We start from the raw sequence: 48,519 nt of genomic DNA, 5'->3' as shown, positions 1-48,519 counted from the left end.
GTTCTTCCCCTCCAAACGACGAACCTCACGCCCCTCCTTCTTCGCAGCCTTCAACTCAGCCGCCAGCTCAAGCAGACCACCCCACTCCTGAGCAGAGAAATCCAACTCCTTAAGAAAACTACGGCCATGAAGCGAATGAGACACAGAAACTCCTTCGGTAGGTGTCGGGATTGATGGACTGACGTAGGTCGATGAGATCGATGCCGCAGGCGTTGCGGTCATGCCTCGACGGGGTCGCGCAGCACCGGGCAGCTCATGCAGTGGGGGCCGCCGCGGCCGCGCCCCAGCTCAGAGCCCGGCACGGGCAGGACCTCGATGCCGTTGTCGGACAGGAAGTCGTTGGAGCGCACATTGCGCTCGTAGGTCATGATAATTCCCGGGGCGACCGCCAGGGTGTTGCAGCCGTCGTCCCACTGCTCGCGCGCCGCCGCCCGGGAGTCCTGCGGGGTGATGAGCACCTCGATGTCGTCCAGGCCCAGCGCCTGGGCGATGACCCTGTGCATGCTCTGGGCCTCGTTGCGCGAGACGGTCACGGCGCTGCCGTCCTCCCCGGGGCGCAGGGTGATCGTGGGGAGCATCCCCAGGCCGCCGTAGGCGATGAACCGCCCGGTGTCGACCATGGTGAGCACGGTGTCCAGGTGCATCTGGGCGCGGGTCTTCTGCATCTCCACGGCGATGATCCGGTTGATGGAGCCATCGGCGAACAGGCGCGTGGCCAGGCGCTCGATGCCCTGGGCGGTGGTGCGCTCCGAGACGCCGACGAGTAGGGCGCCATTGCCGATGACCTCGACGTCACCGCCCTCGACCGTCGCCGGCCCCGCGGCCGTGCCCTCGGACCACACCGGGAAGCCGCCCTGGGCGAACATCGGGTGCCAGCGGTAGATCGCCTCGTAGTTGACGGTCTCGCGCTGGCGGGCCGGCATCCTCATGGAGTTGATCGACACCCCGCCCTGGATCCAGCAGGAGGTGTCCCGGGTGAACAGGTGGTTGGGCAGCGGGGTGATGACCAGGTCGTCGTGGTCCATGGCCGCCAGGGGCAGGGAGTCCCCGCACGGCCCGTGCTCGAGCATCTCAGTCCTGGTGATGCCGGCGATGAGCATCTCGGCCAGCTCGGCGGCCGCCATGGACTCGGCCAGGGCCCTGAGGTGCCGGCCCGCCACGGGGCCGCAGGTGTTCTCGTTGATGACACGGTCCAGGATGTAGGCCCTGGCCTCATCGACCTCCAGGGTCTGGACCAGCAGCTCCTGGAGGTAGAGCACCTCGGCGCCGCGCTCGCGCAGGAGGGCGGTGAAGCGGTCGTGCTCCTCCTGGGCCCGCTCCAACCACAGGATGTCGTCGAAGAGCAGCTCGTCCTTGTTCTGGGGAGTGAGCCGGAGCATCTCCCGGCCGGGCCGGTGAACGATGACCCGCTTGAGCCTTCCGATCTCGGAATCCACGGAGAAACCCATGTCTCCCTTTCCGACACATCGTCGTGTCCTAGGTCAGTGATCCGGTGTGCGCATCGCTCGGCACGAGCGTTCTGGTACGCCCGTACCGGGGAACTGGTACGAGCGTACCAGGTCGGTGCGCACTTGAGAAGCCCCAGGTGATCGTGAGTTTGGGGGAACTCATCGTGGTCGGCGGCCAGTCCGGACCTTGGTCCTAGATGGGCCGCTCCCGTCCGCTGCCGGCCCGGCGGCGCCGGCTGCCCCGCCGAGTGCGGCGCAGTCCGGGGGCGGTCGCCGAGTTGTAGGTATCCGACAAGGCGCGCGGCGCCCGGGCCGCCCCTCGGCCGCATCCGCGCCGCCCGTAGACTGGAGCCCATGCGCGTCCTGTTCGCCGGAACCCCCGAAGCCGCCCTGCCCACCCTCTCAGCCCTCCTGGAGTCCGACCACGAGGTGGTCGGCGTCCTGACCCGGGCCGATGCCCGCAAGGGCAGGGGGCGCGCCCTGACCCCCTCGCCGGTGGCCCGCCTGGCCCGCGAGGCGGGCCTGGAGGTGCGCACACCGGCCACCCTCAAGGACCCCTCCGCCCAGGAGTGGATCCGCTCCCTGGAGGCCGATGCCGCCGTCGTCGTGGCCTACGGCAGGATCGTGCCCCCCGGGCTGCTGGCGGTGCCCGAGCACGGCTGGCTCAACCTCCACTTCTCCCTCCTGCCCGCCTGGCGCGGCGCCGCCCCGGTCCAGCGGGCCATCATCGGCGGGGATGAGATCACCGGGGCCTGCGTCTTCCAGCTCGAGGAGGGCCTGGACACCGGGCCGGTCCTGGGACGGCTGACCGAGACCATCGGGCCGCGCGACACCAGCGGGGACCTGCTGGAGCGCCTGGCGCACCGCGGTGCGCCCCTGGTGCTCAGGGCCCTGGAGGACATCGCCGGGCACGCCGCCGCCCCCGAGCCCCAGGACGAGGCGCTGGCCACCCTGGCCCCCGTGCTGTCCTCAGCCGACGGCGAGATCCGCTGGGCCGATCCCGCCCAGAGCATCGAGCGGCGCATCCGCGGGGTCACCCCCGCCCCCGGCGCCCACACCTCTTTGGGGGCCAAGCGCCTGCGCCTGGGCCCGGTGGACCTCGTCCCCGAGGTCACCGACCTGCTCCCGGGGCAGGTCAGGGCCGCCAAGCACGAGGTGCTCGTGGGCACCGGGGGCTGCGCGGTGCGCCTGGGGCGGGTGGCGCCCGCGGGCAGGAGCTGGATGGATGCCGCGGCCTGGGCCCGTGGGGCGAGACTCGGCGCGGGAGCGCTGCTGGGCGCCGATGCGGCGGGGGCCCGCTGATGGCCCCGGGACCCGCGGGAGGCCCCCGGCGCCCAGCAGGCCGCTCCCACGGCAAGGGCCAGCAGCGCGGCCATGCCGGAATCCAGCGCCGCGGCCAGGGCCGCGAGCGCGGCTCGGCGGGCCGGGGCACGGGGAGGGAGGGGCGCAGGGGCTCCTCCGACTCCGCCGGCCACCGCGCCCAGGGCGGTCAGGAGCCGCGCGACCGCCATCAGGACGGGCACCGGCGGCGCGGGCCGCGCCGCACCGGTGCGGATGCCCGCCAGGTGGCCCTGGAGGTGCTCACCAGGGTCGGGCGCGACGGCGCCTTCGCCAACCTCGCCCTGCCCCCTGCCCTGGACGCCGCCGGCCTGGACAGCAGGGACGCGGCCCTGGCCACGGCCCTGACCTACGGGACCCTCAGGCTCCGGGGGCGCTACGACGCCATCATCTCCCTGTGCCTGGACCGCCCGCTGGACCGGCTCGACGACGTCGTGCTCGATCTGCTGCGGCTGGGGGCCCACCAGCTGCTGGGGATGCGGGTGCCCGGCCACGCGGCGGTGAGCGCCACGGTGGACCTGGCCCGCAGGTCGGCGGGCCACGGGGCGGCGGGCCTGGTCAATGCGGTGCTGCGCCGCATCAGCGCCAAGGACCCGGGGCAGTGGCTCGCCGTCCTGCGCGAGCAGGCCCCCGATGGGATCACCGCGCTGGCGCAGGTCGAGTCACACCCGCTGTGGGTGGCCAGGGATCTGCGCCAGGCGCTGGTGGCCCATGGCCGGCCCGCCGAGGAGCTGGCCGCGCTGCTGGCGGCCGACAACGCCGACCCCGAGGTGGTCCTGTGCGCCCGCCCCGGGCTCATCGCGCCGGAGCGGCTGGCCAAGGAGGCGCGCCTGGTCACCGGGCAGGAGCCCGCCATCGGGGCGGTCAGCCCCTGCGCCGTCGTCCTGGGCGGGGGGGACCCCGGCCGGATCCGGGCGGTTCGGGACTCGCGCGCGGCGGTGGAGGACGAGGGCAGCCAGCTGGTGGCCCTCATGGCGGCGCAGTGCCCCCTTCAGGGCCGCGATGAGCGCTGGCTGGACCTGTGCGCGGGACCGGGGGGCAAGGCGGCGCTCCTGGGCGCCCTAGCGGTCCAGCGCGGCGCCCGCCTGGTGGCCAACGAGATCTCCTCCCACCGCGCCGACCTGGTGCGCTCGGCCGTGCGCGCCCTGCCGCCCGGGGCGGTGGAGGTCCGCCAGGGCGATGGGCGCCTCTACGGCGAGCAGGAGCCGGGCCGCTACGACCGGGTGCTGGTCGACGCCCCCTGCTCGGGGCTGGGCTCCCTGCGCCGCCGGCCCGAGTCGCGCTGGCGGCGCACCCGCGGCGACGTCACCGAGCTGGCGCAGCTGCAGCGAGAGCTGCTCACCAGTGCGCTCAGGGCGGTGCGCCGCGGGGGAGTGGTCGCCTATGTCACCTGCTCGCCGCACGCCCTGGAGACCGAGCTCGTCGTGCGCGACGTCCTGCGCCGCCAGGAGCGCGAGGGGATGGCGGTGGAGGTGCTGCACGCCGGCGACGCCGCCACCCGCATCGCCCCGCGCCCCCCGGCCGGCGCCGGGCGGGAGATGCTGCAGCTGTGGCCCCATCTCGACGGCACCGACGCCATGTTCTGCGCCCTGCTGCGGGTCGCCTCCAGCCCGGGCTGAGCCGCTGCGGCCGGGAGGGCCGTGGACGGCCGCGTGGCGGGGGGCGGCGGGGCGATGCGGGACACCGGGGGGCGGGCACGGGACAATGGGCCCATGCGCCGAGCCTGAGCGCCGGACCGCCCGCTACCGGACAGGAGCCCCCATGACCACCGCCCCGACAGCCGCCTGCGCGAGGACCGCGCCGGCCATCCACCCCTCCATCCTCAACTGCGACATCGCCCACCTGGCCGATGAGCTGGCGCGCATCGAGGGAGCCGATGGCGTGCACGTCGATGTCATGGACAACCACTTCGTCCCCAACCTCTCCTGGGGCCTGCCGGTGGTCGAGGCGGTGGTGGCCCACACGCCGCTGCCCGTGGACGCCCACCTCATGATCGAGGACCCCGACCGCTGGGGGCCGGCCTACGCCGAGGCCGGCTGCCGGATCGTCACCGCCCACAGCGAGGCCCTGGTCGCCCCGGTGCGCCTGGCGCGCGAGCTGCACCGCCTGGGCGCGGGGGCGGGCCTGGCCCTGCGCCCCTCCACGCCCCTGGAGGCCGTGGAGGACGTGCTGGGGGAGTTCGACCTGCTGCTCATCATGACCGTCGAGCCGGGCTTCGGCGGCCAGGCCTTCATCGAGTCCATGCTGCCCAAGATCGAGCGCGCCCGGCGACTGGTGGGTCGGCGCGGGCTGGAGCTGCGCATCCAGGTCGACGGAGGCGTCTCGGCCGGCACCATCGAGCGCGCCGCCCAGGCCGGCGCCGAGGTCTTCGTCGCGGGCTCGGCGGTCTACGGCGCCCAGGACGCCCTGGCCGCCATCGAGGAGCTGCGGGCCCTGGCCCGGGCCCACGCGCACTGAGCCCGGCCCGAGCGCCGCCCGGTCGGGCGAGCGCGCCGGGCCGCACTCGCTGGTGCCCCTGTGGTCGATGATGCCTCCGGGGCGATTGGGGCCCGCGGTGCGATGCCACCCCTGTGCTTGTGGGAAACCTCAAGGCCGATGAAGGGGTGCTGACCGCCTTTCCCAAGCCTGGTCTATGCACCGGCGTTGCTGGGCTCTGGCATGTTACGCCAATGTCACCCCCGGTCTTTGTGAGGTTTCCACAAATCTGTTGCGGACCGCGAACCCGTAGCCTCATTCCTGGCGGCGCCCGCCCTCCCGGCACCCAGTCGGGACTGACGGCCGGGCCGCACGCTCAAGGACAGCACCACGGCCGCTACGGCCCCAGCAGGCGGCCCACGGGATTTCGGAGGAATCCTCCACGCAGCCCCCGCGGACCGCGCCGCCCGATCCAGGCACCACAGCAAGGAGACACTCGGTGACCCTCTCCCGCATCCTCATCGCCAACCGCGGTGAGATCGCACTGCGCGTCGTGCGCACAGTCCGCGACCTCGGGGCGACCTCGATCCTCCCCTACACTCCGGAGGACCTCATGAGCCCCGCCGCGGAGCTGGCCGACGAGGCCCACGCCCTGCCCGAGGGCTCCTCCTACACCGATGCCCAGGCGATCCTGGCGCTGGCGCGGGCCACCGGTGCCGATGCCATCCACCCCGGCTACGGCTTCCTGGCCGAGGACCCGGCCTTCGCCCAGTCCGTCATCGATGCCGGCATCACCTGGGTGGGGCCCTCACCCGCGGCCATGGAGGCCCTGGGGGACAAGATGAGCGCACGGCGCACGGCCCAGGCCGCCGGCGTCGACCCGGTTCCCGGCATCACCGACTCGGTCACCCGGACCTCCACCATCACCGCCTTCGCGGCGCGCCACGGCTACCCCGTGGCCCTCAAGCGCACCGACGGCGGGGGCGGGCGCGGCATCACCGTGCTGTATTCCGATGAGGAGGCGGCGGCCACCCCGGCCCTGGCCTCGGCGGCCGCGGGCAGCTCCACGCTCATCCTCGAGCGCTTCGTCACCGCCGCCCGCCACGTCGAGACCCAGTGCGCCCGCGACGCCCATGGCGGCTTCGCCGTGGTCTCCACCCGCGACTGCACCCTCCAGCGCCGCAACCAGAAGCTGCTGGAGGAGGCCCCCGCCCCCTTCCTGCCCGAGGGCCTCCACGAGCGCCTCGTCGAGGCCTCGCGGCGCCTGCTGGAGACCGTGGACTACGTCGGCGTGGCCACCTGCGAGTTCCTCCTGACCCCCGAGGGCGATCTGTGGTTCCTCGAGGTCAACCCGCGCCTGCAGGTCGAGCACTGCGTCTCCGAGGAGGTCACCGGCACCGACCTGGTCGAGATCCAGCTGCGCCTGGCCGACGGCGGCCGCCTGGGCGGCATCGGCCAGGTCCGGGGGCACTCGGTCGAGCTGCGCATCACCTGCGAGGACCCCGCCCGCCACCTGGCGCCCTCCACCGGGGTCATCTCGCGCCTGCGCTGGCCCGCGGGCCCGGGCATCCGCATCGAGTCCGGTGTGACCGAGGGCGACGTCGTCACCCCCATGTTCGACCCCATGCTGGCCAAGATCGTGGTCACCGGCGCCACCCGGGACCAGGCCCTGGCCAGGGCCCGCCGGGCCCTGGCCGAGACCGTGGTCGAGGGCGTGACCGTGTGCACCGGCCTGCACGCCCACGTCCTGACCCAGGAGGCCTTCACCCGCAGCGATGAGGCCGGAGCGCTGGCGGTGACCACCCGGTGGATCGAGAACGAGGTCCTCCCCGAGCTCGCCTCCGCCGCGGGGCAGGACGCCCAGGGCGACCAGAGCGGCGAGGACGCCGCGATCCCCGACCCCTCCCCGCGCACCCGCTCCAGCTACGTCATCGAGCTCAACGGGCGGCGCATGCAGCTGACCCTGCCCGACGGCATCCTCGCCCCCGCCCACTACGGGCACGACTTCGCGGCCCGCTCCCGGCGCACCCAGCCCCTGCGGGGCCGCAGCGGCGGGGGGCCGGCCCGCAGCGCGCGGACGGGCGCCGCCGGCGCCGGGGCCTCCGGAGGGGAGGCCGGCGGCGAGCCCGGCGTCATCGCCGCCCCCATGCAGGCCATCGTCACCCGCATCTGCACCGAGCCCGGGGCCCGGGTGGCCCAGGGAGACCTGCTGGTGGTGCTGGAGTCCATGAAGATGGAGAACTACGTCCACGCCCCCCATGACGGGACGATCGCCGAGATCCCCGTGGGCGCCGGACGCACGGTGACCGCAGGCGATGTCCTCGTGCGCATGAGCGCCCCCGAGACCACCCAGGAGGCCTGAGCCTTGACCGCACAGACCAGCACCACCGCCACGCCCCCGCCCGGCGCCGACCAGGGCGCCGGGACCATGGCCGACTCCGCGGCCACCACCGCCTTCCGCGAGCGCATGGCCCGGGTGGACCGCGAGGCCGAGGAGCGGGCCGCCGAGCGCCAGCACGCCAAGGGCAAGCGCACCGCCCGCGAGCGCATCGCCGCCCTGCTCGATGAGTCCACCTTCCTGGAGATCGGGCGCTACAACGGGTCGGGCGCGGGCAGCGGGGCCCGGCCCTCGGGCGTGGTCACCGGCTTCGGCCAGATCGACGGCCGCCAGGTCGCCGTCTACTCCCAGGACTTCTCGGTCTCCGGCGGCGCCCTGGGCAGCGTCGAGGGGGACAAGATCGTCCGCCTGCTCGACGACGCCCTGCGCCTGCGCATCCCGGTCATCGGCCTCATCGACTCCGGGGGCGCCAAGATCCAGGAGGGGGTGGGGGCGCTGCGCCAGTACGGGCGCATCTTCAACCGCACCTGCGCCGCCTCCGGGCTGGTGCCGCAGATCAGCGTCATCCTGGGCCCCTGCGCGGGCGGCGCCGTCTACAGCCCGGCCCTGACCGACTTCGTCATCGCCACCCGCGAGGCCTCCCACATGTTCGTCACCGGCCCCGACGTCGTGCGGGCGGTCACGGGGGAGAGCATCACCGCCGAGGACCTGGGCGGCGCCCAGATCCACGGCTCGGTCTCCGGCGTCGTGCACTACGTGGCCGAGGACGAGGCCGATGCGCTGGGCCAGGTGCGCACCCTGCTGGCCTACCTGCCCTCCTCCTCCGAGCGGGGCGCCCCCCGGTACGACTACGACGAGCTCCAGGCCCAGGCCGACGCCGAGGCCGCGCGCGAGGTGGGCTCGCTGGTGCCCGCCTCGACCCGGCAGGCCTACGACGTGGTCGATGTCGTCTCGGCGCTGGTCGACCACGGCGAGCTGGTCCAGGTCCAGGAGGACTTCGCCGCCAACGTGGTGGTCGGCTTCGCCTGCTTCGAGGGCCGCCCGGTGGGCATCGTGGCCAACCAGCCCCTGGTGGACGCCGGGACCCTGGATGTCGACGCCTCGGAGAAGCTGGCGCGCTTCGTGCGCTTCTGCGACGCCTTCGGGCTGCCGGTGGTCACCTTCGTCGACGTGCCCGGCTACCGCCCCGGGGCCGAGCAGGAGCACGCGGGCATCATCCGGCGCGGGGCCAAGGTCATCAACGCCTACGCCACCGCCACCGTGCCCCTGGTGACCGTGGTCCTGCGCAAGGCCTACGGCGGGGCCTACATCGTCATGGGCTCCAAGGCCATCGGGGCCGACCTCAACTTCTGCTGGCCCGGGGCGGAGATCGCCGTGCTGGGCGCGGCCGGCGCCGTGGGCATCATCCACCGCCGCGACCTGGCCCGGGTCCGCACCGAGCAGGGGGAGCAGGCCGCGATCGCCGAGCAGGAGCGCCTGACCGCGCAGTACACCGACTCGGTCATCAACCCCGACAAGGCCGTGGCCATCGGCGAGATCGACGCGGTCATCGCCCCCGAGGACACCCGCACCGTCATTGTCGACTCCCTGGCCGCCCTGCGCGCCAAGAACGACGCCCGTCCGGCATCGCCCAAGAAGCACGACAACGTGCCCCTGTGAGGACCCAGCCCATGACCCAGACCCCCGCTCCGGGCACGTCCCCGGACCCGCACCACCACTTCTCCGCACCCACGACGAAGGACTCCACCACCGTGCACCCCACCACGCAGAGCACCCGCCCCTCCGAGACGATCGCCGAGCGCATCAGCAGGGGCCAGGCCTATGCCGCGACCTTCGGGGGCCAGGCCACCCCGTGGCGCTCCACCCTCGATGAGCTGGTGTCCCTGGACCGCGACCTGGCCGCCACCCTGGTGGGGGTCGACGAGGCGGTCTCCCGGTGCCTGGCGCCGGTGGCCACCGACCTGCTGACCATCACCCCGCGCGGCCCGCGGCTCCTGGACGACCAGGCCGCCCCGCTCGCCCCGGCCCACCGCACCGCCGCCGACGGCGCCGATGTCTCGGTTCCCGGGATCCTCATGGCCCAGCACGCGGTCCTGGCCTCCCTGACGGGGGCGGGCCTCGACATCACCCTCCACTGCCCGGCCGCCGCCGTCGGCCACTCCCAGGGGGTGCTGGGGGTGGCCCTGCTCGAGGCGCTCAGCGCGGGCCGGGGCGCCGGGGCCACCGGCAGCGCCGATGAGGCCGTCGTCCAGGTGCACGCCATCGCCCGGCTCATCGGCGCGGCCGCCACCCGCGCCACCCGACGCCTGGACCTGGGCACGGTGGGCCAGTCCACGCCGATGCTCTCGGTGCGCGGCGTGACCCGCCCCGTGCTCGACGGCGTCCTGGAGCGGGTCCCCGGCTCGGAGAGGATCTCGGTGGGCGTGACCAACGGCCGCCAGGCCCACATCCTCTCGGGGCGCCCGGCCGACCTGGAGCGGGTCGTCACCGCCCTGGAGGCCGCCGCCGCCCGCAGCGCCAAGGCCCGCAAGGAGCGGCGCCGCGGTGGGGCCGTCCTGGCCCCGGTCACCGAGTTCCTGGCCACCTCGGTGCCCTTCCACACCCCCCTGCTGGCCCCCGCCGTCGAGGACGTGGCCGCCTGGGCGCGGGCCTGCGGCCTGGACGGCGATCTGGCCCGCGGCCTGGCCCAGTCGGTGCTCATCGACCCCGTCGACTGGCCCGCACTGGTCACCTCCGCCCTGGGCCTGGACGCCCAGGACGGCCAGGACGGCCAGGCCCGGGTGCGCACCGTGCTGGACCTGGGCCCCGGCGGCGTGCTCGCGCGCCTGACCGAGGCCGTGGTGGCCGGCACCGGCACCACCGTCGTGCCCGCCGGCACCGCCAAGGACATCGACAGCCTCGACCGGCCGGGGGCCGCCCCGGCGGCCGCGGTGGACCGCTCCCGCTTCGCCCCCCGCCTGACCCGCCTTCCCGATGGGCGCCTGACCCTGGACACCGCCTTCACCCGGCTGACCGGCCGCAGCGCCGTCCTGCTGGCGGGCATGACCCCCACCACCGTGGACCCGGCCATCGTGGCCGCGGCCGCCAACGCCGGCTACTGGGCCGAGCTGGCCGGTGGCGGCCAGACCACCCCCGCGGTCCTGGCCGAGAACCTCCAGGGCCTGGAGCAGGCCCTGGAGCCGGGGCGCACCGCCGCCTTCAACGCCATGTTCATGGACCGCTACCTGTGGAACCTCCACCTGGGCACCCAGCGCCTGCTGTCCAAGGCCCGCGCCGGGGGCGCCCCGGTGGACGGCATCGTCATCTCCGCGGGCATCCCCGAGCTGGAGGAGGCCACCGCCCTGCTGGCCCGCCTCCACGCCGAGGGCTTCCCCTACATCGCCTTCAAGCCCGGCACCGTCGACCAGATCCGCCAGGTCCTGGCCATCGCCCGCGCCGTGCCCGAGTCCCCGGTCATCATCCAGATCGAGGACGGTCACGCGGGAGGCCACCACTCCTGGGAGGACCTCAACACGATGCTCCTGGCCACCTACGACGCCATCCGCGCCGTGGACAACGCGGTCCTGGTGGTCGGGGGCGGCATCGGCACCCCCGCCAAGGCCGCCGACTACCTCACCGGCCGCTGGGCCCTGGCCTACGGCACCGCCGCCGCCCCCGTGGACGGCGTCATGGTGGGCACCGCCGCCATGACCTGCCTGGAGGCCAGGACCAACGACGACGTCAAGCAACTGCTCGTCGACACCCCCGGCATCCCCGAGGACTCCGGGGTCGAGGGCGGCTGGGTGCCCTCGGGGGAGTCCATCGGCGGCATGACCTCGGGCCTGTCCCACCTGCGCGCCGACCTCTACGAGATCGACAACTCCTCGGCGGCGGCCTCCCGGCTCATCCAGGAGCTGGCCGGGGACGACACCGCCATGGCCGAGCGCCGCGAGGAGATGATCGAGGCGCTGGCCAAGACCGCCAAGCCCTACTTCGGCGACGTGGAGGAGATGACCTACCTGGAGTGGGCCACCCGCTACGCCGAGCTGTGCGTGGCGCCCCACGCCGGGCGCGGCGCCGTCGAGGCCGACTGGGCCGACGAGGGCTGGTACGACCGCTTCCTGGACCTCATGCGCCGCATCGAGGCGCGGCTGGCCCAGGCCGACCACGGCGAGGTCCCCACCCTCTACGCCGACCACGGCGCCGTCATCGACTCCGATGACGCCCTGGCCCGCCTGGCGCGGCACTACCCCTCGGCGGCCACCACCCGCGTGGAGCCCGCCGACGCCGCCTGGTTCGTCGACCTGTGCCGCAAGCACCCCAAGCCGGTGCCCTTCGTGCCGGTGCTCGACGCCGACATCCTGCGCTGGTGGGGCACCGACTCCCTGTGGCAGTCCCAGGACCCGCGCTACACCGCCGACCAGGTGCGCATCATCCCCGGCCCCGTGGCCGTGGCCGGCATCACCACCGTCAACGAGCCGGTGGGAGACCTGCTGAGCCGCTTCGAGACCGCCGCCGTCGAGGCCCTCCAGGCCAGCGGCACCCCGGAGCACCGGGCCGCCGGGCGCCTGGGCGCAGCCCCGGCCGTGGCCGACGGCTCCCTGGTCGCACCGGTGGCCGACGCCACCGAGCTGGTGCGCGTGGCCCCTCACGTGCTGTGGAACGGGCACCTGACCGTCAACCCCGCCACCGTCCTGTCCGAGGACGCCTACACGGTGGTGGCGCGGCCCGACGTCGCCGAGGACGCCTACGATCTGGACATCACCCTGGACACGCACTGGGACGGCACGCCCGGTGGGGACTCGATCCATGCCGTGCGCCGGCTCGTGGTCCCCCTGCGCCTGGCGCGCGCCTGGGACGGGGCCGCGCCGCTGGTCGACCCCGAGCGCATCAGCGAGACCATGAACGACCTGCTGCGGGCCACCGCGGGCGTGGGGGCGGTGTCCATCACCGGCGACCATGTCGAGCACCTGCCCGAGGTGCGCCCGGCCGTGGCCGGGGCCACCGACGCCCTGGGACGGGAGGCCACCCAGCCCTTCGGCACCATCCACGGATCCTTCACCCTGGCCCCCACCCTGGGCCACGACCACGCCTCGGTCACCGCCGATGCGCTGCCCTCCGACCTGTCGGCCGCGCCGCTGGTGCCCGACGCCCTCCTGGGCCCCTGCTGGCCGGTGGTCTACGCGGCCCTGGGCTCGGTGGTCGAGGACGGCATGCCGCTCATCGAGGGGCTGCTGGGGGCCGTCCACCTGGACCACACCGTGGACCTGCACCTGACCCTCCACCAGCTCCAGGCCGCCGCGCAGGCCAGCCCCACCATCACCGTCACCGGCTGGGTGGCCGCCCTGGAGGAGTCCAGCGCCGGGCGCGTGGTCGACGTGCGCCTGGAGCTGGCCGACGCCGCCGACGGCACCCTGGTGGCGCTCATGCGCGAGCGCTTCGCCATCCGCGGGCGCGCCTCGGGCAGCGCCGTGCCCTCGGCCCCCGAGCTGGCCGGGGGCACCGGCCGGCCCACCGCCCCGGCGGCCCGCCGCATCCTGCGCCGCACCACCGTCACCGCCCCGGCGGACATGACCGCCTTCGCCCGCGTCACCGGCGACTTCAACCCGATCCACACCTCCTACCACGCCGCCCGCGTGGCGGGGATGGAGGCCCCCCTGGTCCACGGCATGTGGCTGTCGGCCACCGCCCAGCAGGTGGCGGCCTCCGCCGCCGCCGACGGCTCGCGCCACGTCCTGGCCGGCTGGACCTACGTCATGACCGGCCCGGTGGAGCTGGGCGACGAGGTCGAGGTGACCGTGGAGCGCACGGGCCTGGTCGTGGGGGGCGGCTACGTCCTGGAGGTCGTGTGCCGCATCGGCGGGGAGGTCGTCTCTCGCGGCACCGCCGTGACCACCCCCGAGCCCACCGCCTACATCTACCCCGGCCAGGGCATCCAGGCCGCCGGCATGGGCCTGGACGAGCGCGCCTCCTCCAGGGCCGCCCGTGAGGTCTGGGACCGCGCCGACGCCCACACCCGCTCCGAGCTGGGCTTCTCAGTGATCAACCTCGTGCGGGACAACCCCACCGAGATGACCGCCCGCGGCGTGACCTACCGCCACCCCGAGGGCCTGCTCAACCTCACCCAGTTCACCCAGGTGGCCCTGGCCACCGTGGCGATGGCCACCACCGCCCGCCTGGCCGAGGCCGGCGCCCTGGTCGAGGGCGCGGCCTTCGCCGGCCACTCCCTGGGGGAGTACACGGCCCTGAGCGCCTACGGCCGCGTCATGCCGGTGGAGACCACCATCTCCATCGTCTTCCAGCGCGGGTCGACCATGCACTCCCTGGTGCCCCGCGACGCCGAGGGCGCCTCGAACTACCGCATGGGGGCCCTGCGCCCCAACCAGGCGGGCATCGGGGCCGAGGAGGTCGAGGACTACGTGGCCTCCATCGCCGCCAGCAGCGGGGAGTTCCTCCAGATCGTCAACCACAACCTGGCCGGCGTGCAGTACGCGGTGGCCGGCACCATCAAGGGCCTGGACGCCCTGGCCGCCGACGCCCGCGCCAAGGCCAGGGCCCGCGGCGGGAAGAACCCCTTCATGCTCGTCCCGGGCATCGATGTGCCCTTCCACTCCGAGGTGCTGCGCCCCGGCGTCCCGGAGTTCCGCAGCCGCCTGCTGGAGCTGGTGCCCGCCGACCTGGACTACGAGCGCCTCGTGGGCCGCTACGTGCCCAACCTGGTGGCCCGGCCCTTCGCCCTGACCCAGGACTTCGCCCGCTCCATCCTCCAGGTGGTGCCCTCCACGGAGGTCGAGCAGATCCTGGCCGACTGGGACAACCGCGCCAAGGACCCCGTCGAGCTGGCCCGCCAGCTCCTGGTCGAGCTCCTGGCCTGGCAGTTCGCCTCCCCGGTGCGCTGGATCGAGACCCAGGACATCCTGCTGGCCTCCCCGGCCGAGGGCGGCATGGGCATCGAGCACGTCGTGGAGGTGGGCCTGGCCAACTCCCCGACCCTGGCCAACCTGGCCAAGAACACGCTGCTGCTGCCGCGCCACCACGGGCGCCACGTCACCGTGCACAACGCCCGCCGCGACGAGGCCCGGGTCCTGGCCACCGACACCGACCCGGCCGTGGAGTTGGGCGAGCCGGAGTTCGAGGCCCCCGCGGAGGCCGAGGCCCCGGCCGCGCCGGCGCCCGCCGCCGCTGAGGCCCCGGCACCGGCCCCGCAGGAGGCGGCCGCCCCGGCCGCGCCGGCGGCCCCCGCCGCCGGGCCGGTGGAGGACATCGCCTTCACCGCCACCGACGCCCTGACGGTGCTGCTGGCCCACGCCTCGCGCATCCGCCCCGAGCAGATCGGCGCCACCGACACCACCGAGACCCTCACCAACGGCGTGTCCTCGCGGCGCAACCAGCTGCTCATGGACCTGGGCACCGAGCTGGAGCTGGCCTCCATCGACGGCGCCGCCGACGCCGACATGACCGCCCTGTCGGCCACCGTGGCCAAGGGCGCCCCAGGCTACAAGGCCTTCGGCCCAGTGCTCACCGAGGCCATCCGGGTGGGCCTGGCCCGCATCCTGGGCCCCTCGGGGGTGCGCGCCTCGCGCATCGCCGACCGCGTCACCGGCACCTGGGCCCTGGGCCCGGGCTGGGTCTCCCACGTCACCGCCGCCATGTTCCTGGGCACCCGCGAGGGCGCCTCCATGCGCGGGGAGGACCTGGCCTCCCTGGGCTCCTCCGCGCCGCTGACCTCCGGGGGAGCCGTCGACGCCCTCATCGACTCCGCCGTCCAGGCCGTGGCCTCGGCCCAGGGCGTGAGCGTGGCCAAGCCCTCGGCCGGTGGCGGCGCCGGTGGCGCCGTGGTGGACTCCGCCGCCCTGGACGCCTTCGCCGCCGCCGTCACCGGGCAGGAGGGCGTGCTGGCCACCACCGCCCGCACCCTCCTGGACGCCCTGGGCCTGAGCGAGAGGGTCACCGTCCCGGCCGATGCCGGGGATGAGGACGCCCGCACCCGGGCCGCCCTGGCGGCCCTGGACGCCGAGCTGGGCAGCGGCTGGGTGTCCTCGGTCACCCCGGCCTTCACCCCCGAGCGCGCCGTCCTCATCGACGACCGCTGGGCCACCGCCCGCGAGGACATCGCCCGCCTCGGCTCGGGGCAGACCGATCTGGAGGAGGGCCGGCGCCTGCTGGCGCCCGAGCGCTTCGTGGGCCTGGGCCGGGCCGTGGCCGACCAGGCCGCCTGGTGGCGCGACCAGCTGGCCGCCTCCGAGCTCCAGGACGCGCCCCAGCGCGCCGAGCTGCTGGGGGCCATCGCCGAGCGCGCCACCGCCACCGCCCGCAGCGGCGAGGCCACCGTGCGCTGGGCCGACGACGTCGCCGTGGTCACCGGCGTGGCCCCCGGCTCCATCGCGGCCGCCGTGGTCGGGCAGCTGCTGGCCGGCGGCGCCACCGTGGTGGCCACCAGCTCGCGCCTGACCCACGAGCGCCTGGCCTTCGCCACCTCGCTGTACCGCGAGCACGCGGCCGCCGGGGCCCGGCTGTGGATGGTGCCGGCCAACCTGTCCTCCTACCGGGACGTCGACGCCCTGGCCGCCTGGATCGGCAACGACCAGGTGGTCACCTCCGGGGGCTCGACCACCGTGGTCAAGGAGGCCCTGGTGCCCACCCTGCTCTTCCCCTTCGCCGCGCCGCGCGTCTCCGGAACGCTGGCCGACGCCGGGGCCGAGGCCGAGGCCCAGACCCGCCTGCTGCTGTGGAGCGTGGAGCGCACCATCGCCGCCCTGAGCGCCATCGGCACCGACACGCATGTCGACCACCGCCTGCACGTGGTGCTGCCCGGCTCGCCCAACCGCGGCACCTTCGGCGGCGACGGGGCCTACGGCGAGGTCAAGTCCGCCCTGGACGCCGTGGTCAACCGCTGGTCCTCCGAGCGCGCCTGGGCCCAGCGGGTGACCCTGGCCCACCCGCGCATCGGCTGGGTGCGGGGCACCGGGCTCATGGGCGGCAACGACCCGCTCGTGGCCGCCGTCGAGGCCGCCGGCGTGCGCACCTGGTCCACCGAGGAGATCGCCTCCGAGCTCATCGCCCTGTGCACCCACCAGGCGCGGGCCCAGGCCGCCCAGGCCCCCGTGGAGGCCGACCTCACCGGTGGGCTGGGCCAGGGCGTGGACCTGGTGGCCCTGCGCGAGACCGCGGCCGCCCAGGCCCCCGCGCCCCAGGAGGAGCCCGAGGCCCCGGCCACGGTCAAGGCCCTGCCCACGCCCGTGGTGCCCACCCAGCCCACCGCCCCCCAGTGGGGCCGGGTGGACACCGACCTGGACGACATGGTGGGCCTCATCTCCACCGGCGAGGTCTCCACCTGGGGCTCGGCCCGCACGCGCCGCGAGGCCGAGCTGGGCATGAGCGGCGGCGAGGACGTCGAGCTCACCGCGGCCGGCGTCCTGGAGCTGGCCTGGGGCATGGGCCTGCTCACCTGGCAGGACAGCCCCAAGGCGGGCTGGTACGACACCGAGGGCGAGTTCGTCGAGGAGTCCGACATCTTCGAGCGCTATCGCGATGAGGTCGTGGCCCGCTGCGGCATCCGCGAGTTCGTCGACGACGGGGTCATCGCCCCCGTGGCCGACGAGGAGGTCACCGTCTACCTTGACCGGGACATCACCCTGAGCGTGCCCGACGAGGCCACCGCCCGCACCATCGAGGCCTCGGCCCCCGAGCACACGCTCGTGGCCCCCGACGCCGAGACGGGGGAGTGGACGGTCACCCGCCTGGCCGGCTCCCTGGCCCGGGTGCCCCGCCGCGCCGCCCTGTCGCGCACCGTGGGGGGCCAGTTCCCGCGCGACTTCGACCCCCAGCGTTGGGGCATCCCCGCCTCCATGGTCCAGGGCATGGACACCATCGCCTCGTGGAACCTGGTCACGGCCGTGGACGCCTTCCTGTCGGCGGGCTTCACCCCCGCCGAGCTGCTGGCCGCCGTCCACCCCTCGGATGTGGCCTCCACGCAGGGCACGGGCTTCGGCGGCATGGAGTCGATGCGCAAGATGTTCGTCGGGCGCCTGCTGGATGAGGAGCGCCCCAGCGACATCCTCCAGGAGGCCCTGCCCAATGTCGTGGCCGCGCACGTCATGCAGTCCTATGTCGGCGGCTACGGCTCCATGGTCCAGCCGGTGAGCGCCTGCGCCACCGCCGCGGTCTCCATCGAGGAGGGCTGGGACAAGATCGCCCTGGGCAAGGCCGATGTGGTGGTGGCCGGTGCCATCGACGACATCTCGATCGAGTCGGTGGTGGGCTTCGGCAACATGAACGCCACCGCCGAGGCGGCCGCCATGCGCGCCAAGGGCATCTCCGACCGGCACTTCTCCCGGGCCAACGACCGCCGCCGCGGCGGATTCGTGGAGGCCGAGGGCGGCGGCACCGTCATCCTGGCCCGCGGCTCGGTGGCCGCGCGCCTGGGCCTGCCGGTGGCCGGCGTGGTGGGCTTCGTGTCCTCCTACGCCGACGGCGCCCACACCTCCATCCCGGCCCCGGGCCTGGGGGCCCTGGGCGCGGGGCGCGGAGGGGTCAACTCGCGCCTGGCCAGGGCCCTGGCGGCCCTGGGCGTGGAGGCCGACGACATCGCCGTGGTCTCCAAGCACGACACCTCCACCAACGCCAACGACCCCAACGAGTCCGAGCTGCACACCCGCCTGGCCCGGGCCCTGGGCCGCTCCGAGGGCAACCCGCTGGTGGCCGTGTCCCAGAAGACGATCACCGGCCACGCCAAGGGCGGTGCCGCGGTCTTCCAGGTCTCCGGCCTGGCCGAGATCCTGGCCACTGGCGTGGCGCCGGGCAACGCCTCCCTCGACGTCGTCGACGCGCCCCTGGAGAAGGACGCCTTCTGGGTGTGGCCGCGCACGCCCATCCGCCTGGCGGGCCGCGGCGGCGCCTCCGGGCGGGTGCCGGGCGCCGGCCCCGTGCGCGCGGGCCTGCTGACCTCGCTGGGCTTCGGGCACGTCTCCGGGCTCATCGCGGTGGTCCACCCCGGCGCCTTCGAGGCCGCCCTGCGCCAGGACGGCGGCCAGGAGGCCGTGGACGCCTGGCTGGCCTCGGCCAACGCCCGCCTGGCCGCGGGCACGCGCCGCCGCCGCGCCGGGATGATCGGCCGGGCCCCGCTCTTCGAGCAGGTCCAGGGCCGGCGCCTGGGCGAGGAGACCAAGCTGCGCGACCCGCACGAGGTCGAGGCCGCCATGCTCCTGGACCCCGAGGCCAGGCTGGGCGCCGATGGCGTCTACCACGCCGGGGAGCGCGAGGAGCAGGACTGAGGCCGGAGCCCGTGCTGGTGCGGGGGCGGCCCTGGGCCGCCCCCGCACCAGCGGCAGCAGGGCCGCCCAGGGCGGTCCCACAGGCGGATGCGGAGGTGGATCATGAGGGTCGGTGAAGTTGAGAGCCTCAGCATCAGGACGATGCGGGCCCCGGATGCCGGGCCGGTCACGCGCGTGTGGCACGCCTCCTGGATGGACACCTATGTGCGGCCCGGGGGGATCAGCGCCCAGGACGCCCAGGCACGGTGGGCCCGCCGCCTGAGCGCTGAGGGCATCGCCCGCCTGGCCGGGCAGATCGAGGAGGCCCGGGCCAGCACGGGTCTGATCCACCTCGTGGCCGAGAGGGGGCAGGAGATGGTGGGCCTGGCCATCGCCGAGCAGCCGCCGGCGGGCGAGCAGCATCTGCGGGTCATGTACGTCACCGCCCAGTCCCGCTCCCAGGGCGTGGGCGCTGCCCTCATGCGCGCGGTGCTGGAGTGGGCCGATGCCACCCGGCCGATCGAGCTGGGCGTGGCGGCCTTCAACACTGCCGCCCAGCGCTTCTACGCCCGCCACGGCTTCGTGCTGGTCCCCGGCTCACGGCGCCTGCACGACGGGATCATCCCCGAGGTGACCATGAGGCGCGCCCCCGGCGGTGCGCCCGGGCGGGACGGTGCCTGATGCGGCCCGCCCTGCCCGAGCCTCCCGGGATCCCCCCGGGCGCCCGCGTCCCGGGGGCCGGCCTGGACCTGGTGGATGCGGCCATGCTGGCCGATCAGCTCGGCGTGCCGGGCACCGTCTTCGCCGAGAGGGCCTTCACCGCCCGGGAGCGGCGCGAGTCCCGCCGCCGCTGCCGGGACACCGGCTCGGCCGAGGCCGAGCACCTGGCGGCGCGGTGGGCCGCCAAGGAGGCCTTCGTCAAGGCCTGGAGCCAGGCGGTGGCCCTGCGGGCCCGGGCCATGGGGGAGCCCGGAGGCCCCCTCATCGCTCCCGAGGACCTGGACTGGCGGCAGATCGAGATGGTCACCGACCGCTGGGGCAGGCCCTCACTGCTGCTGTCGGGCCAGGTGGCGCAGGCCGTTGAGGACAGCCTGGGGACCGGCAGCGCGCAGGCCGCGAGCTGGCCGGTCTCGGTCACCCACGAGGCCGGCTGGGCCGCGGCCATCGTGCTGTTCCAACGGCCCTGAGCCCCTGCTGCACATCTTCAGGCCGCGCCGCGACCGGATCATGCCGGGAAACCGGGCCCGGCAGCCGGATCCGGATCCGAAGATGTGCAACCATGTGCCAGATCGAGATGCCGATGTCGTTTACGCTGTCGTCGGCGCCCGGCCACCGGTGGCGGGGCGCCGCGCGATGAGAGGGGGAAGCTCCCATGAGGGTCACCACCACCGGCGTCGGGCCCCACCAGGCGCCCCTGACCTCCTACATCCTGGATGCCAGCGAGGAGATGGCCTCGGCGCGCCGGCGCCCGGCGGTGCTCATCCTGCCCGGGGGCGGCTACGCCTTCACCTCCGACCGCGAGGCCGAGCCCGTGGCGATGGCCTACCTCGCCGCAGGGCTCAACGCCTTCGTCCTGCGCTACTCCACCGGTCCGGGCACCACCTTCCCCCAGGCGCTGGCCGACGCCCGGGCGGCCCTGGCGTGGATCCGCCAGGGCGCCGCCGAGATGGACACCGACCCGGCCAGGATCGCCGCCGTCGGCTTCTCCGCGGGCGGGCACCTCGCGGCCGCCCTGGGCACCCTCGGCCCCACCAGGCCCGATGCCCTGGTGCTGGGCTACCCCGTGACGCTGGCCGGTCTCGGCGCCGCCATGGACCGCGACATCCCCGACATCCCCGCGGCCGTGACCTCCTCAACCCCTCCGACCTTCCTGTTCTCCACCTTCTCCGACACCGTGGTGCCCGTGAGCCACTCCCTGAGGCTGCTCCAGGCCATGGCCGCCAGGGGCGTGCCCTTCGAGACGCATATCAGCCTCCTGGGCCCCCACGGCCTGAGCGTGGCCCGGGACCACACCGCGCGCGGACGGGCCGACCTGGAGATGAGCGAGGTGGCCGCCTGGGTGGAGGACTCGGTGCGCTTCCTGCGCCGTGTGCTCGGCGGCTTCCCGCTGGAGGGCCGCGCCGAGTCCTTCACCGGGCTCAGGGCGCGCATGCCCGCGGGCCTGGCCAAGCCGGCCGGGCTGCTGCTGGAGGACGAGCGCGCCCCCGAGATCCTCGACCGCTACCTGCCAGGGGCCCTGGAGCGCATCCGCTCCGACTTCGAGCTGCTGGTCATGCCGCTGGAGGAGGCCCTGGAGCGCGCGGGCCTGGTCGGCGCCGGCACCGATCTGACCGCCCTGGAGGCGGACCTCATGTCGCTGAACGGGTAGGGCCCGAGCCCGCCCGCTGACTCATCAACCGCAAAGGAGCCGTCATGAGTGACACGACCTTCGAGGCCATCGCGATGATCATCTACTTCGTGGGGATGATCATGATCGGCCTGTGGGCCTACCTGCGCACCACCGACATCGATGACTACATGCTCGCGGGGCGCGATCTCAACCCCTTCGTGGCGGCGCTGTCCGCCGGGGCCTCGGATATGTCCGGGTGGCTCCTCATGGGCCTGCCCGGGGCCCTGTACGCCTCGGGACTGGTCGAGGCCTGGATCGCCGTCGGCCTGACCGTGGGGGCACTGGTCAACTGGCTCGTGGTGGCCCCGCGCCTGCGCACCTACACCGAGGTGGCGGGCAACGCCATCACCATCCCCAGCTTCCTGGACAACCGGCTCCACGACCCGCGCCACCTCATCCGCTGGGCCTCGGGCATCATCATCCTGGTCTTCTTCACCTTCTACGTCTCCTCCGGCATGGTGGCCGGGGGCACCTTCTTCGAGTCCTCCTTCGGGATGGACTACCGTCTGGGCATGACCCTGGTCTCCGCCATCACCGTCATGTACACCCTGGTGGGCGGCTTCCTGGCCGTGTCCTGGACCGACCTGGTCCAGGGGCTGATGATGGTCGCGGCCCTCATCGCCGTGCCGCTGGCCGGCATCATGCACGTGGGCGGGGTGGGGCCCCTGGTGCGGGCCGTGCGCGAGGTGGACGCCGACTACTGGGCCCTGGTGGGCCCCAGCGTCTCGCTCATCGGGGTGGTCTCGGCACTGGCCTGGGGCCTGGGCTACTTCGGGCAGCCCCACATCATCGTGCGCTTCATGGCCATCCGCTCGCCCCGCGAGGCCATCCGGGGCGGCATCATCGGCATCAGCTGGATGCTCTTCGCCGTGCTGGGGGCCATCGGCACCGCCGTGGTGGGGGTGGCCATCTACGCCCGCGACGCCGGCAGGCTGGCCAACCCCGAGGCCGTGTTCATCAGCCTGGGCCAGCTGCTCTTCCACCCGCTCGTCGCGGGGTTCATGCTCGCCGCCATCCTGGCCGCCATCATGTCCACGATCTCCTCCCAGCTGCTGGTGACCAGCTCGGCCCTCATCGAGGACCTGTACCGCACGGTGCGCAGGAGCGAGCCCGGCTCCGCCCACCTGGTCATCGCCTCGCGCACAGCGGTCTTCCTCGTGGCCGTCGTCGCCGCCCTCATGGCCTGGACCCCCAGCGACACGATCCTGGCCCTGGTGGCCTTCGCCTGGGCCGGATTCGGGGCCTCCTTCGGGCCCACGGTGCTGCTGTGCCTCTACTGGAGGCGGCTGACCGCCACCGGCGCCCTGGCCGGCATGATCACCGGCGCGGTCCTGGTGGCCCTGTGGGGCAACCTGGAGGGCGGCCCGGGAGGCGTGTTCGACCTCTACGAGATCCTGCCCGGCTTCCTGGGCAACCTCGCGGCAGCCTGCGGGGTGTCCCTCATGGGCCGGCCCGACCCGGGCGTCTCGGAGGAGTTCGACCGGGCGGTGGCCGCCGTCAGGGCCTGACCCGCTGGGCGGCTGCCAGGCGCGGGCATCCTCGCTCCGCCCGCCCCGGGATCCGGGCCTCGGGGCGGGGTGCCGCCGGGGCGCGCGCCCGGCAGCTCGCTGAGGAGCATGGCCACCAGGATGAGGCCCCCGCCCACCAGGAGCCTGGCGCTCAGCGACTCATCCCCCAGGGCCACGGCGAACAGGGCGGCGAAGACCGGCTCGCAGGTCATGATGACCGCCGCCCGGGTCGGGCTCATGCGCGCCTGGGCCCAGGTCTGCAGGAGCATGGTGAGGATCCCCGAGGCCAGCGCCATGTAGAGCACCGGCCCCCACACCCGGGCCGTGGCGGGCACGCCGATCCCCCCGGGCAGGGCCGCGGCCGCGCAGACCAGGGCGATGCCCACCATCTGCGTGGCCGTCAGGACCATGGCCTCCTGCCCGCGTGCGACGCGGCCCAGGGCCACGATGTGCAGGGCGTAGACCATCGAGCCGGCCAGGGTGATCATCGCCCCCGGGCTCAGCGCGGTGCCGCTCAGGCTCAAGCAGGCCAGCCCCGCCAGGGCCGTGCCACTGGCCAGCAGGCCCCGGCGCCCCAGGGGCGCGCCGCCCATGAGCAGCACGATCAGCGGGGTGAGCACCACGTACATGCCCGTGATGAAGCCCGAGACCGAGGCGTCAGTGGTTCGCAGGCCCACGGTCTGCAGGAGCTGGGCCGTCCCGTACAGGGCCCCCAGGCCCAGGCCCCGCGCCCACTGGCCGGGCCCCAGGAGGCGGAGGCGCGCGCCCGTGAGCCCCACCATGACGGCTGCGGCGATGGAGAAGCGCACCGCCAGGAAGTCGGCGGCCCCGACATGGTCCAGGGCCCCCTTGAGGATGATGAAGGTCGAGCCCCACACGGCGGTGACCGACAGCAGGGCGGTGACCGGCAGCGCGGCCCGCAGCGCCGCCGGCAGGGCGGTCGGGCGGGGGCCGGCGGGGGAGGGTCGCGGCATCGTCGGCTCCTGGGGAGGCGGGCGGCTGGGCGTCGTGTCCCTGACGGCATCGACGGGCCCGATGGGGGGCTGAGACTAGCACCCGGCACCGACCGGTCGGCCGCGGTGATGGGGGCGGTCCGGCGAGCCGTGCGGCAGCGGGCCGGGCGGGCCTGTGACCACACCCATAGACCCGTGGGCGTGCGACTCGACCCTCCCGCTGTACCCTAGCCCCCAGCAACGTGCTCCGGGGTCGGTGGAAGTCCGAACCGGCGGTGAGAGTCCGCGACCCGGTCATCGGGCGGCCCGCAGGGCCGCTGGTGGCCGGCTGAGCCGGTGGAATCCCGGCACCGACGGTGAGAGTCCGGAAGGGAGGAGGCACGGGGCGCCCGGGCATGCCTGTGCCTCCAGGGGCGGGACGCATCGCCGGCTCACGCCGGTGGGCACGCGGCCCCGTGGGCGCCCGTGACGCGCATGCGCCGATCAGGGCCAGGCGCGGGCCCCGGACTCGCCCGGGGGTGAGCGCTCCCGGGAATGGACCGGGAGGAGCTCTCGTGAGCACAACCATCACCGTGACGGGACTGCGGCCCGCGCCCGCCCCGCGGGGCTCGGCCAGGCGGCCCCGCCGCGATCGCGCCGAGGGGCGCAGCCCCTGGCCCGCCCTGGCGCTGGGCCTGCTCATCATCGCCTCCTGGCACCTGGTCACCGCCTCGGGGATCCTGCCCCAGGTCTTCCTGCCCGGCCCCCTGCCCGTGATCGAGCGGCTGTGGCTGTCCATCACCCGGGCCGGCCTGCTGGGCTACGCCTGGGTGACCCTGCGCGAGGCGCTCCTGGGCTGCCTCCTGGCCGCCGTCCTGGCTCTTCCCCTGGCCTGGGCCCTGCACCACCTGCCCCTGTTCTCGCGCGCCGCCCTGCCCTATGTGGCCGCCAGCCAGGCGGTGCCCGCCATTGCCGTGGCCCCCCTGCTCGTGCTGTGGATCGGCTATGGCACCACCCCCGTGGTGGTGCTGTGCGCCTTCATGGTGTTCTTCCCCATCACGGTCACCGTCCTGCTGGGACTGCGGGGCCTGGACACCGACATCATCGACGCCGCCCGGCTCGACGGGGCCCACGGGTGGTCCATGGTCCTGCACATGGAGCTGCCCATGGCCCTGCCCGCCATCCTGGCGGGACTGCGCACCGGCTTCACCCTGTCCATCACCGGGGCCGTCGTGGGTGAGATGACCATGGGCGGCACGGGGCTGGGCATGACCCTGGCCTCCCAGCGCGACGCCGTGGACACCACGGGGCTGTTCGCCACCATCGTGCTGCTGTGCGCCCTGGCCACCACCATCCACTGGGCCCTGCACTCCCTGGAGCGGCGCAGCCGCACCGTCCAGGCCCTGCGCGGGCGGCGCGCCACCTGAGGCCCCGCCCCACCCCCGCCGCATCATCGATCGCACCGATCAAGGAGAGCCGACATGACCCGCACCACCCCTCGCGCGCTGCCCCCCACCCGCCCCGCCGCCCCTGCCACGGCCTCCCGGCGCCGCCTCCTGGCCGGGGGCCTGGCCCTGGGGGCCGCCGGCCTGCTGGCGGCCTGCTCCTCGGGCACCGCCTCCCGCGCCGCCTCGGGCGCGTCTGAGGGCCTGACCCTCGGGCTGACCTACACGCCCAACATCCAGTTCGCCCCCTTCTACCTGGCCCAGAGCCAGGGCCTGTACGCCCCCTCGGTCGAGCTGCGCCACCACGGCGCCCAGGAGGGGCTCTTCGACGCCCTCCAGGCCGGCACCGAGCACCTGGTGGTGGCCGGGGCCGATGAGGCCGTGGTGGCCGCCTCCAACGGCTCGGAGCTGGTCGTCGTCGGCGGCTACTACCAGGCCTATCCCGTGTGCATCATCGTGCCGCAGGACTCCCCGATCACCACCCCCGCCGACCTGGCGGGGCGCACCGTGGGCCTGCCCGGCAGGCTGGGGGAGAACTGGTACGGCCTCCAGCTGGCCATGGACGGCGCCGGCCTGACCGAGGAGGACCTGACGATCCAGGAGATCGGCTACACCCAGCAGGCGGCGCTCGTGGGCGGGAAGGTCGATGCCATCATCGGCTTCTCCAACAATGACGCCGTCCAGATCAGGCAGTCCGGCACCCCGGTGCGCACCATCGCCGTGGCCGAGGACATCCCGCTCATCGGCGCCTCCCTGGTGACCTCGCGCACCGTGCTCCAGGAGCGCAGGGAGGACCTGGCCGACGCCGTCGTGGCCTCGACCGAGGGCATGTCCGCCTTCGTCAAGGACCCCGATGCGGCCGTCAAGGCCGCCGCGGCCCACGTCCCGGACCTGGTCGACGACGCCCAGGCCGCCAACGCCCGGCAAGTGGCGGTGGCCACCGGCGAGCTCATCCGCCCCAGCAGCGAGACGGTCATCGGACAGCTCTCCCACGACCGGGTGGCCACGATGATCGAGTTCCTGACCGGCCACGGCCTGCTGGGATCCACGCCGATCAGCGCCCAGGAGACGGCCGTCTCGCTGACGGGGGAGTGAGCGCCGGGCGAGGCCCGGGGCCCTCCCGGCCCTACAGGCGGCAGGCCAGGAGGGAGGAGACGAGGATGGCCCGGGCGCCGACCTCGTAGAGCTCGTCCATGATGCGGTTCATCTCCGCCCGGGGGACCATGGCCCGCACGGCCACCCAGTCGGGGTTCTGCAGGGGGGAGACGGTGGGCGACTCGATGCCCGGGGTCAGGGCGGCGGCGACGTGCAGCTTGTTCATGGGGATGTCGTAGTCCACCAGCACATAGGAGCGGGCCCGCAGCACTCCCTCCAGGCGGCGCACCAGGGTGGCCAGGGCCGGCTCCCCGCGGTACTGCTCGGTGGTGATGAGCACCGCCTCGCTGGTGAGGATGGGCTCGCCGAAGGTCTCCAGGCCGGCGGCCCGCAGCGTGGTGCCGGTCTCGACGACGTCGGCGATGAGGTCGGCCACACCCAGGTGGACGGAGGACTCCACGGCCCCGTCGAGGTGGACGGTCTGGGCGTTGATGCCCCGCGACGCCAGGTAGCCCCGCACCAGCACGTCGTAGGAGGTGGCCACGCGCAGGCCCTCGATCTGCTCCACGGAGGCCACCGTGCCCCGGGGGGCGGCGAAGCGGAAGGTGGAGCGGGCGAAGCCCAGCGGCAGGTGCTCGACGGCCTCCACCCCGGAGTCCAGGAGCAGGTCGCGCCCGGTGATGCCCGCGTGGACGGTGCCCTGGCCCACGTAGACGGCGATGTCGCGGGGGCGCAGGAAGAACAGCTCGATCTCGTTGGGCTCATCGACCAGGACGAGCTCGCGCCCGTTGCGGCGCGTGCGGTAGCCCGCCTCCGTGAGCATGGTGGTGGCGGGGTCGGACAGGGAGCCCTTGTTGGGCACGGCGATACGCAGCACGGCGGTTCCTGACTGTTGGAGGCGGGCCCGCGGCGCGGCGCCGCGGGCGGAGTAGGGGGACGGGGCCGGTGCCGCCGTGATCGGCGGGCCCTGGCGGGCCCGGGCGGCGGCCATGCCCTTAGAGGTGCCTGTAGACGTCCTGGAGGGTGTAGCCCTTGGCGATCATCATCACCTGGGCGTGGTAGAGCAGCTGGCTGATCTCCTCGCAGGCGGCCTCATCGGACTCGTGCTCGCAGGCCATCCAGGCCTCGGCGGCCTCCTCGACGAGCTTCTTGCCGATGAAATGGACCCCGCGGTCGAGCTCCTCGACCGTGCCCGACCCCTGGGGGCGGGTGGCGGCCTTGTGCTCCAGCTCGGCGAACAGGTCCTCGAAGGTCTTCATGGGCGCAAGGCTAGCGAAGACCGGCCCGCACCCGCCCATCGGCGCCACCAGGTGACCGGGCGACCGGGGGCGGCTCGGGCTCAGGCGCCCTCCCGCACCGCGACGTGCCGCGCCCCGGAGGCGGCCACCGCCAGGGCCCCGCAGCCGATGATCGCGCTGAGGGCGACGACGGCCGCCCAGGTGCCGGGAATGGCACCGGCCACCCGCATCCACGCCCAGGGGGAGACCGCCCACAGGCCGCTGCCGGCCAGGACGTCATTGCCGCCGATGATCAGGCCGCTGAGCAGCAGGATCGCATTGACCACGATGGAGGCCACGGGCCGGGCGCGCATGGCCACCGCCAGGCTCAGGGCCACCATCATGAAGGAGACCGCGGGCATGACCGCCAGGGCGCGCAGGCCCCCGGCGCTCGCCTCGACGCCGCCGGCCAGCAGCGGCCCGCCGGCCTGGGCCGCCATCCAGGCGCACAGCAGCACCGGCACCAGCAGGGCGCCGCCCAGGCCCATGAGGGAGGCGAGGAGGGGCAGGGGGCCGCGGCGCACGATGAGGATGCGCCAGGGCGCCTGCACGGATGCCCACAGGGTCATCCCCACCACGGCCGAGGAGATCGGCAGCCCCACCAGCGCCAGTAGTCCCAGGGCGGCCTGGGGGGAGTAGGCGGTGCGCGCCACCAGGATGATGAGGGCCTGCAGGGCGCCCAGTGCCAGCCACAGCCTCCACGGCAGCGCCGCACCCAGGGCCCGCAGGACTGAGCGGGCCCCCGCCGGCACCCCCACCGCCCGGGTCGGGGCCGCTGTGGGGGCCGGGGCAGCGGCGGGAGCGGGACGGCGCCGGAGCGGTCCACCGGGGACGGTCGAGGTGCGCACGGGCCTGCCGCCCAGTGCCACCGCGAGGATCCCGCCCACGGCTGCCAGCGCCGTCGAGCCCAGGAGCCCGGGCAGGACCGGGTAGTGCCAGACCGGGGAGCCGGGCTCCAGGATGACGCTGCTGCCGTGGACCCCCAGCAGGGGCAGCACGGGTCGGGCCGACCAGGTCCAGGGCAGCATCCACCAGTCGGCCCGCTCGGCCTGCACGGCCCCGGTGAAGGACCACGCGAGGCCCAGGACGGGGGCCGCGCCGACCGCGCTGGCCCCGATGAGGCGGTAGGCGACCATGCCCCAGGCGCTGGCACCGGAGACGACGATCCACATGACCAGGGCAAAGGAGAGGTAGCGCTGCCAGGGCCCCCAGCCGTTGCCCGCGATGAGGGCGTCAAGCACCACGGGGGCCACGAGAGCCGCCTGGCAGGCCAGGGCCGAGGCGCTGAGCACCGCCAGGCGGGCGGCCAGGACGCGGCGGGGGCTCACGGCCCGCCAGGCGGTCCCGCCCTGGCGCCAGCGGTCCTCCCGCCACTGGGCCATCACCCCGGCCAGCAGGCCCAGGGGGATGGCGAATCCCACCGGGTAGAGGTGCATCCAGGGCAGGGCGTTGCCGTTCCAGGTCGTGTCCTCCACCACGCCCCGGCTGAGGGTCGCATGGGCCAGCACGAGGGTGTGCAGGGCGAAGACGGCCGTGGCCGCGATGACGCCCCAGGTGAAGGTCCGCCGTGAGCGCAGCGCCTCGGCGCGCAGCAGGCCGGGCATGCCCACCTGGCAGGCTGCGGGGGCAGGGGTCGTGGCGCTCATGGGGCCACCGCCGTGCTCCCGGCGCCGACGGCCGCCAGGAAGGCGGCCTCCAGTGCCTGGGGGTCGTGGGTGCCGGCGAAGGACTCCAGGGGCCCCTCGTAGACCAGCGAACCTGAGGCCAGCACGCCCAGGTCATCGCACATCTGGGCGATCTCCCCGAGCTGGTGGCTGGAGACCACCAGGGTGCGGCCCTGGGCCGCCAGGGTGCGCATGAGGTCGCGCAGCTCGACGATGCCGCGGGGATCCAGCCCGTTCTGGGGCTCGTCGAGAATGAGCACCTGGGGGTCGGTCAGCAGCGCCATGGCCAGGGACAGGCGCACCTTCATCCCGGTGGAGAAGGCACCGGCCCGCTTGCGCCCCGCCCCCTGGAGCCCCACGCGCTCCAGGAGCGGGTCGATGACCGCGGGGGAGACGCCGGTCAGGCGGCAGTGGACCAGCAGGTTGCGGTGGGCGCTGAGCTGGGGGAAGAGGGCGGGGCCGTTGATGGCGGCCCCCACCCGGCGCAGGCTCCGGCGGGTCAGGGGCGAGCCCTGGATCTCCACGGCTCCGGCGTCGGGGCGAAGCAGGCCCAGGGCGATGTTGAAGGCGGTGGACTTGCCGGCGCCGTTGAGGCCCAGCAGGCCGTAGACCCGCCCGGGACGGGCGGTCAGGGTCAGCCCGTCGAGGACCTGCTGACGGCCGAAGGACTTGCTGACCCCGATCAGCCGGAGCCCGGGTGGTGGGAGCGCAGCGGGGTCGCAGGGCCGGCGCGGGGGCGCCGTGCGCAGTGGGGTGCTCGGTGCGTGTGCCATGCCATCGATGCTCCCGCTGCGCGGGCGCCGGCGGATCCCCACCAGGGATACGATCGCCTGCCGCGCCCCCCCTGGGCCCCTCCTCCTGAAGGAGGAGGGGCCCAGGGGGGCATGCCGGTCCTCGTGACGGGGAGGGGCACAGGGCTGCTCAAGGGGCAGACCTGCCCCGCCAGCCTCGTAACCCCGCTGTGATCTATTTGCTAGCGTGTGCGCCGTGATCCCTCAGCTTCGTCGAGTCGGCCAGCGCGCGGCCATCTACGCCCTCGTTCGCCAGGAGATGCTCGCCGAGGTCCTGGAGCAGCGACTGGGGGAGTACGACTGGAGCGTGGACCTGCGCGCCCGGCGCTTCGTGTTCAGCTCCGAGCGCGGCAGGATCACCGCCACCGGTCAGGTCCTCGCCTCCATCGCGCTCAACCCGGCCTCCCTGCTGTGGGGCTTCGCCGCGCCCTTCGCCCCCTACGTGGGGCAGAACTCGGCGGCCTCCCGCATCTCGATCTTCGGCGCCCGCCATGGCCTGGAGGTCTTCCAGCGCGAGGAGGTCGGCTACGAGGTCGAGCCGGGGGAGAACCAGGTCGAGCTCGTCACCACCCTGTCCCACGATGTGGGGATGGCCGCCACGGAGATCTTCGGCCCCAGGATCCTGTACTACTCGGGGGCCACGGGCACCGCGGGCTCCCGGCAGGTCTTCCTCCTGGAGGACCTCTCCGTGCCGCTGCCCGACCTGACCCTCAACCGGCTCTTCCCCTCCCTGACCCGCTACGTCATGGCGGTCGATGACATCGACTGGTCCCTGCACGGACTGGTCCACCTCATGCCGGGCTGGTCCCTGAGCCGGGAGGATATCGGGGCCACCACCGGCTACCGCATCGCCAACACCACGGGGCAGTCCTACACCCTGTCGGTGACCCGCGGCGAGCAGGGCGAGATCGCCAACGTCTTCATGTCCTGACCGCTCCGGGGCCCTCATCGCCGCGCGGGCCGGGCAGGGGCACCAGGCCGGTGGCGAAGGCGTGGATGACCAGCTCGACCCGGTTGGCGCACCCCGTCTTGCCCAGGACCGCCTTGACATGGGTCTTGATGGTGGACTCGGCCAGGTAGAGCCTCCGGGCGATCTCGGCATTGGCCAGCCCCTGGCACACCAGGGCCAGGACCGCCTCCTCGCGGCGGGTCAGGGGCTCGTGCAGGCCACCGCCGCCGGCACCGGGGACGGGGTCGACGACGCCGCCCGCCGCCCCGTCGTCGTCGGCCGGTCCCGCCGTCCCGCCCGCAGCGGCCCGCCCGCCCGGTGGCTCCTGCGCCTCCAGATGGGCCAGGACCGTGCCCGTGACCGCCGGATCCAACCAGGCCCCGCCCCGGGCGACCACCCGGATCGCCTGGAGCAGGACCTGGGGGGAGGCGTCCTTGAGCAGGAAGCCGTTGGCACCCGCGCGCAGGGAGGACAGCACCAGCTGCTCGTCGTCGAAAGTCGTCAGCACCAGGATGGGCAGGCCGGCGGTGGCCGGGCGGCCGCGCAGCGCGGCAATGGCGCTGACGCCGTCCATGATCGGCATCCGCAGGTCCATGAGCACCACCGGGCTCGGGGCCGGTCCAGGCGCCTGCCCGGCCGCGGCGGTGAGCCGCTCCACCGCCTCCCGCCCGTTGGCGGCGGTCAGGACGACCTCCATGTCCTGCTGGGCGGCGATGAGCGCGCTGAAGGCGGAGACGAGCAGCTGCTGGTCATCGACCACCGCCACGGCGATGGGCCCGCCCCCGGGCCCAGCCGTCGTATCAGTCGTCTCAGCCGTCTCATTCATCTCGGCCATGTCGGGAGCCTCCCGCCTCCGGGTCGGTGCCGGCCGCCTCGGCCGCGGGCTGGTTGACGGGGAAGGAGGCCGCCAGGCGGAAGCCCGCCGCGCCGTCGAGGTCGACCGCTGAGGCCTCCAGGGCGCCCCCGACCAGCCGCAGCCGCTCCTGGAGCCCGATGAGGCCGCTGCCCGCGGGCGCGCCGGGGCGCCCCTGCTGGGACTGGCGCGGCGCGGCATTGACGACCTCCAGGCGGCAGCGGCCCTCATCCAGGCCCAGGCGCACCAGGATGGGGCTCCCGCCGTGCTTGAGGGCATTGGTCATCGCCTCGCCCACCAGCCGCACGAGGGTCAGGCGCTGCATCATCGACCACTGCTCGTTCCAGGCCTCCAGCACCTGCGGCTCGGGCAGCCGCGCGCTCACCCGCCGCCCGGCGCTGCGGGCGCTGCCCACGAGGTCGGGCACGGTGAGCAGGTCGGCCAGGGGAGCGGAGTCCTGGGCCTGGGAGCGCAGGGCCCGCACCAGCTCGCGCACCGAGTCCAGGGAGGTGCTGGCCGTGCTCCGCACGGATTCCAGGGCGCCTCGCATCTGCTCGCCGCCTCCCAGGGCCAGGCCGGTGGAGGCCTGGACGGTGACCGCGGTGAGGCTGTGGCCCACCAGGTCGTGCAGCTCGCGGGCGATGCCCAGGCGCTCTGCGGCGGTGGCGGCCAGCGCCGCGGCCCGCAGCTCCTGGGCGTGGGACTCGGCCGAGCGCCGCCGTGCCGAGGCGTGCAGGTAGGTCAGGATCACCGCACCGACGAAGACCAGGGAGATGAGCATGAGGGGCACCAGCGCCCGGCCCGGGGCCGCGGCCTGGAACCTGCTGGCCATGATGGTGGCGGGGTTGACCACCGCGCCGGCCAGGGCCAGCAGGAGGGCGGGGTGCCCCACCTGCGGTCGGGCTCCCAGCGGGTGACGGCGTGCAGGCTGGTCACCGCGGTGATGATGATCGGGTCCAGCCCCAGGTTGACCGGGGAGAGCAGCACGAGCAGCGCGTAGACGGCCAGCATGCTGTAGGTGGCGATGAGCGCCGCGCGCAGCAGCCGCAGGCGCAGGAACTGCAGGAGGGCCAGGACCAGGCTCACCCCCAGGTTGAGCACGTAGACCGGGTAGGGGCCGTAGTCCAGGATGAAGTCGAGGTTCAGGGAGGCCACCACCAGGCAGAGCGCGCCCCAGCCGATGTCCACCGCGGCCAGGCCGCCCCTGGTGGCTCCCGGTGGGACGGTGCGGCAGTGCCGGCGCCAGTCGTAGGGCCGGGCACCGGGAGCCGCTGCCTGCGGGACGGCGGTCATGGCCGCCCGGCCCCGGGCCCGCAGGCCTCCAGCAGGCCGCGGGCGTGGCGCCCCGCGGCGGCAGCGGCCAGGAAGGCGGCCGCATCCTCCTCCAGGCCCCGGCCCATGGTGGACATCCGCATCCCGGTGGTCTCCTGGGCCGCCCGCAGCGCCTCCATGAGGCCGGCCGTGGGCACGGGCACCAGCCGGTGCCCGCCGGCCCCGGGCCGTGGGGCGCACAGGGCCCGGGCCTGCTCACCGACCTGCTCGCCCAGGGCGCCGTCGAGCTGGGGGACGGCGATATCCGCCGCGGCCAGCGCCACCCGCCCGTAGGCGGTCATCGAGTGGTGGGACACGCCCCGGTGGCGCCGGCGCGCATCGGCCTGGGAGATGCGCAGGCAGGCCACCGCCCGGCCCCCCAGGGCGGCGACGGCATTGACCGCCTCCCCGCAGGCCACCCCGGAGAAGCCCCACGGGGTGTCGGTGCCCAGGTTCCCCGGGCCCTGGATGACCACGGCCACCTGAGCGCCCAGGATGTGGCGGGCGGCGAGCAGCGCGTTGTGCACGGTGACGGCCTCGACCTCCCCGCCCCAGGCCTGCCCGGCGCTGATGGTCCCGGCGAGCCAGCCGGCCTGCCGCAGCCCGGCCACGGTGCGGGAGTAGGCAAGCGGCAGGGCGCCGCCGTCGGTCATGATGTAGACGGCCCGGGGCGCCTGCGGGGATGCGGGGCAGGGCGGGGCCGAGCCCTTAGGGCCCGGGCATCCCGGATCGGCGCGCAGGCCCGCCAGGATCGCGGGCAGGGAGGAGTGCAGGTCGGCGACCACGACCGGCATGCCCTCCAGGCCCAGGGCGCCGATGGGCGCGCTGAGCACGGGGTGGTGGTCCGTGCCCTGCTCATCGACGCCGGTGACCATCACCTGGTCGGGCATGTAGCGGGCCTTGACCAGGTGCCCCTCCCGGGGGGCATCCGGGGGCAGGACGTCCAGGCGGGCCGCCACCATGGCGTGACCGCCGGTGCCCAGGCCCCGGTCCAGGGCGGAGACCTCCAGGCGCAGGCGCTCCCCGGCCCGGGGCAGCCCGGTGATGGCCTCGTAGGCCACCGCCCGGATGCGCTCGCCCGGCCCCGGCCCGCGGGCCTGCCGGGGCGCGCCGGTGATCTCCACCTCCAGCTCCGCGCAGGCCTGCCCCGGCCGCCCCCATGACCGTCGCAGGCCGATCACCACGCCGTCGCGCCACATCATGCCCACCAGCCTAGCGAGCCCCTACGCTGGGGGCCGTGAGCGAGCAGTCCCGCAGCGCCGAGGAGCGCCTGGTCAGTCTCCTGCTGACACTGCGGAGCACCCGTCGGGGGATGAGCGCCGAGGAGCTGCTCGGCGCCGTGCCCGGATACGCGGCGGACAACGCGGAGTCGGCCCGCCGCAAGTTCGAGCGGGACAAGGAGACGCTGCGCGAGCTGGGCATCGTGCTGACCACCCTGGGCGAGCAGGACGAGCCCCGCTACCGCATCAGCGAGGAGGACTACGTCCTTCCCGAACTGCGCCTGGACGCCTCCCAGGCCGCCGCCCTGGATCTGGCCGCCTCGGCCTGGCGCCACGGCAGCCTGCCGGCCACCGCCCGGCGGGCCCTCATCAAGCTGCGGGCCGTGGCCGAGGAGCCCCCGGGCCCCGCTGATGGCTCGAGGGCGGAGCAGCCGGGCCGGGCCCCGAGCCCGCCCGCGCCGCTGGGGGTGAGGGAGCTGTCGGCGGACCTGTCCGGCGAGCAGATCCCCGAGGCGCTCATCGCCGCGGTCGATGAGCGCCGCCTCATCTCCTTCCGCTATCTCTCAGCGCACTCGGGCACCAGCAGCGTGCGCACCGTCGAGCCCCACCACCTGCGCATGAGCCAGGGGGCCTGGTACCTCGACGCCGTCGAGACGGCCACCGGCCAGGAGCGCACCTTCAACCTGGCCCGCCTCAGCGGGCCCATCGCGGTGCAGGGCCCTCCCGGCGCCTTCGTCCGAGGGCCGCGCAGGGCGCCGTCGTCCCAGCGCGCCCTCCTGGCGGTCCTGCCGGGCCGGGCCCTGGGCCTCAGGCTCGTGGGGCGGCAGGTCGACGCCGGCACCGCAGTGGCCGGCATCGATGCCCCGCCCCTGAGCGCCCCGGAGGGGCGCGACCTCATCGCGGTGGACTACGAGGAGTGCCTGTCCTTCGCGGGGACCCTGGCCTCCATGGGCGAGGCGGTCCTGGTCCTGGCCCCCGCGCAGCTGCGCAGCAGCGTCGTGGACCACCTGCGCGCGGCGGCGGCGCTGGAGGCGGCACCGCCCGGCGCACCGGAGGGCGCCGGTGACGGTGATGGGCGTGCTGAGACCGACGGAACCAGGGGGGCCTGAGATGCCGCGCCGACCCGCCTCCGAGCGACTGGCCCGCCTGCTGGCCCTGCCCGCCTGGGTGGCCGAGCACCCCGGGGCCGGCATCGAGCGCGCCGCCGCCCACTTCGGCGTCACCCCCGCGCAGATCGAGGCCGATGTCAACACCCTGTGGGTCTCGGGGCTTCCCGGCGGCCTGCCCGGCGAGCTCGTCGACTTCGACGCCACCGAGTTCGAGGCCGGCCGCCTGAGCCTGTCCGAGCCCCTGGGCCTGGACCGGCCCGTGCGCCTGTCCCGCCAGGAGGCGCTCTCCCTGGTCATGGCCCTGCGCGTCCTGCGCTCCGTGCTGGCCGAGGACGAGGACTCCCTGCGCGCCCTGGGCGGGGCCGAGGCGGCGCTGAGCCGCCTGCTGGCCCACGGGCCCGACGAGGCGCTCGATCCCGGCGACGCCCCGGCCCGGGCCGGCTCCTCCCACCTGGCCCAGGTGCTGGCCGCTGTGCGCCGGGCCCTGCGCGAGCGCCGTCGGCTCGAGATCACCTACGTCTCGGCCACGGACACCGCCTCCCAGCGGCAGGTCGACCCCATGGGGCTGCGCAGCGACGGCGCCCACCTGTCCCTGCTCGGGTGGTGCCTGAGCGCCGGCGCGCAGCGCACCTTCCGCCTCGACCGCATTCTGGCGGCCACCGTCCTGCCCACCCGGGCACGGGCCCACCGCGCCCCCGGGCGCGCCAGGGGCGGGGCGCCGGCCGCGCCCCCGGAGGGTCCCACGGCCGTTGTCACACTGCGGCCCTCGGGCCGGTGGCTGGTCGAGCAGGTCCCCTGCCTGAGCGTCGAGGAGCAGGACGATGGGCGCCTGCGGGCCACGGTCCAGGGGCGCGACGAGGACTGGCTGGTCTCCCTGGTGCTCTCGGCCGGCAGCCATCTCATCGCCGTCGAGCCCGCCTCCCTGGCGCAGCGGGCGGGCGGTGCCGCGCGCCGCGCGCTGGCCGCCTACGACGCCGACGGCCTTGACGACGGCGGGAGGGGCGCAGGGGCACCGCCCGCGGGCGGAGTATGATACTGCGCGCCTCCTCCGCCCGGGGCGGATACCCGCAGGGGCGGGTCGGGGCATGGCGCGCTGAGCGCTAGACTCATCGTGTTCACTCATCGTGTTCACTCATCGTGCACCCACCGGAAGTAGGAATTCACCATGGGAGCTTTCAAGCCCTGGCACTGGATCGTGCTCATCGTCGTCGTGGTCCTGGTCTTCGGAGCAGGCCGGCTCCCCGACATCGCCAAGAGCCTGGGCCAGTCGATGAAGGTCTTCAAGAAGGAGGTCAAGGAGCTGCGCGAGGACGACGACCAGCCTCCCGCCCAGATCCAGCAGCCCCAGGAGGGCACCTACTACACCCAGCCCACCCAGCAGGGCCAGGCCGCCCCCAGCAGCTCGGAGCACCCCTCCCAGCACTGAGCCCGCGGCCCGGCCCGGGCGGCCCCAGCCGTGGGAGGCCGGCGCGGCCGCCCCGGGCGGCGCGCGGCCCTCAGCCCTGCACCCACCAACGCCACGAAGGAGAAGCGCGGTGCCCAAGCTCCCCAAGATCTCCGCGTCCCGCCGCAAGGACAATCCCGAGGCGAGGATGTCCATCGGGGACCACCTGCGCGAGCTGCGCAACCGCGTCATCATCTCGGCCATCGGGGTGATCGTCGGGTCGGTGGTGGGCTACATCATCTACGACTGGGCCTTCGCCGTGGTCACCTACCCCATCACCGAGGCGATCGAGGACGGGGCGAGGCTGACCCTGAACTTCAGCACGGTGCTGGGCTCCTTCGACCTGAAGATCCGCATCTCCCTGTGGCTGGGCGTCATCCTGTCCTCACCGCTGTGGATGTACCAGTTCTGGGCCTATGTGGGGCCGGGCATGACGGCCAGGGAGAAGCGCTACACCTGGGCCTACGGCGTGGTGGGCCTGCTGCTGTTCCTGTGCGGCGTCGGCCTGGGCATCCTCATCCTGCCTCACGCGGTCACGATCCTCACCGGATTCATCCCCCAGGTGGAGGTGACCTCCGGCTTCATCGACGCCAGCCCCTACCTGTCCTTCGTCATGAGGATCATCCTGGTCTTCGGCCTGGCCTTCCTGCTGCCGGAGGTCATGGTGGCCCTCAACCACCTGGGCCTGGTCAAGGGCACGACCCTGCTCAAGGGCTGGCGCTGGGCCGTGGTCATCATCTTCGCCTTCATGGCGGTGGCCAACCCCCTGCCCGACCCCTGGTCGATGATCTTCATGGCCCTGCCCATCACCGGCCTGTACTTCCTGGCCTGCTACATCGCCATCAGCCACGACAAGCGCGTGGCCAGGAAGCGGGCGGCGCTGGACGCCGAGCTCGACGCGGCCCTGGCCGCCCCCGACTCCAAGCGGCTCACTGCGGACTGAGCGGCCCCCGCCGCGCCGATTCCCGCCACGAGCAAGAGCCCGCTGAGACCGCTGCCGCAGCCGCCCCGCCTCCCACCATGCGCATCGCCCTGCTGTCCAATCCCTCCTCGGGGAGGGGCCGTCACGCCCGGGCCGACGACGAGGCCCGCCTGCGCCTCATGCGCGCCGGTCATGAGGTCCTCCATGTGCGCACCGGCTCCTACGAGCAGGCGCGCAGCGCGGGATCGGCCCTGGTGGCCCAGGAGGCCGACGCCCTGGTGGTCGTGGGAGGCGATGGCATGGTCCACCTGGGCCTGGAGGTGGTGGCGGGCACCGAGGTGCCCCTGGGGATCGTGGCCACCGGAACCGGCAACGACATCGCCCGCCACTTCGGCCTGCCCAGCCGGGATGTGGCGGAGTGCACCCGGATCATCGACGCCGCCCTGAGCGGGCGCGCCGTCGACGGCCGGGTCCTGGCCGTGGACGCCATCCGCGCCACCCGCCCCGACGGCGCAGCGGTGGCCGGTGAGCACCGGTGGTCCCTGGCGGTGGTCTCCGCCGGCTTCGACGCCGCGGTCAACGCCCGGGCGAACCTCATGACCTGGCCCGCGGGGGAGGGGCGCTACCTGCGCGCGATCCTGGCCGAGCTCAGTGCCCTGGCCCCCTACGGCTATCGGATCACCACCGATGCGGGCACCTGGGAGGGGCCCGCGCTGCTGGCGGCCGTGGCCAACACCCGCTACTTCGGCGGAGGGCTGATCCTGGCGCCCCATGCCGATGCCGGCGACGGGATGCTGGAGGTGCTGCGCCTGGAGCCCGTGGGCCGGGCCCGGCTCCTGGGCCTGCTGCGCCGGCTCCTGTCGGGCACCCACCTGGAATCGCCCCACGTCCACCTCGAGCGCAGCGCGAGCGTGACCATCGAGGCCCTCGATGAGCGCACCGGCCGTGACCATGGGCTGCGGCCCCCGCCCCACCCCTACGCCGACGGCGAGCCCCTGGCGCCCCTGCCGCTGCGCCTGGAGGCGGTACCGCGGGCGGTGCGCCTCCTGGCGCCCGCGCCGGGCCCCGGCGACGGTGCGGGCGCGGGAACGTAGGGTGTGCCCATGAGCTCACCCGCCCAGCGCTATGCCGAGGCCCGTCGTCGTCAGGCGGCTGGCCGCGGTGAGGCGGCGCGCTTCGCCGAGGGCTACGACTTCCCCCTGGACGACTTCCAGATCCAGGGCTGCGCCGCGCTGGAGCGGGGCGAGAACGTCCTGGTGGCCGCGCCCACGGGGGCGGGCAAGACCGTGGTGGGGGAGTTCGCCGTCCACCTGGGGCTGGCCCGGGGCCTGAAGACCTTCTACACCACCCCCATCAAGGCGCTGTCCAACCAGAAGTACCTCGACCTGGCGGCCCGCCACGGGCAGGAGCGGGTGGGACTGCTCACCGGTGACGCCTCGGTCAACCCCCACGCCGAGGTGGTGGTGATGACCACCGAGGTGCTGCGCAACATGCTCTACTCCGGATCACGGGACCTGGAGGACCTGGGCTACGTGGTCATGGACGAGGTCCACTACCTGGCCGACCGCTTCCGCGGCCCGGTGTGGGAGGAGGTCATCATCCACCTGGCGCCACAGGTGCGGGTGGTCTCCCTGTCGGCCACGGTCTCCAACGCCGAGGAGTTCGGCGACTGGCTGGGACAGGTGCGGGGCGCCACCGCCGTGGTGGTCAGCGAGCACCGGCCCGTGCCCCTGACCCAGCACATGATGGTGGGAAGGCGCCTGCTGCCGCTCTACTCCCTGCCCGGTCACCGCCCCGCCCAGGAGGAGGCGCCCAGCACCCGGGCCCATGACGGTGCCGGGGAGGGAGGCGGCGGGGCGCCGGGCCCGGAGGGCTCCGGCCAGCCGCCCATCAACCCCCGGCTGGTCCAGGCCATCCGCAGCGCCCGGCGGGCCGCCGCCTCGCAGTCCTCCTCCCACCCGGGGCACGGGGACTCCCCGCACTGGCGGCGCCGGGGCCGGGCGGTGCGGGCCCCGCGCCGCGGCGAGGGCGGGGCCCGCACCGCCCGGCTGAAGCCGCCCTCGCGGCCCGCGGTCATCTCCGCCCTGGAGGCGGCCGGGCTGCTGCCAGCCATCATCTTCATCTTCTCCCGGGCGGGCTGCGAGCAGGCCGTGGCCCAGGCGGTCAGTGCGGGAGTGGACCTGACCACGCCTGCGCAGGCGGCCGCCATCCGCGCCGTCGTCGAGCAGCGCACGGCCGACATCCCCCGGGAGGACCTGGGGGTCCTGGGCTTCCACTCCTGGGCCCACGCGCTGGAGCGGGGCGTGGCCGCCCATCACGCCGGGCTGCTGCCGGTGTTCAAGGAGACGGTGGAGGAGCTCTTCAGCGCCGGCCTCATCAAGGTCGTCTACGCCACCGAGACCCTGGCCCTGGGGATCAACATGCCGGCGCGCACCGTGGTCCTGGAGTCGCTGCGCAAGTGGAACGGCTCGGCGCACGTGACCCTCAGCCCGGGGGAGTACACCCAGCTCACGGGCCGTGCGGGCCGGCGCGGCATCGACATCGAGGGGCACGCCGTGGTCCTGGCCGCCGACGACGTCGAGCCCTCGACCGTCTCCGCCCTGGCCTCACGGCGCACCTACCCCCTGGTCTCCGCCTTCCGCCCCACCTACAACATGGCGGTCAACCTCCTGTCGCGCACCTCGCGGGCCCGGGCCCGCGAGGTCCTGGAGTCCTCCTTCGCCCAGTTCCAGGCCGACCGGGGAGTGGTGGAGCTGGCGGCCCAGGCGCGCAGGAAGCGCCGCTCCCTGGCCTCCCTAGAGGAGGCGATGGCCTGCGACCTGGGGGACTTCCGCGAGTACGCGGCCCTGCGCCAGGAGATCGGCGAGGTCGAGGCGGACCTGTCGCGGGCCAGGTCGGCCTCGCGGCGCCGGGAGGCGGGGCGGGCCATGAGCGGCCTGGAGCGCGGCGACGTCGTCATCCACCGCCGGGGCCGGCGCCTGCGGCACGCCGTGGTCCTGGAGGTGGCCGCCGACCGCACCGGCACCCCCGCCCTGACCGTGCTGGGGGAGGACGGTCGCGTGGTGACCCTGACGCCGGACACCTCGCCCGACGGGGTCACCCGGGTGGGGCACCTGCGCGTGGCCCCGAGCCTGGACCTCCACCGGCCCAGGGACCGCGACCGCCTCGTGGGGCGCCTGGTGGAGGCCCTGCGCAGCGGCGCCCTGTCCGATGCCCGCCGCAGCCGCACCCCGTCAGGGCGCGCCCAGGACGAGCTCGCCGCCATTGAGCGCCTCGAGCAGCTGCGCGCGGACATGCGCGCCCACCCCTGCCACGGCTGCCCGCAGCGCGAGGAGCACGCCCGCGTAGGACGCAAGTGGTCCCGGGCCCTGGCGGCCTCCCAGCGGCTCCAGCGGCGCGTGGAGGCCCGCACCGGCACCATCGCGCGGCTCTTCGACGCCGTGTGCCGGGTCCTCCTGGAACTGGGGTACCTCGAGGCGGCCGACCCGCGCAGGCCCGATGGCGGGCTGCGGGTCACCGCCGCCGGCCGGGTCCTGGCCCGCATCTACGCCGAGCGCGACCTGCTCATCGCCGAGTGCCTGCGCACCGGGGCCTGGCGGGGCCTGGACTCCGGCGAGCTGGCCGGGGCCCTGAGCGCCTGCGTCTACGAGCCGCGCCTGACCAGCCAGTCTCTGGGGCTGCCGGTGGCGCCCGGATCGCAGTTGGGCCGCAGCCTGCGCGAGACCCTGGCGGTCTCCCGGCGCATCAACGAGCTGGAGGCACTGGCCCGCCTGGAGGCCTCCCCGGGTGCCGAGCCGGCCCTGGCCGGGGCGGTGCGGGCCTGGTGCCGGGGCGCGGACCTGGCCGAGGTCCTCCAGGCCACCGAGCTGAGCGCCGGGGACTTCGTGCGCTGGTGCCGCCAGCTGCTCGACGTCGTCGGCCAGCTCGCCGCCCTGACCCCCTCCCGGGGCGCCGATGAGCGCACCGGGAGGGACATCGCGGCCCTGTCGCTGCAGGCCGCCGAGGCCTGCCAGGACCTCGACCGGGGCGTCGTGGCGTGGTCGGGGCTGTGAGCGCCGCAGGCACGGGCCCCGGCGCCTGTGAGGAGAGGGGAGCGGAACAGCCATGAGAGCTCTGAGGATTGCCAGCGCCTGCCGCCCGGCTCTGCTCGCCGTGATCTGGGGACTGGTGACCTACGCGGCCTTCCCACCCATGGGCCTGTGGTGGGCGGGCCTCATCGGGGTCGGCGGCCTCATGCTGCTCACGCGCGGGGCCGGGCTGCGCACCGGGCTCGGGCTCGGCGCGCTCTACGGCGCGGGCCTGCTGGCCCCCCTGCTCCACTTCACCGCCGTGGCCATGGGCAACCCCATCGGCTGGGCGGCACTCACCGTCTTCCAGAGCCTCTACCTCGCCCTCCTGGGCGGGGCCTGGGCGCTGGTCAGCCGCCTGCCCGCCCTCACCGGCGCTCCCGCGCCCGGCGCCCGGCGCCCCGGGCGCCGGGCGGCGCGCCGGTGGCTGCCTCCCGCGGCGGCGCGCATCGGGGCCTTCGCGATCCTGTGGGCGGGCATCGAGGAGCTGCGCTCCTCCTGGCCCCTGGGCGGATTCCCCTTCGGGCGCCTGGCCTTCGCCATGGCCGATGCCCCCATGCTCCCGGTGGCCGCCTATGGAGGATCCCTGGCGCTGAGCCTGGTGGCGGCCCTCATCGCCGCGTGCCTGGCCGAGGCCGTCGCGGCCCTCCTGCCAGCGGTCCTCCGCCTCGGCCCGCGCCCGGCGCGCGCAGGGACGATAGGGACTCGCCGTCCTTCCGTCGCGGCCCTGGCCGCCGGGGCCGCAGCGGCGCTCATGATGGCGCCCGCCGCCCTGCCCCTGGCCACCGGCGCCCAGGAGGGGACCATCCGCGTGGGCGCCGTCCAGGGCAATGTCGCCAAGGATTTCGAGGACGCCTTCAACCGCGCCCTGGAGGTCACCGGCAACCACGCCACCGCCACCGAGCAGCTGGCCGCCGACGTCGGCCCGGGCACGCTGGACATGGTCATCTGGCCGGAGAATGCCGCCGACCTCGACCCGCGCTCGCATGCCTCGACCGCCGCCCTGCTCGATCGCTCCGCCCGGGCGGTCGGCGCCCCGGTGCTCGTGGGCGCGGTGCCCGTCGAGGGCCGGGTCCGCTACAACGACATGCTCCTGTGGAGCCCCCAGGAGGGCCCGGGCGCCTACTACCGCAAGCACCGGCCCGTGCCCTTCGCCGAGTACATCCCCGCGCGCAGCCTCGTGCGCCGCCTGACCAGCCAGGTCGACCGCATCAGTGTCGACATGGCCGCGGGCACCGGCCCTTCCGCGCTCACCGTGCCCGCGGCCACCCAGGGCCGCCAGGTGCCCCTGGCCATGGGCATCTGCTTCGAGGTCGCCTACGACGACTCCCTGCGCGAGGGGGTGCTCCAGGGCGGGCGGGCCATCGTCATCCCCACCAACAACGCCTCCTTCCTCGACTCCGGCGAGGCCGCCCAGCAGCTGGCCCAGGGCAGGGTTCAGGCCGTCGTCCACGGGCGCAGCCTGGTCCAGGTCTCCACCGTGGGCTACACCGCGATCATCGCCCCCGACGGCAGCGTCGAGCAGGTCACCCGGCCCTACACCCAGGCCTCCCTAGTGGCCGACGTCGCCCTGCGCACCTCCCTGACCCCCGCCGACCGGCTGGGCGCCTGGCCCGGAGCCGCGGCTGAGTCGCTCGCCGCGATCCTGGCCCTGGCGGGTATCGTGAACGCGGTGAGGACGGCGCGCCGTCGTCCCTGACCCGCCCACCGGCAACAGGCCGCGACCACTGAGGACTCGGAGAGAACACGTGCTGGCACTCGTCGTCATTCCCACCTACAACGAGATCGAGACCCTGCCCACCGCCCTGGACCAGGTGCGCCAGCACGCCCCCCAGGCGCACATCCTCGTCGTCGACGACGGCTCGCCCGACGGCACCGGGGACTACGCCGACACCCGGGCGGCCCAGGACGAGCACATCCACGTCCTGCACCGCGCCGAGAAGAACGGCCTGGGGCCGGCCTACCTGGCGGGCTTCTCCTGGGCGCTGGCGGGCGGCTACGAGCTCATCATCGAGATGGATGCCGATGGCTCCCACCGCGCCGAGGACCTGGCACTGCTCATCCAGCGCGCCGAGATGGCCGACGAGCCCGACCTGGTCATCGGCTCGCGCTGGGTCTCGGGCGGGGCCACCGAGGGCTGGGACGCCAGGCGCGTGGCCCTGTCCCGTGCCGGCAACCTCTACATCAACGCCATGCTGGGGATGCGCGTCAAGGACGCCACCGCGGGCTTCCGCGTCTACCGGGCCTCGATCCTGCGGCGCATGGACCTGGGCGGGGTCGAGGCCCTGGGCTACGGGTTCCAGGTCAACATGACCATGCTCGTCGAGGAGGCCGGGGGGCGGATCGTGGAGATGCCCATCGTGTTCAAGGAGCGCGAGGCCGGCCAGTCCAAGCTCTCCGGGGGCATCTTCACCGAGGAGCTGCGCCTGGTGACCCGCTGGGGCCTGCGCAAGCGGGGCGGCCAGGCCCTGGAGCTGTCCCGGCAGGCGGCCGACCGCCTCCAGCAGGCCTGGGGCTCCCGCGGGGGCCGGGGCGGCCAGGGCCGCTAGTCGTCCTTCCCTGTCAGGGGAGGCCGCGACCGGGGCGGGTGGGGTCCTGGCGCTCTTCCTGGTTCGGGGTGGCCCGGGGCACGGGCCGGGGTCCTGGCCCGGATTGTTGGGCGTCGCTTCGCGAAAAGCGCGTCACTTCGCGACGTGGACGACACCTAGAAGGTGCGTCCATTCCGCTAAGTGACGCCTCTGTCGCGAAGTGACGCCCCATCGAGCCCGGCCCACCGCCGCCCTGGCCCTCCCACCAGCACCCACCCTCCCCGTTGACAGCCTCCCAGGCAGGCCCAACGAGCGAGTGCGCCGGCGGCCCAGCACTGTGCTGGGCCGCCGGCGCAAGTACAAGGAGGCGAGGCAGGCGCCTACATCCGCTCGCGGTAGATCTCCCCGCTGCGCAGCATCTCCAGGCGCTCGTTGAGCAGCTCCTTGAGCTCATCGACACCCCGGCGCTCCAGGAGCATGTCCCAGTGGGTGCGGGGCGCCTTCTTGGGCTCCTCATCCTCGGAGTCCTCCTCCTCGCCGCGGCGGGCGGCGATCTGCCCGCACTCGGGGCACTCCCAGGTGGAGGGGACCTCCGCCTCGGTGGACATGGGGATGGTGATGACGTGGGCGAGCGGGCACTCGTAGGTGATCATCATCCGCTCGGCGAACTCCACGCCCTCCTCGGACTCCATCGACTTCGCGCCGATGGTCATGCCTCGCAGTGCGCGGTCTGCCATGATGCTGCCTTCCTCGTGGCTCGTGTCTCGCCGGTAGCCCTCCCCTCGGGGCGCCACCGGGAGGGTCAACAGGGGCGGGCCGGGAATTGTTCCCGTGATGCCGGGGAGCCGCCGGGCGGCCCCGGCCCGCGATCATACAGCCCTGGGTCCGGCTCCGCCCAGATGGCGCGTCCGCCCGATAACGGCGGCATACTTGGCCCCATGGCTAAGCGCATCGGAATCCTGACGGCGGGCGGGGACGCTCCTGGGCTCAACGCGGCGATCCGCGGCTTCGGCAAGGCGGCGATCCAGCAGCACGGCTGGCAGCTCATCGGCTTCCGCGACGGCATGCGGGGCCTGGCGGAGAACCGCTTCACCGAGCTGGACGCCTCGGCGCTCTCGGGGATCCTCACCACCGGGGGCACCATGCTGGGCACCAGCCGGGACAAGGTCCACCGCATGGTGGTCGACGGCGAGGTGCGCGACATGGTGCCCACCATCGTGGAGAACTACGAGAAGGACCGGCTCGACGCCCTGGTGTGCCTGGGCGGCGGGGGCACGGCCAAGAACGCCAGGCGGCTCATGGATGCGGGGCTGAGCGTCATCCACCTGCCCAAGACCATCGACAACGACATCGTCCACACCGACTCCTCCTTCGGCTTCGCCACCGCGCTGGAGATCGCCACCGAGGCGGTGGACCGCCTCCACTCCACGGCGCACTCCCACCACCGCATCATCCTGGCCGAGATCATGGGCCACCGCGCCGGGTGGCTGGCCCTGGGGGCGGGGATCGCCGGGGGAGCCGACGTCATCCTGCTGCCCGAGATCCCCTACGACGTCGACGCCATCGCCCAGAGGATCGAGCGCCGCCGCTCCCACGGCTCGACCTTCTCGGTGGTCGCCGTGGCCGAGGGCGCGCTCAGCGGCCCGGACCGCCAGGAGATCGACCACGCCGAGGCCCTGGTCAAGGACGCCTCCACCCCGCAGGCCAAGGCGGCCGCCAAGCGCGGCGTCAAGCGCCTGGAGGCCTCCCACCGGGCCAACACCTTCACCCTGGCCGAGCAGCTCGAGGAGCGCACGGGCCTGGAGGCGCGCGTGACGATCCTGGGCTACGTCCAGCGCGGCGGCACCCCCAATGCGGCCGATCGGCTCCTGGGCACGCGGCTGGGCGTGGCCGGGGCCGAGGCGATCGCCGAGGGCAGGCACGGGGTCATGGTGGCCGACCGCGGGCACGGCACCGAGCTGGTGCCGCTCAAGCAGGTGGCGGGCAAGGTCAAGTACGTGCCGGAGGACCACGAGTGGATCCGCGCCGCCAGGGCCGTGGGCACCGCCCTGGGCGACTGACCGGCCGGCGCCGGCCCTCGGTCAGGAGCCGCCGATGAGCGCCCGGCTCCCTGTGGCGGAGTACGGCTTTCCCGGCCCGCTGCGCGACCGCCTGGTGGCCGCGATCCTGGCCGGGCGCAAGCGCACGACGACGGCGCTGCTGGCGGAGTTCGAGGCGGGCGGGCAGGCGCTGCCCGCCCCTGGTGATCGGGAGCTCGTCGTCGATTCCGAGGGCGGGCCCGTGTGCGTCACTGAGGTCACCGGTGTTCAGCTCCTCCCCCTGGGGGAGGTGGGCCTGGAGCACGCCGTCGGCGAGGGGGAGGGGTATGAGTCCGTGGCGCAGTGGCGCGCCGGCCATGAGCGCTTCTGGCGCGATGCCGAGTACGCCGCATGGTTCCGCTCCCTGGGAGCGCCGCCTCCTGCTCTTGATGGGAGCACGATCGTGGTGTGCGTGCGATTCGAGGTCGTGGCCCGGGTGCCACCGGGCCACGGGCCGCGCTCGGCCTTCAGCGGGGGAAGCCGGGGATAGCAGAGGCGGATGCGCGGCCCTCCCCGATCAGAACAGGGGGATGAGGTCCCGCAGGCTGGCGACCACCAGGGTGCCGTCGGCGGCGCCCTCGAGGGTGAGGATCGTGCCGGGGCTGACCAGCAGGGCCGGGGCCATGACCGCCCGGAAGGCGGCGACGGCGTCGATGGGGCGGTCCCCGACGCACAGGACCTCGGCGGGATCCAGACCGTGGCGCTGGGCCAGCAGGAGGTTCATGGCGGGGGAGGGCTTGCGCTCGACGCCGTCGGGGGCGCAGACCATGTCATCGGGGTCCAGGCCGTGGATGGTCACGAGCATGGTGGCGCTCTCGCGGTCGCGGTGGGTGGCCACGAGGTTGAGCCCGCCGCGCTCCCACACCCGTGCCATGAGCTCGCGCGCGCCGTCCATCACCGGTGCGGGCCGGGTGCGCCACTGGGCCTTGAGGTCCTCGTGGGCCTGCTCGAGCGCTGCCCGTGGGACGCCGCGCAGGGTGGAGAGCTCCTCGATGGCGTGGGCGATCGAGATGCGCGTCAGGGCGCTGGTCTGGCGCAGGTGGGCAGGGGCGAGGTCGCCGTAGGCCGCCCGGCACAGCGCCCGGACCACGCCGGGGTAGGTGTCGATGAGGGTGCCGCCCATATCCCAGATGATGTGCCTCATATCACCATTATCCCCAGTGCGCCGGGGTTCGTCAGGCCCCTCGATGGGGACCGTTCAGAGGCTGGGCTCTCTGCGGGGCGGCTCAGATGAGCGGACGGCTCAGGAGGGACAGGTCGAGGATCCGCCCGAGCTTCTCGCCGGCCTGCGGGATCGTCCCGATGAGGGTGAAGCCGTGGCGCTTGTGCAGGTGGATCGAGACGGTGTTGCCCGCCTCGATGGCTGCGATCATGGTCCGGTCGCCGGCGGTGCGCGAGGCGTCGATGAGCGCGGCCAGGAGCCTGCCGCCCACGCCCCGGCCCTGGGCGGTGGGGGTGAGGTAGATGGAGTCCTCCACGGTGCGGGCGTAGCCCTCGTAGTCGCGCCATGGCGAGGCCACCGCGAAGCCGACGATCCCGCCGCTGTCCTGGCTGCCGGCCTCGGCGACCGCCACCAGGGCCGTGCCGCGCTCCACCATGGGGGCGAGCCAGGCGCGGGCCTGATCGGGGGAGTGCTCCCGCCCGGTCCACAGGGCCAGGGACTCGCGCGCGGCGGTGTTGCGGATGGCCCGGATCCCGGGGGAGTCGGCCATGGTGGCGGCCCGGATGGTGATCATGGTGCCAGTATCCCGCCGATCGCCCCGAGTGAGCGGCCCCAGGGCGGGCTCATGGCGAGTCCCGCCGAAGGTGGTCGGCACCTGTCACGAACGGCCGGGCATGGCTGACGCCAACCGCCTGTCGGCCGCCAGCATTGATAGTGGACACCTATCTGGTGACGCTGAGATCACGATCGATGGCGGCAGTAGCGTAGGAAATCTTGATGATCGGACCCACTCACACCTGAAAGAGATGGCGGCGAGAGTCCTCGCCAGGCACCGAGTCATCGGACGCCCCATTTCCATCGCAGACGCGCAGATTGCTGGCTCTTCGCATTTGAGGGTGTGGTAGGCAAGATTTATTGGTGTGTTTGGGGTGGGGCTGGGTGGGTGCGTCGTTGCTTGGGTGGGGGTCGAGGTCCCCCGATGATGGGAGCTGCTACACACGCCAC

At 74.3% G+C, this 48,519-nt stretch carries 35 protein-coding genes, 2 pseudogenes and 1 riboswitch; of the genes and pseudogenes, 23 read left to right on the top strand and 14 right to left on the bottom strand.

The features are described from left to right. Both J5X07_RS13115 and J5X07_RS11060 read right to left on the bottom strand, forming a co-directional pair. Positions 1–144 (bottom strand): annotated as a pseudogene (locus J5X07_RS13115) (ornithine carbamoyltransferase); the annotation flags it as partial. Between the two features lie 74 nt (positions 145–218). Beyond that, complete coding sequence (locus J5X07_RS11060; protein WP_208479844.1) at positions 219–1,448, bottom strand: arginine deiminase; 1,230 nt, start codon at positions 1,446–1,448, stop codon at positions 219–221. Positions 1,449–1,802: 354 nt separating this feature from the next. On the opposite strand from J5X07_RS11060, the gene fmt reads away from it, so the two are divergent. From fmt to putP, 10 genes are all read left to right on the top strand, one after another. Further along, positions 1,803–2,750: a methionyl-tRNA formyltransferase gene (gene fmt, locus J5X07_RS11055; protein WP_208479843.1), complete on the top strand. Its 948-nt coding sequence runs from the start codon at positions 1,803–1,805 to the stop codon at positions 2,748–2,750. Between the two features lie 263 nt (positions 2,751–3,013). Then, positions 3,014–4,405 (top strand): RsmB/NOP family class I SAM-dependent RNA methyltransferase, encoded by a 1,392-nt coding sequence (locus J5X07_RS11050; protein WP_424924133.1) that lies wholly within the window; start codon positions 3,014–3,016, stop codon positions 4,403–4,405. Between the two features lie 142 nt (positions 4,406–4,547). Continuing rightward, positions 4,548–5,243, top strand: coding sequence for a ribulose-phosphate 3-epimerase (rpe, locus tag J5X07_RS11045; protein WP_124934338.1), 696 nt, complete (start codon positions 4,548–4,550; stop codon positions 5,241–5,243). A 457-nt stretch (positions 5,244–5,700) separates the two neighbouring features. Then, complete coding sequence (locus J5X07_RS11040; RefSeq protein ID WP_208479841.1) at positions 5,701–7,563, top strand: ATP-binding protein; 1,863 nt, start codon at positions 5,701–5,703, stop codon at positions 7,561–7,563. 66 nt (positions 7,564–7,629) lie between these two features. After that, positions 7,630–9,198, top strand: coding sequence for an acyl-CoA carboxylase subunit beta (locus tag J5X07_RS11035; protein WP_124934344.1), 1,569 nt, complete (start codon positions 7,630–7,632; stop codon positions 9,196–9,198). A gap of 11 nt (positions 9,199–9,209) precedes the next feature. After that, entirely contained in the window at positions 9,210–18,791 is a 9,582-nt protein-coding gene (locus tag J5X07_RS11030; protein WP_208479840.1) for a type I polyketide synthase, read from the top strand. Between the two features lie 87 nt (positions 18,792–18,878). After that, on the top strand, positions 18,879–19,451 hold the full coding sequence (locus J5X07_RS11025; protein ID WP_341769459.1) for a GNAT family N-acetyltransferase: 573 nt from the start codon (positions 18,879–18,881) through the stop codon (positions 19,449–19,451). Further along, positions 19,451–19,957: a holo-ACP synthase gene (locus tag J5X07_RS11020; RefSeq protein ID WP_208479838.1), complete on the top strand. Its 507-nt coding sequence runs from the start codon at positions 19,451–19,453 to the stop codon at positions 19,955–19,957. The genes J5X07_RS11025 and J5X07_RS11020 overlap by 1 nt, the downstream gene beginning before the upstream one ends. A gap of 185 nt (positions 19,958–20,142) precedes the next feature. Further along, on the top strand, positions 20,143–21,138 hold the full coding sequence (locus J5X07_RS11015; RefSeq protein ID WP_208479837.1) for an alpha/beta hydrolase: 996 nt from the start codon (positions 20,143–20,145) through the stop codon (positions 21,136–21,138). 44 nt (positions 21,139–21,182) lie between these two features. Then, entirely contained in the window at positions 21,183–22,667 is a 1,485-nt protein-coding gene (putP, locus tag J5X07_RS13110; RefSeq protein WP_243896765.1) for a sodium/proline symporter PutP, read from the top strand. Positions 22,668–22,780: 113 nt separating this feature from the next. Here putP and J5X07_RS11010 read toward each other — a convergent pair. After that, positions 22,781–23,641: pseudogene (locus J5X07_RS11010) on the bottom strand (DMT family transporter); the annotation flags it as partial. Between the two features lie 218 nt (positions 23,642–23,859). Then, a riboswitch (FMN riboswitch) is annotated at positions 23,860–24,005 on the top strand. Positions 24,006–24,174: 169 nt separating this feature from the next. On the opposite strand from J5X07_RS11010, the gene J5X07_RS11005 reads away from it, so the two are divergent. Continuing rightward, on the top strand, positions 24,175–25,026 hold the full coding sequence (locus tag J5X07_RS11005) for an ABC transporter permease (RefSeq protein ID WP_341769458.1): 852 nt from the start codon (positions 24,175–24,177) through the stop codon (positions 25,024–25,026). 54 nt (positions 25,027–25,080) lie between these two features. Further along, positions 25,081–26,139 carry an ABC transporter substrate-binding protein gene (locus J5X07_RS11000; protein WP_208479834.1) on the top strand — a complete coding sequence of 353 codons (1,059 nt, stop codon included), beginning with the start codon at positions 25,081–25,083 and terminating at the stop codon, positions 26,137–26,139. 31 nt (positions 26,140–26,170) lie between these two features. Here the strand turns inward: J5X07_RS11000 and hisG are convergent, their stop codons facing one another. The 4 genes from hisG to J5X07_RS10980 all read right to left on the bottom strand — a co-directional run bounded on the left by hisG (position 26,171) and on the right by J5X07_RS10980 (position 29,853). Beyond that, complete coding sequence (hisG, locus tag J5X07_RS10995) at positions 26,171–27,016, bottom strand: ATP phosphoribosyltransferase (protein ID WP_124934329.1); 846 nt, start codon at positions 27,014–27,016, stop codon at positions 26,171–26,173. A 118-nt stretch (positions 27,017–27,134) separates the two neighbouring features. After that, complete coding sequence (locus J5X07_RS10990) at positions 27,135–27,398, bottom strand: phosphoribosyl-ATP diphosphatase (RefSeq protein ID WP_124934328.1); 264 nt, start codon at positions 27,396–27,398, stop codon at positions 27,135–27,137. Between the two features lie 80 nt (positions 27,399–27,478). After that, positions 27,479–29,062: an ABC-2 family transporter permease gene (locus tag J5X07_RS10985; protein ID WP_208479833.1), complete on the bottom strand. Its 1,584-nt coding sequence runs from the start codon at positions 29,060–29,062 to the stop codon at positions 27,479–27,481. Further along, a complete protein-coding gene (locus tag J5X07_RS10980; protein ID WP_208479832.1) occupies positions 29,059–29,853 on the bottom strand; it encodes an ABC transporter ATP-binding protein in 795 nt (264 codons plus the stop codon). The genes J5X07_RS10985 and J5X07_RS10980 overlap by 4 nt, the downstream gene beginning before the upstream one ends. Before the next feature lie 214 nt (positions 29,854–30,067). Between J5X07_RS10980 and J5X07_RS10975 the strand changes: the two genes are divergently transcribed. Beyond that, on the top strand, positions 30,068–30,802 hold the full coding sequence (locus J5X07_RS10975; RefSeq protein ID WP_208479831.1) for a DUF6882 domain-containing protein: 735 nt from the start codon (positions 30,068–30,070) through the stop codon (positions 30,800–30,802). Here J5X07_RS10975 and J5X07_RS10970 read toward each other — a convergent pair. Genes J5X07_RS10970 through J5X07_RS10960 form a run of 4 tightly spaced genes read right to left on the bottom strand, consistent with a single transcriptional unit; the run spans position 30,792 to position 34,186 of the window. Beyond that, positions 30,792–31,646, bottom strand: a complete 855-nt coding sequence (locus J5X07_RS10970; protein ID WP_208479846.1) for a response regulator transcription factor — start codon at positions 31,644–31,646, stop codon at positions 30,792–30,794. The genes J5X07_RS10975 and J5X07_RS10970 overlap by 11 nt on opposite strands. Next, positions 31,639–32,454 (bottom strand): sensor histidine kinase, encoded by an 816-nt coding sequence (locus J5X07_RS13105; protein ID WP_243896768.1) that lies wholly within the window; start codon positions 32,452–32,454, stop codon positions 31,639–31,641. Before J5X07_RS13105 ends, J5X07_RS10970 begins: the two co-directional genes overlap by 8 nt. Beyond that, the gene (locus tag J5X07_RS13100) at positions 32,421–32,966 is read right to left on the bottom strand and encodes a hypothetical protein (protein WP_243896764.1); all 546 of its coding nucleotides are present in this window, start codon (positions 32,964–32,966) and stop codon (positions 32,421–32,423) included. Before J5X07_RS13100 ends, J5X07_RS13105 begins: the two co-directional genes overlap by 34 nt. Beyond that, a complete protein-coding gene (locus tag J5X07_RS10960; protein WP_208479830.1) occupies positions 32,963–34,186 on the bottom strand; it encodes a DUF3866 family protein in 1,224 nt (407 codons plus the stop codon). Before J5X07_RS10960 ends, J5X07_RS13100 begins: the two co-directional genes overlap by 4 nt. Positions 34,187–34,221: 35 nt before the next feature. On the opposite strand from J5X07_RS10960, the gene J5X07_RS10955 reads away from it, so the two are divergent. The 8 genes from J5X07_RS10955 (at position 34,222) to J5X07_RS10920 (ending at position 44,295) form a co-directional block, all read left to right on the top strand. Further along, entirely contained in the window at positions 34,222–35,313 is a 1,092-nt protein-coding gene (locus tag J5X07_RS10955) for a helix-turn-helix transcriptional regulator (protein WP_341769457.1), read from the top strand. A gap of 1 nt (position 35,314) precedes the next feature. Then, entirely contained in the window at positions 35,315–36,346 is a 1,032-nt protein-coding gene (locus J5X07_RS10950; RefSeq protein WP_208479829.1) for a helix-turn-helix transcriptional regulator, read from the top strand. Positions 36,347–36,478: 132 nt separating this feature from the next. After that, on the top strand, positions 36,479–36,739 hold the full coding sequence (gene tatA, locus J5X07_RS10945; protein WP_124934321.1) for a Sec-independent protein translocase subunit TatA: 261 nt from the start codon (positions 36,479–36,481) through the stop codon (positions 36,737–36,739). A 109-nt stretch (positions 36,740–36,848) separates the two neighbouring features. Then, the gene (tatC, locus tag J5X07_RS10940) at positions 36,849–37,700 is read left to right on the top strand and encodes a twin-arginine translocase subunit TatC (RefSeq protein WP_124934320.1); all 852 of its coding nucleotides are present in this window, start codon (positions 36,849–36,851) and stop codon (positions 37,698–37,700) included. A 77-nt stretch (positions 37,701–37,777) separates the two neighbouring features. Next, a complete protein-coding gene (locus tag J5X07_RS10935) occupies positions 37,778–38,773 on the top strand; it encodes a diacylglycerol/lipid kinase family protein (protein ID WP_208479828.1) in 996 nt (331 codons plus the stop codon). Positions 38,774–38,782: 9 nt separating this feature from the next. Further along, a complete protein-coding gene (locus J5X07_RS10930; protein WP_208479827.1) occupies positions 38,783–41,731 on the top strand; it encodes a DEAD/DEAH box helicase in 2,949 nt (982 codons plus the stop codon). 52 nt (positions 41,732–41,783) lie between these two features. After that, entirely contained in the window at positions 41,784–43,445 is a 1,662-nt protein-coding gene (gene lnt, locus J5X07_RS10925; RefSeq protein ID WP_208479826.1) for an apolipoprotein N-acyltransferase, read from the top strand. Positions 43,446–43,494: 49 nt separating this feature from the next. Then, complete coding sequence (locus tag J5X07_RS10920) at positions 43,495–44,295, top strand: polyprenol monophosphomannose synthase (RefSeq protein ID WP_208479825.1); 801 nt, start codon at positions 43,495–43,497, stop codon at positions 44,293–44,295. Positions 44,296–44,654: 359 nt separating this feature from the next. Here J5X07_RS10920 and J5X07_RS10915 read toward each other — a convergent pair whose 3' ends face one another. Continuing rightward, the gene (locus J5X07_RS10915; protein WP_208479824.1) at positions 44,655–45,011 is read right to left on the bottom strand and encodes an RNA polymerase-binding protein RbpA; all 357 of its coding nucleotides are present in this window, start codon (positions 45,009–45,011) and stop codon (positions 44,655–44,657) included. Between the two features lie 201 nt (positions 45,012–45,212). Between J5X07_RS10915 and J5X07_RS10910 the strand changes: the two genes are divergently transcribed. Together J5X07_RS10910 and J5X07_RS10905 are read left to right on the top strand one after the other, a co-directional pair. Further along, entirely contained in the window at positions 45,213–46,334 is a 1,122-nt protein-coding gene (locus J5X07_RS10910; protein ID WP_124934314.1) for a 6-phosphofructokinase, read from the top strand. A gap of 34 nt (positions 46,335–46,368) precedes the next feature. Then, positions 46,369–46,842: an ASCH domain-containing protein gene (locus J5X07_RS10905; protein WP_208479823.1), complete on the top strand. Its 474-nt coding sequence runs from the start codon at positions 46,369–46,371 to the stop codon at positions 46,840–46,842. 27 nt (positions 46,843–46,869) lie between these two features. On the opposite strand, the gene J5X07_RS10900 is transcribed toward J5X07_RS10905, so the two are convergent. Together J5X07_RS10900 and J5X07_RS10895 are read right to left on the bottom strand one after the other, a co-directional pair. Then, a complete protein-coding gene (locus J5X07_RS10900) occupies positions 46,870–47,496 on the bottom strand; it encodes an HAD family hydrolase (RefSeq protein ID WP_208479822.1) in 627 nt (208 codons plus the stop codon). A gap of 82 nt (positions 47,497–47,578) precedes the next feature. After that, complete coding sequence (locus J5X07_RS10895) at positions 47,579–48,088, bottom strand: GNAT family N-acetyltransferase (protein ID WP_208479821.1); 510 nt, start codon at positions 48,086–48,088, stop codon at positions 47,579–47,581. Positions 48,089–48,519: the final 431 nt, after the last annotated feature.

Source organism: Actinomyces bowdenii (assembly GCF_017592395.1).
GTDB classification, from domain to species: domain Bacteria; phylum Actinomycetota; class Actinomycetes; order Actinomycetales; family Actinomycetaceae; genus Actinomyces; species Actinomyces bowdenii.
This window is presented reverse-complemented; position numbering and strand designations above follow the sequence as displayed.

Excerpts from the sequence above, each read along its gene's own strand:
- J5X07_RS11060 (WP_208479844.1), bottom strand. The coding sequence starts at position 1,448 with ATGGGTTTCTCCGTGGATTCCGAGATCGGAAGGCTCAAGCGGGTCATC.
- fmt (WP_208479843.1), top strand. The coding sequence starts at position 1,803 with ATGCGCGTCCTGTTCGCCGGAACCCCCGAAGCCGCCCTGCCCACCCTC.
- rpe (WP_124934338.1), top strand. The coding sequence starts at position 4,548 with ATGACCACCGCCCCGACAGCCGCCTGCGCGAGGACCGCGCCGGCCATC.
- J5X07_RS11035 (WP_124934344.1), top strand. The coding sequence starts at position 7,630 with ATGGCCGACTCCGCGGCCACCACCGCCTTCCGCGAGCGCATGGCCCGG.
- J5X07_RS11030 (WP_208479840.1), top strand. The coding sequence starts at position 9,210 with ATGACCCAGACCCCCGCTCCGGGCACGTCCCCGGACCCGCACCACCAC.
- J5X07_RS11025 (WP_341769459.1), top strand. The coding sequence starts at position 18,879 with ATGCGGAGGTGGATCATGAGGGTCGGTGAAGTTGAGAGCCTCAGCATC.
- J5X07_RS11020 (WP_208479838.1), top strand. The coding sequence starts at position 19,451 with ATGCGGCCCGCCCTGCCCGAGCCTCCCGGGATCCCCCCGGGCGCCCGC.
- J5X07_RS11015 (WP_208479837.1), top strand. The coding sequence starts at position 20,143 with ATGAGGGTCACCACCACCGGCGTCGGGCCCCACCAGGCGCCCCTGACC.
- putP (WP_243896765.1), top strand. The coding sequence starts at position 21,183 with ATGAGTGACACGACCTTCGAGGCCATCGCGATGATCATCTACTTCGTG.
- J5X07_RS11000 (WP_208479834.1), top strand. The coding sequence starts at position 25,081 with ATGACCCGCACCACCCCTCGCGCGCTGCCCCCCACCCGCCCCGCCGCC.
- J5X07_RS10990 (WP_124934328.1), bottom strand. The coding sequence starts at position 27,398 with ATGAAGACCTTCGAGGACCTGTTCGCCGAGCTGGAGCACAAGGCCGCC.
- J5X07_RS10985 (WP_208479833.1), bottom strand. The coding sequence starts at position 29,062 with ATGAGCGCCACGACCCCTGCCCCCGCAGCCTGCCAGGTGGGCATGCCC.
- J5X07_RS10980 (WP_208479832.1), bottom strand. The coding sequence starts at position 29,853 with ATGGCACACGCACCGAGCACCCCACTGCGCACGGCGCCCCCGCGCCGG.
- J5X07_RS10970 (WP_208479846.1), bottom strand. The coding sequence starts at position 31,646 with ATGAATGAGACGGCTGAGACGACTGATACGACGGCTGGGCCCGGGGGC.
- J5X07_RS13105 (WP_243896768.1), bottom strand. The coding sequence starts at position 32,454 with ATGCTCATCTCCCTGGTCTTCGTCGGTGCGGTGATCCTGACCTACCTG.
- J5X07_RS13100 (WP_243896764.1), bottom strand. The coding sequence starts at position 32,966 with ATGACCGCCGTCCCGCAGGCAGCGGCTCCCGGTGCCCGGCCCTACGAC.
- J5X07_RS10960 (WP_208479830.1), bottom strand. The coding sequence starts at position 34,186 with ATGATGTGGCGCGACGGCGTGGTGATCGGCCTGCGACGGTCATGGGGG.
- J5X07_RS10950 (WP_208479829.1), top strand. The coding sequence starts at position 35,315 with ATGCCGCGCCGACCCGCCTCCGAGCGACTGGCCCGCCTGCTGGCCCTG.
- tatA (WP_124934321.1), top strand. The coding sequence starts at position 36,479 with ATGGGAGCTTTCAAGCCCTGGCACTGGATCGTGCTCATCGTCGTCGTG.
- J5X07_RS10935 (WP_208479828.1), top strand. The coding sequence starts at position 37,778 with ATGCGCATCGCCCTGCTGTCCAATCCCTCCTCGGGGAGGGGCCGTCAC.
- J5X07_RS10930 (WP_208479827.1), top strand. The coding sequence starts at position 38,783 with ATGAGCTCACCCGCCCAGCGCTATGCCGAGGCCCGTCGTCGTCAGGCG.
- lnt (WP_208479826.1), top strand. The coding sequence starts at position 41,784 with ATGAGAGCTCTGAGGATTGCCAGCGCCTGCCGCCCGGCTCTGCTCGCC.
- J5X07_RS10915 (WP_208479824.1), bottom strand. The coding sequence starts at position 45,011 with ATGGCAGACCGCGCACTGCGAGGCATGACCATCGGCGCGAAGTCGATG.
- J5X07_RS10910 (WP_124934314.1), top strand. The coding sequence starts at position 45,213 with ATGGCTAAGCGCATCGGAATCCTGACGGCGGGCGGGGACGCTCCTGGG.
- J5X07_RS10905 (WP_208479823.1), top strand. The coding sequence starts at position 46,369 with ATGAGCGCCCGGCTCCCTGTGGCGGAGTACGGCTTTCCCGGCCCGCTG.
- J5X07_RS10900 (WP_208479822.1), bottom strand. The coding sequence starts at position 47,496 with ATGAGGCACATCATCTGGGATATGGGCGGCACCCTCATCGACACCTAC.
- J5X07_RS10895 (WP_208479821.1), bottom strand. The coding sequence starts at position 48,088 with ATGATCACCATCCGGGCCGCCACCATGGCCGACTCCCCCGGGATCCGG.